Source organism: Neptuniibacter sp., from assembly GCF_024231755.1.
Lineage (GTDB): Bacteria > Pseudomonadota > Gammaproteobacteria > Pseudomonadales > Balneatricaceae > Neptuniibacter.
The window spans coordinates 1-57,671 of the sequence record NZ_JAAEQH010000270.1 but is presented as its reverse complement, the minus strand read 5'-3'; the positions used below and the strand labels follow the sequence as shown (position 1 = coordinate 57,671).

General features: G+C 43.2%; 49 protein-coding genes (1 of these 49 running past the window's edge). 15 read left to right on the top strand and 34 right to left on the bottom strand.

Annotation, left to right across the window (positions count from 1 at the left end; all coding sequences use genetic code 11):
- The 14 genes from GY843_RS15550 to GY843_RS15485 form a co-directional block, all read right to left on the bottom strand.
- Window positions 1-900: the 5' end (the start) of a UvrD-helicase domain-containing protein gene (locus GY843_RS15550; RefSeq protein ID WP_297310920.1), read on the bottom strand. The gene continues 921 nt to the left of window position 1, outside the view; the window shows 900 of its 1,821 coding nt (coding positions 1-900); it begins with the start codon at window positions 898-900; its stop codon lies beyond the left edge, outside the window.
- The gene (locus GY843_RS15545) at window positions 897-2,879 is read right to left on the bottom strand and encodes an AAA family ATPase (protein ID WP_297310919.1); all 1,983 of its coding nucleotides are present in this window, start codon (window positions 2,877-2,879) and stop codon (window positions 897-899) included. Before GY843_RS15545 ends, GY843_RS15550 begins: the two co-directional genes overlap by 4 nt.
- A 73-nt stretch (window positions 2,880-2,952) precedes the next feature.
- On the bottom strand, window positions 2,953-4,137 hold the full coding sequence (locus GY843_RS15540) for a GIY-YIG nuclease family protein (protein WP_297310918.1): 1,185 nt from the start codon (window positions 4,135-4,137) through the stop codon (window positions 2,953-2,955).
- Window positions 4,130-6,181: a DEAD/DEAH box helicase gene (locus tag GY843_RS15535; RefSeq protein WP_297310917.1), complete on the bottom strand. Its 2,052-nt coding sequence runs from the start codon at window positions 6,179-6,181 to the stop codon at window positions 4,130-4,132. Before GY843_RS15535 ends, GY843_RS15540 begins: the two co-directional genes overlap by 8 nt.
- Before the next feature lie 2 nt (window positions 6,182-6,183).
- Window positions 6,184-8,949, bottom strand: coding sequence for a DNA methyltransferase (locus GY843_RS15530; protein WP_297310916.1), 2,766 nt, complete (start codon window positions 8,947-8,949; stop codon window positions 6,184-6,186).
- Window positions 8,946-9,137 carry a helix-turn-helix domain-containing protein gene (locus GY843_RS15525; RefSeq protein ID WP_297310915.1) on the bottom strand — a complete coding sequence of 64 codons (192 nt, stop codon included), beginning with the start codon at window positions 9,135-9,137 and terminating at the stop codon, window positions 8,946-8,948. The genes GY843_RS15530 and GY843_RS15525 overlap by 4 nt, the downstream gene beginning before the upstream one ends.
- Before the next feature lie 126 nt (window positions 9,138-9,263).
- Window positions 9,264-10,883 carry an SEC-C metal-binding domain-containing protein gene (locus tag GY843_RS15520; RefSeq protein WP_297310914.1) on the bottom strand — a complete coding sequence of 540 codons (1,620 nt, stop codon included), beginning with the start codon at window positions 10,881-10,883 and terminating at the stop codon, window positions 9,264-9,266.
- Window positions 10,884-11,248: 365 nt separating this feature from the next.
- Window positions 11,249-13,189, bottom strand: coding sequence for a DNA topoisomerase III (locus tag GY843_RS15515; protein ID WP_297310913.1), 1,941 nt, complete (start codon window positions 13,187-13,189; stop codon window positions 11,249-11,251).
- 80 nt (window positions 13,190-13,269) lie between these two features.
- Window positions 13,270-14,652 (bottom strand): site-specific integrase, encoded by a 1,383-nt coding sequence (locus GY843_RS15510; protein ID WP_297310912.1) that lies wholly within the window; start codon window positions 14,650-14,652, stop codon window positions 13,270-13,272.
- A gap of 2 nt (window positions 14,653-14,654) precedes the next feature.
- Complete coding sequence (locus GY843_RS15505; protein WP_297310911.1) at window positions 14,655-15,188, bottom strand: hypothetical protein; 534 nt, start codon at window positions 15,186-15,188, stop codon at window positions 14,655-14,657.
- Window positions 15,175-17,466 carry a hypothetical protein gene (locus GY843_RS15500; protein ID WP_297310909.1) on the bottom strand — a complete coding sequence of 764 codons (2,292 nt, stop codon included), beginning with the start codon at window positions 17,464-17,466 and terminating at the stop codon, window positions 15,175-15,177. Before GY843_RS15500 ends, GY843_RS15505 begins: the two co-directional genes overlap by 14 nt.
- A complete protein-coding gene (locus tag GY843_RS15495) occupies window positions 17,456-19,783 on the bottom strand; it encodes a hypothetical protein (RefSeq protein WP_297310908.1) in 2,328 nt (775 codons plus the stop codon). The genes GY843_RS15500 and GY843_RS15495 overlap by 11 nt, the downstream gene beginning before the upstream one ends.
- Before the next feature lie 121 nt (window positions 19,784-19,904).
- Entirely contained in the window at window positions 19,905-20,531 is a 627-nt protein-coding gene (locus GY843_RS15490; RefSeq protein ID WP_297310907.1) for a toprim domain-containing protein, read from the bottom strand.
- Window positions 20,532-20,598: 67 nt separating this feature from the next.
- The gene (locus GY843_RS15485; protein WP_297310906.1) at window positions 20,599-21,591 is read right to left on the bottom strand and encodes a serine/threonine protein kinase; all 993 of its coding nucleotides are present in this window, start codon (window positions 21,589-21,591) and stop codon (window positions 20,599-20,601) included.
- A 168-nt stretch (window positions 21,592-21,759) separates the two neighbouring features.
- Between GY843_RS15485 and GY843_RS15480 the strand changes: the two genes are divergently transcribed.
- The 4 genes from GY843_RS15480 to GY843_RS15465 all read left to right on the top strand — a co-directional run bounded on the left by GY843_RS15480 (window position 21,760) and on the right by GY843_RS15465 (window position 26,616).
- Entirely contained in the window at window positions 21,760-22,317 is a 558-nt protein-coding gene (locus GY843_RS15480) for a DUF2058 domain-containing protein (protein ID WP_297310905.1), read from the top strand.
- 34 nt (window positions 22,318-22,351) lie between these two features.
- Window positions 22,352-24,334: a cation:proton antiporter gene (locus GY843_RS15475; RefSeq protein ID WP_297310903.1), complete on the top strand. Its 1,983-nt coding sequence runs from the start codon at window positions 22,352-22,354 to the stop codon at window positions 24,332-24,334.
- Between the two features lie 233 nt (window positions 24,335-24,567).
- Window positions 24,568-25,716 carry a DUF5610 domain-containing protein gene (locus GY843_RS15470; protein ID WP_297310901.1) on the top strand — a complete coding sequence of 383 codons (1,149 nt, stop codon included), beginning with the start codon at window positions 24,568-24,570 and terminating at the stop codon, window positions 25,714-25,716.
- Window positions 25,717-25,857: 141 nt separating this feature from the next.
- Window positions 25,858-26,616 carry a DUF1223 domain-containing protein gene (locus GY843_RS15465; protein ID WP_297310900.1) on the top strand — a complete coding sequence of 253 codons (759 nt, stop codon included), beginning with the start codon at window positions 25,858-25,860 and terminating at the stop codon, window positions 26,614-26,616.
- A 49-nt stretch (window positions 26,617-26,665) separates the two neighbouring features.
- Here the strand turns inward: GY843_RS15465 and GY843_RS15460 are convergent, their stop codons facing one another.
- The 5 genes from GY843_RS15460 to GY843_RS15440 form a co-directional block, all read right to left on the bottom strand.
- Window positions 26,666-26,965, bottom strand: coding sequence for a hypothetical protein (locus GY843_RS15460; protein WP_297310899.1), 300 nt, complete (start codon window positions 26,963-26,965; stop codon window positions 26,666-26,668).
- Window positions 26,966-26,987: 22 nt separating this feature from the next.
- Entirely contained in the window at window positions 26,988-27,482 is a 495-nt protein-coding gene (locus GY843_RS15455) for a hypothetical protein (RefSeq protein ID WP_297310898.1), read from the bottom strand.
- 62 nt (window positions 27,483-27,544) lie between these two features.
- Window positions 27,545-28,051, bottom strand: coding sequence for a hypothetical protein (locus GY843_RS15450; protein ID WP_297310897.1), 507 nt, complete (start codon window positions 28,049-28,051; stop codon window positions 27,545-27,547).
- A gap of 442 nt (window positions 28,052-28,493) precedes the next feature.
- Window positions 28,494-29,360: a DUF5655 domain-containing protein gene (locus tag GY843_RS15445; protein ID WP_297310896.1), complete on the bottom strand. Its 867-nt coding sequence runs from the start codon at window positions 29,358-29,360 to the stop codon at window positions 28,494-28,496.
- A gap of 76 nt (window positions 29,361-29,436) precedes the next feature.
- On the bottom strand, window positions 29,437-29,964 hold the full coding sequence (locus tag GY843_RS15440) for a hypothetical protein (protein WP_297310894.1): 528 nt from the start codon (window positions 29,962-29,964) through the stop codon (window positions 29,437-29,439).
- A gap of 282 nt (window positions 29,965-30,246) precedes the next feature.
- Between GY843_RS15440 and GY843_RS15435 the strand changes: the two genes are divergently transcribed.
- On the top strand, window positions 30,247-32,001 hold the full coding sequence (locus tag GY843_RS15435) for a DEAD/DEAH box helicase (RefSeq protein ID WP_297310892.1): 1,755 nt from the start codon (window positions 30,247-30,249) through the stop codon (window positions 31,999-32,001).
- A gap of 153 nt (window positions 32,002-32,154) precedes the next feature.
- Here GY843_RS15435 and GY843_RS15430 read toward each other — a convergent pair whose 3' ends face one another.
- The 12 genes from GY843_RS15430 to GY843_RS15375 all read right to left on the bottom strand — a co-directional run bounded on the left by GY843_RS15430 (window position 32,155) and on the right by GY843_RS15375 (window position 46,257).
- Window positions 32,155-33,420 (bottom strand): inorganic phosphate transporter, encoded by a 1,266-nt coding sequence (locus GY843_RS15430; RefSeq protein ID WP_297310890.1) that lies wholly within the window; start codon window positions 33,418-33,420, stop codon window positions 32,155-32,157.
- Window positions 33,421-33,443: 23 nt separating this feature from the next.
- Window positions 33,444-34,127 carry a TIGR00153 family protein gene (locus GY843_RS15425; RefSeq protein WP_297310888.1) on the bottom strand — a complete coding sequence of 228 codons (684 nt, stop codon included), beginning with the start codon at window positions 34,125-34,127 and terminating at the stop codon, window positions 33,444-33,446.
- 258 nt (window positions 34,128-34,385) lie between these two features.
- Complete coding sequence (locus GY843_RS15420; protein ID WP_297310886.1) at window positions 34,386-34,949, bottom strand: bifunctional 2-polyprenyl-6-hydroxyphenol methylase/3-demethylubiquinol 3-O-methyltransferase UbiG; 564 nt, start codon at window positions 34,947-34,949, stop codon at window positions 34,386-34,388.
- A 47-nt stretch (window positions 34,950-34,996) separates the two neighbouring features.
- Window positions 34,997-35,518, bottom strand: a complete 522-nt coding sequence (locus GY843_RS15415; protein WP_297310883.1) for a GNAT family N-acetyltransferase — start codon at window positions 35,516-35,518, stop codon at window positions 34,997-34,999.
- 62 nt (window positions 35,519-35,580) lie between these two features.
- A complete protein-coding gene (locus tag GY843_RS15410; protein WP_297310881.1) occupies window positions 35,581-36,459 on the bottom strand; it encodes a M48 family metalloprotease in 879 nt (292 codons plus the stop codon).
- Complete coding sequence (locus tag GY843_RS15405; RefSeq protein WP_297310879.1) at window positions 36,446-36,910, bottom strand: SH3 domain-containing protein; 465 nt, start codon at window positions 36,908-36,910, stop codon at window positions 36,446-36,448. The genes GY843_RS15410 and GY843_RS15405 overlap by 14 nt, the downstream gene beginning before the upstream one ends.
- Entirely contained in the window at window positions 36,900-38,798 is a 1,899-nt protein-coding gene (locus GY843_RS15400; RefSeq protein WP_297310877.1) for a CHASE2 domain-containing protein, read from the bottom strand. Before GY843_RS15400 ends, GY843_RS15405 begins: the two co-directional genes overlap by 11 nt.
- Before the next feature lie 109 nt (window positions 38,799-38,907).
- On the bottom strand, window positions 38,908-39,423 hold the full coding sequence (gene fldB, locus GY843_RS15395; RefSeq protein WP_297310875.1) for a flavodoxin FldB: 516 nt from the start codon (window positions 39,421-39,423) through the stop codon (window positions 38,908-38,910).
- A gap of 131 nt (window positions 39,424-39,554) precedes the next feature.
- Window positions 39,555-41,567, bottom strand: coding sequence for a methyl-accepting chemotaxis protein (locus GY843_RS15390; protein ID WP_297310873.1), 2,013 nt, complete (start codon window positions 41,565-41,567; stop codon window positions 39,555-39,557).
- Window positions 41,568-41,833: 266 nt separating this feature from the next.
- Window positions 41,834-42,190: a ribosome-associated translation inhibitor RaiA gene (gene raiA / locus GY843_RS15385; protein WP_297310871.1), complete on the bottom strand. Its 357-nt coding sequence runs from the start codon at window positions 42,188-42,190 to the stop codon at window positions 41,834-41,836.
- A 220-nt stretch (window positions 42,191-42,410) separates the two neighbouring features.
- Window positions 42,411-43,277: a DMT family transporter gene (locus GY843_RS15380; RefSeq protein WP_297310868.1), complete on the bottom strand. Its 867-nt coding sequence runs from the start codon at window positions 43,275-43,277 to the stop codon at window positions 42,411-42,413.
- A gap of 61 nt (window positions 43,278-43,338) precedes the next feature.
- Complete coding sequence (locus GY843_RS15375; protein WP_297310867.1) at window positions 43,339-46,257, bottom strand: insulinase family protein; 2,919 nt, start codon at window positions 46,255-46,257, stop codon at window positions 43,339-43,341.
- A gap of 392 nt (window positions 46,258-46,649) precedes the next feature.
- Between GY843_RS15375 and GY843_RS15370 the strand changes: the two genes are divergently transcribed.
- Window positions 46,650-47,207, top strand: coding sequence for a phasin family protein (locus GY843_RS15370; protein WP_297310866.1), 558 nt, complete (start codon window positions 46,650-46,652; stop codon window positions 47,205-47,207).
- Between the two features lie 214 nt (window positions 47,208-47,421).
- Here the strand turns inward: GY843_RS15370 and GY843_RS15365 are convergent, their stop codons facing one another.
- Entirely contained in the window at window positions 47,422-48,642 is a 1,221-nt protein-coding gene (locus tag GY843_RS15365) for a UbiH/UbiF/VisC/COQ6 family ubiquinone biosynthesis hydroxylase (protein WP_297310864.1), read from the bottom strand.
- Between the two features lie 195 nt (window positions 48,643-48,837).
- On the opposite strand from GY843_RS15365, the gene dbpA reads away from it, so the two are divergent.
- The gene (dbpA, locus tag GY843_RS15360) at window positions 48,838-50,262 is read left to right on the top strand and encodes an ATP-dependent RNA helicase DbpA (protein ID WP_297310862.1); all 1,425 of its coding nucleotides are present in this window, start codon (window positions 48,838-48,840) and stop codon (window positions 50,260-50,262) included.
- A gap of 144 nt (window positions 50,263-50,406) precedes the next feature.
- Here dbpA and GY843_RS15355 read toward each other — a convergent pair whose 3' ends face one another.
- Window positions 50,407-52,488 carry a TonB-dependent siderophore receptor gene (locus tag GY843_RS15355; RefSeq protein ID WP_297310859.1) on the bottom strand — a complete coding sequence of 694 codons (2,082 nt, stop codon included), beginning with the start codon at window positions 52,486-52,488 and terminating at the stop codon, window positions 50,407-50,409.
- 434 nt (window positions 52,489-52,922) lie between these two features.
- On the opposite strand from GY843_RS15355, the gene GY843_RS15350 reads away from it, so the two are divergent.
- The 6 genes from GY843_RS15350 to GY843_RS15330 all read left to right on the top strand — a co-directional run bounded on the left by GY843_RS15350 (window position 52,923) and on the right by GY843_RS15330 (window position 55,798).
- Window positions 52,923-53,159, top strand: a complete 237-nt coding sequence (locus GY843_RS15350) for a Mor transcription activator family protein (protein ID WP_367183859.1) — start codon at window positions 52,923-52,925, stop codon at window positions 53,157-53,159.
- Window positions 53,108-53,236 (top strand): Mor transcription activator family protein, encoded by a 129-nt coding sequence (locus tag GY843_RS21060; protein ID WP_367183857.1) that lies wholly within the window; start codon window positions 53,108-53,110, stop codon window positions 53,234-53,236. The genes GY843_RS15350 and GY843_RS21060 overlap by 52 nt, the downstream gene beginning before the upstream one ends.
- The gene (locus GY843_RS15345) at window positions 53,184-53,915 is read left to right on the top strand and encodes a hypothetical protein (protein WP_297310857.1); all 732 of its coding nucleotides are present in this window, start codon (window positions 53,184-53,186) and stop codon (window positions 53,913-53,915) included. Before GY843_RS21060 ends, GY843_RS15345 begins: the two co-directional genes overlap by 53 nt.
- Window positions 53,916-54,003: 88 nt before the next feature.
- Window positions 54,004-54,675 carry a hypothetical protein gene (locus GY843_RS15340; protein WP_297310855.1) on the top strand — a complete coding sequence of 224 codons (672 nt, stop codon included), beginning with the start codon at window positions 54,004-54,006 and terminating at the stop codon, window positions 54,673-54,675.
- 366 nt (window positions 54,676-55,041) lie between these two features.
- Window positions 55,042-55,353 (top strand): type II toxin-antitoxin system HigB family toxin, encoded by a 312-nt coding sequence (locus tag GY843_RS15335; protein WP_297310853.1) that lies wholly within the window; start codon window positions 55,042-55,044, stop codon window positions 55,351-55,353.
- A 10-nt stretch (window positions 55,354-55,363) separates the two neighbouring features.
- Complete coding sequence (locus GY843_RS15330) at window positions 55,364-55,798, top strand: transcriptional regulator (protein WP_297310852.1); 435 nt, start codon at window positions 55,364-55,366, stop codon at window positions 55,796-55,798.
- A gap of 112 nt (window positions 55,799-55,910) precedes the next feature.
- Here GY843_RS15330 and GY843_RS15325 read toward each other — a convergent pair whose 3' ends face one another.
- Window positions 55,911-56,171 (bottom strand): hypothetical protein, encoded by a 261-nt coding sequence (locus tag GY843_RS15325; protein WP_297310850.1) that lies wholly within the window; start codon window positions 56,169-56,171, stop codon window positions 55,911-55,913.
- 420 nt (window positions 56,172-56,591) lie between these two features.
- On the opposite strand from GY843_RS15325, the gene GY843_RS15320 reads away from it, so the two are divergent.
- Window positions 56,592-56,957, top strand: coding sequence for a hypothetical protein (locus GY843_RS15320; RefSeq protein ID WP_297310849.1), 366 nt, complete (start codon window positions 56,592-56,594; stop codon window positions 56,955-56,957).
- A gap of 62 nt (window positions 56,958-57,019) precedes the next feature.
- Window positions 57,020-57,523 carry a DNA repair protein RadC gene (radC, locus tag GY843_RS15315; protein ID WP_297310847.1) on the top strand — a complete coding sequence of 168 codons (504 nt, stop codon included), beginning with the start codon at window positions 57,020-57,022 and terminating at the stop codon, window positions 57,521-57,523.
- Window positions 57,524-57,671: the final 148 nt, after the last annotated feature.

Here is a 57,671-nt window from a genome sequence, read left to right as displayed (position 1 = left end):
TTTTACATCTTCCTCAGGTAGGTCGCCCTTCCAATGCCCCCCTGTTCTCCTGTCACCATCCCATTCATTAGAATGAAAAACCTTTATATCTCCGATAGAACCAGGATCAGCTTCCGCCTGTGGCAATTCAGGCCTCATACGATTTAAGCAACCGACGATATTCTTATCAGATCGAAAATTAGCTTTCTTACCTATTTCAATTATTTTATTTTCTTGGCTTGCTATCAGGCCACAAGCAGATGAACCATAGATTTTCTGCCAGTGATCACCAAAGAGTCCGACTACAACACCAGAGTCATTATCAATGAGATTAGAAACGATGCTTTCAGCGAGTTGAACATCCGTATCCTGATATTCGTCGATTAGTATTATTGGAAATTCATTCCTAACGAGCTTCTGGAACTTAGAATTTGTCAGCATACGAGCCATTAGAGCAACCACATCATCATGATGTAGGGTAATCTCATGCTCTGTAATATTAGGAAAACCTAGGTCATATTTGACTGGTTGATCAGTAATACCGCCAAACTCTTCAACCCTTTTTGCCCATTTCTCACTGATTTCAGGTATGTATTCTCTTAGCTTAGTCTGAAATACATGCAAAATACTCCAACAGAAAGCATGAATCGTATCAGCCGCAATTACTGGATGATGATCAGTTCGGTTTTCGATCTCTTCTTTTGCAACATTTGTATATGTTATGCATGCTATGCGTTGCCTATTTCGCAGCAATTCTTCCGCGCTGCTTGATATCAAATACCTTATCGTTTCTATAAGTGAGTATGTTTTTCCCGCCCCTGCACCCGCTTCTAGTCGGAAACAGAGGTTTTCATCTATACATTCTCTTAGCTGTTGAAGTGCTTCTATTGATGCTTGTTCCGCTGGGCTTGGCTGAGTCATTGTTGCACCTCCTCAACCACTGCTTCCGTTGATAACCACTCTAGTCCCTCTACTATGTATTTAGGAACAATCCATTCTGTTTTATCTACGGAATATTCGATTGCGAAGTTTGCCTTACTGCCAGTACCAATACTTTTGGCCTTTTCAAAAACTTCTTTTTCTAAGGCTACGCCGCTTAGATCTCCTATGTCGAAAAGACCGGGATTGGCCATAATAAATGCATCTTCAAAGCTACGGCCACATAAAGAATCATCTCTGTCTGATACTTGAAACGCTATTCTTCGGCATCCATCTATTTTAAAGCCTTCATCTTTGCCAAGAATTTCACCGAGCTCTGCATATCCCTCAATGCCATACCAGCCGGATAGCCCTACATTACTGGTTTTTAAGCCTTCGGAAACTATTGAAGAGGAGTTGTGAGCTCCGTTTACAGAATCCAAGTCTGTTATAAATAGCGTTTTAAGCTCAAGAAAATCAATAAATTTGTAAAAGTGATGAGCATAAGCACCACCAACCTCTACGACAGACATATACTTACTTCTCAAACCACAATTCTTTTCCTGATCGACCTTCCGAATCATCTCTGGCAAGAGAATTCTTTCAGTGGCACCTTCGATAAGTATTGCCCGATCAGCAAAATATAGATCGCACTTTGTAAGAGTAAGATACTTATGTAAAAACTCTTTATCCGCCTTTACCTCTTCTCCCTTGAACTCCTCACCCAAGTCTTTGACTTTGGTCTGTTTATTATCTTTCGATAAAAAATATCTAACTTTACTGAAATCTGCCTCATTAGCGATGTTAGAAGAATGCGTGCTCACAACAAACTGAACTGGCCACGACTTCCCATCATTTAGCTGATTTTGAAATTCACTAACAATTTCCTCAAGTTGCCTAATAAACACTTCTTGCATTTGGGGGTGTAAGTGAGCTTCAGGCTCTTCAATAAATATTAAGTGACCTTTAGGTGGCACTGATTGAGACTGGAATTCTCGAAAAAATTCATAGATTCGAAATAAGATAAATATTAGATTCCTAATTCCTAAACCATTGTAGGTTTCAGGTAGGATGAAATGATCCTCCCCCTGGTAAAAGACCCTTGTATGACTTTCCAAAAGGGATTTAACGTTAAGTTCAGTGGCCGCCGTTAACTCATTGTCACCTAAGCCTGGATAACCAAAAATTGCCAGTTTGGGCAAGAGTTCTTTGACCTTATCCTGAAAATCTGTATCTACCCTATCCTGAAGGGCCTCAACAACTTGATTGACTTCTTCTGATTTAGCCTTAAATGCGTCTGGAGCACCTACACTATTTGAACTATTGAATAGCTTCCCCAATGATTTACCTAGAACATCCCTTTCACTATGCGATTCATCATCTAGGCCTCTTTGCGCATTAATCAGACCAGAAATAACTAGTCTCTTTAGGGCTGAAAGCTCAACTCTTACCTTGTTTTCCAGATTAGTTGGTTCGATCGCATATACAGCCACTTCGAAGTATTTACTAATGTGGTCCCTTAAATCAGAGAAGTACTTCCGACGGTTTCCAGCATCCAGAGAATGGAAAAAATCTTTGACCATTCCATCTCGTAGTTGATAGGAGATTAATACTTTTGTTTCGTATAACTCATCATCTAGATCAACAATAAAATCACTCAACACACCATATTCATCTGCGTTATCTTGATAGTTTAGTAATAACTCTAACTCAATGGTCGGAATCAAGGGGCGAACGGCTACTTCATCGCCCTCTGCCTCAAACGCATTCAACGCATTTTCAAATTCATGAAGACACGCTTGATTAAAGTCCTCATAACGTACCTTTGGAGCATTAGACGATATGAAGCTTCGGAACACTTCAGCAAGTGATGTTTTACCGGTATTGTTTCGTCCAACAATTAGGGTCGTGCGGCTGTCTAGGGTCAGACTGACATCTTTTAGGAGTCTAAAGTTTTTTACTCGAGCATGAACAATTTTCATTAATCATCCTTGTTAATCTAACTTTCCATAAGGGCTGAGATTCAACCCTGTTTGAGTTCAAATTAAATAACCATCAACTTACAGTAACAATCGAAGCGCTTTCTGGATCATACTTAAAATTCGAAATAGATTGATCCGTGATCTTTGCTACAGCTTCATCAATTACAGTAACAGGCACCAAAAACCATTCTTGGGGAGCTACCGGATTACCAAACCGATCTTTGATTTCGATATCCAACTTAGCCTCTTCAAAAAAACGATGGATGAGTTTTTCTAACTTGGTTCTGTTTATATTGAATAGCTGATAAGTTGCCACCACTTCGACATCCGCCATCAGGAAAGTAGGGTCTAACTTGGCGTTAGCTATCCGCTTTTCTACTGTTCCACCAGTGACACCTATCTTGTGGATTACATCTCTATTAGACGCAATCATAGGATGTTCTGACAGGCTTCTAAGCACATAAACAGTGCCACTTTCCAAATCATCATCACTCGCAATATCATCAAATAGAGGGCCTGCTGAAAGCTCAATAATACGTCTACCAGACTCATCTTTATCCAGTACTCGCTGTAAAGAACGAAGCAATAAATCACTTTCAGTACCGTTGTCGTAGATCACTCTCAATCGGTAATCATTTTTATCAAATCCATGTATACGTTGCTCGCTGACTTCAGCGACATAAGCTTTTTGACCATATAAGATGAACCAATCCCCCCGGTTAATCTGAGGATTCTTTATCAGTAATTTGGCTTCTCTTGTCCCTGCTTTCAGTTCGCTTTGAACCTGATCAAATAGAGGCTTAAATTCCTCAAAGTCTTCACATGGATCTCTACTAGCGATCTCTTCTGCAGCCTTTTTCTCAGCACGCGTTTTCACATGCTTAAGGAAAGTAACATCCCCTTCCTTCGGCGCCTCGATACCTAACTCAGCCAATAAAGCCTCATCGCTATCGATATCATCAGCTAACTCAATAGCCCCCATTTCACCGGATAAAAGCCCTTGGTGATCCATTTCAATTACAAGGGAACGGCAGTCTTCTTGGGATTTGATCTGATCTAAACGTGTTGCATAGATACGTTCAAATATATCTCTATCTTCTCCATGCAACGGCGCTCGACCATTTTCATCAACAAACCTCTGAATTTCCTCAAAGCCAGCAATAATTCGTTCTTCTCGTGGAGTTAATTTCGCTTTCTTCTCTTTCTTAACCTCAACACCCAATGCTGCCAGAAGCTCTTGATTCGACTGTTCAGACATTGGCTTCCTCCATCACCTTACGTTGAAGGAAAGCAATACCTTCAGCCATGCGGCGCTCCCAGGGATCAGCGGCTGTCAGTTCTGGTAATCTATTTCGCTCATGCTTGAATTGAATAGCTCGCTTGGCCAATTCGCGGGCATCTTCTTCAGTTAAAGTCGCTTTTTTAGCATTAATTACTGCTGCTACCTGCTTAAGGCTATCTTCCCCCATTGATTTAGCAAGAATCGCATAAGCTTCGCTAAATGGGTTAATCCGATCTATCAGATCTATATCAAGCTCTTGCACATCCATAGCAAACTTCTTCACCCCATCGATAAAAGCAGTATTTGGGGAAGAACTACCTTCATCATCACGATTGGCAAAATCTTTTGCCTGTTGGGTGATATTCATCGCAGCAATTGCATGCTGCCGAATCGCTTCCAGATCCTCTTCATCCAGATCTGGATACTTATCTTTAACAATTTTGCCCATTCTGATTTGTGTGAGCTCTTCTGGAACCATCTCGTCATCAAACAGTCCACGCTCTAAAGAGCTTTTATCCTGAACAAATGCGGTCACGACCTCGTTTAGGTCTTCCTGACAAATCCGTTTAGCCTGATCACTTTGAGGCTCTGTTAAGCCTTTAACTTCTACGTGAAATTCACCTGTTGTCTCATTAACACCAACATTATTTCCATTCGGGTCATAACCACTCTCCCCATAGTCAAAGCCTTCTTGAGGACCACTGGTTGGAGTTTTAGGTGTGAAATTGAATTTTGGAGTTAGAACTTGCTCCATTAACAAGCTGGCAGCTATAGCTTTTAAAGTATCGTTAACTGCATCAGTAACCGCCTCTTCAGAAGCGTCAGGTTCTGCTATCAAGTTAGTAAATCTGGCTCGTGTTTTGCCTTCAGCATCCCTGGTAGCGCGCCCAATAATTTGAATTATTTCAGTTAGACTAGAACGATATCCAACTGTCAAAGCATGCTCACACCAAACCCAATCAAATCCTTCTTTTGCCATACCTAAGGCTATGATGACATCTACATAATCTCGGTTACTTTTTGCCTCCGGACTTTTCAAGGCTGCAGATACTTTGTCTCGTTTAGCATCGTCATCCACCAAATCAGCAACTCTGATTAATGCCCCTTGTGACGTCCGAATTAGTTGAAAACCAGTCGTATCATCTGTGCCTTCCCATTCACCTAGGGCCTGAAAAATGCGCTCTACTTCACTGTATTTATCCTTTTGGCTTTCCCGCGAAGCAGGATGAGGGATATGCACGATTGTTTTCTCAGTGGGATCAAGGACTTCGCAGATCTCATTGGTATAGTCACCGCTTGAATAAAAGTAATAACCTATATCCAACGCTTTAAGATATTCATAGCCGTTCAACTGCTCATAGTACGTATATGTGACAGTTTCGAAGTTTGATTCATCCTCGGGTGACAATACTGCTTCCGCATCCCCCCTGAAATAAGAACCCGTCATAGCGACGATATGAACTTTATCCCTTGCTATAAACTCCCCTAAATGAGCCCCCAGTTTATTATCTGGATTAGCACTTACATGATGGAATTCATCAATAGCTACCAGACAATCATCAAATTCTGAGATACCAAAGCGGTCAACTGCAAAGCGGAATGTAGCATGAGTACAAACCAGTACCTGGTCATCACTATCTAAAAAAGCCTTAACAGAATTAACCTTTCCCCCGTCCTCTCCAGGCGCATTGCAAAGATTCCATTTGGGTACGACTTCCCAATTCCAATGGAATCCAAAATCTTTCAAAGGTTCATCGTTAAAGCTAGAACCTATAGACTTCTCAGGAACCGCTATGATTGCCTTTCGAACATTCTGGTTATGCAGCTTATCCAAGGCAATAAACATCAAAGCTCGGCTCTTACCTGAAGCAGGAGGCGACTTAATTAATAAGTACTGCTCGCCACGTTTCTCATAGGCCCGCTCCTGCATAACACGCATGCCAAGCTCATTAGATTTCTTGGAGCTACCATTGCTTGCATAATTGACCGAAACCGATGGTATTGATTTATGATCCGTCATAGTTAGGCATCCTTTGTCTTGTTATCTGTTTTGGTCATTTTGGTATACAGCTCAAAAAGCTTTTCTAAGCGCTCTGTATCGTTCTTAAAGCGCCGACCGATATATATTCGCTCAAGAACCTCATCATTTCGCTCATGAGCTCTTCGCAAATTTTCCGGCATTTTTTCTGGGTCGTACAAGTCAGCAATTGTTTCTGGGAAATGGACTTCACGAGCAAGAAGTATATCTTGTGCGCACCGCGTGAGATCTTCTTTATTCTTTTCAGTCAGTTTGATGACAGGAAATGTATTCCACCCTAGCGTATTCGAATATCTGTAATCAGTTTTTAACTTCCCACAAACAGTCGCAACCCATATCAGATGAAGTTTTGAAGCAATAAGCGACATACACCATAGTGGTGCATCAAAAATTGCAAATGCGAGATTCGTTACTGCTGACTTTTGATCAATTATTCCTACAGGCAAATACTCTCGATTTTCAGATGACACACCAGGAAGTATGAGTGTATGACTCTGAGCTTCATTCATTTCTCTAAATTGATGAGGCCTTAAGGCCATTTCTCTAGTTCCTGAATCTTTGCTAGCCAACCTCATTGTTTTGACAGCGTCAACACGCTTTCTAATCGTATCAACTTCAAGCGCCTCATCTACTGCATCATCATCAATCCAAATGCAGTATCGAGTCTTACCTCTAATAAATTCTGCCGAGCCATAAATACGACGAATGAAGGATTTTTTTTGTTCTACAGATAAATTCATTTCTTTTAAATCGACATCGCTTAAAAGTAGGTTACCACCATCAACAGGCATGTTGCCGAAAGACATATTCATCAATCCCGATATACTTTTTCGCTGAGCATCAACAATTACATTCGTTCCTGACGTAAGGTATGGAGTAATATTTTTAGCAGATCTAGAGACTGTCTCTCCCTGATCATTCAATTCATACAAGAAACGTTTTTTTTCTTCAGAACGTGTTAGTCCAACAATTGCTACCATTACACCAGCATTGTGGCTTGCCAGATTGGCCCATTTAAAAGAAGTGTGAGCAAAACTAATTGATACCCCAAGCTCAAAGATTTTAGGCCAAAGAAGAGGAACGATACGCCCTTGGCAAACGGAATTTGTACTAACAAATGCAATATCTGCTTTCGATTTTTTTGAGTATTTGGCAGCCTTCATGAACCAACCGCCTACATAATCAATTTGTTTCGATGAAATATTCATTTCATCGAAAACTAATGCAAGATCGCTTTTCTGTTCCTTCGATTGTGTCTGGCTCCCTTTGTAAGGGGGATTTCCACAAATATATGTTTCCCCCCCTTCATTTTCAAAATCAATTTCAGCCTGATCTAAAGGAGTATCAAATAGATCATTTGCATGTAACTTCACTCCGCTCCCTGTCGGCGGACATACACTTTGCCAATCCAAACGTAAGGCATTTCCACAAATGATCCAGTTCATTGCATCAAGCGGTAAGAATTCAGCTAGAGCTTCTTGTTGGCCACGATAGTGCACATCACATTGATACTCAGCAATGATGAGTGCCAAGCGCGCAATTTCAGCGGGGAATTCTCGTAACTCAATTCCTCGGAAGTTTGTAAGAGGTATATCTGTTTTACGATCCTTTTCACCTCGACGCTTGTTAATTTCAGCCTCGATATCGCGCATCTCTTTGTATGCAATAACCAAAAAATTTCCTGATCCACATGCTGGATCAAAAACACGAATCTTCGACATCCTTTTGCGAAGATTCAAAAGCATCCTGGCATTGTTTCCGGCCTCTTCGAGACTGACACGCAGATCATCTAAAAACAAAGGATTCAGTACTTTTAGGATATTCGGTACTGATGTGTAGTGCAGACCTAAAGCGCCTCGTTCCTCTTCGTCGGTAACTGCCTGGATCATTGATCCAAAGATGTCAGGATTTATCTTGGTCCAATCTAAGTTTCCAATGTGGATGAGATATGAACGGGCAATTTTGCTAAAACGAGGAACATCAGTATTTCCAGCAAAAAGGCCACCGTTTACATAAGGGAATAGGTCAGCCCAGCGCGGAAACTTAGAGTTTACGCGATCCGCAATCGAAGTATCCATCGCCTGGAAAACGATACTCATTACTTCGTGGGTATTTGATGAGTCTCGCTCACTCATCTGCTCAATTGTCTTGGTAAATAACCCTGTACCATCAAAGATATCAGTATCTTCTGCAAAGAAACAAAAGATCAGCCTTGCCATGAAATGGTTCATATCATGGCGTCGTTCAGCTGTTCCCCATTCAGGATTATCTTTTAACAGCTCTACATACAATCGATTCAATCGACCCGTGGCTTTGATATCGAAAGAGCTTTCACGAATCTGCTTTACTGTAGTAATTCCAGCTAAGGATAAGAAGTAACCAAAATGGTCTGGGAATTCTTTATAACTACAGATAACAGGAGCTTCGTCCGATGTAAGATCTTCAGCTTCAAATGATTCGCCGTCTGTTGCTACAACAAATTTCACTTTGCCTTTGACTGTCGCAGGGCTGCATTTGAGCTTCTCAAGGGTTTCCGATACTTCTCCGTGTTCACAAACAGCGATATGAACATTGTTTCGCTGTAATACCCCGCGATCAATGTCAGATGAGTTCGTAGATCCACTTTTTAGGCGCTTAATTGTGGTAGCTTTGTTGCCAAACGCTTCTAAAAAAGCATAAGGAAAGTTATCAGCATCAAATGGCTGTTCAGCTAACTGCGAAATCGCCTCTTCAATCTCAACTGCGTTCAAGACTTCTTATCCTTTTCTATCTGCTTCTGATCCTCTATCCATTGCTCAATATCAGTTTGCTTGAAACGCCAACTCCCACCCACCTTAAAGCCAGGTAATTGACCAGCTGCTGCAAGTTTATAGGCTGTTTTTTCAGCTAACTTCAAATAGTCAGCAACCTCTTTCAAGGTAAGAATTTGATCCGTCACACGGCACCCGATCATAGGCATAAAAACAGGAGAATATGGGAAAATCGAGGAATCAACAAGCACTTTAGGTCATCAACCAGATTCAAGTAAGCTTGTTGATTCTAAGTAAATTTCTGAGATGAAAATTTAGCCACAACAGAGCTTATACTTCTTACCAGATCCACAGGTACAAGGCTCATTTCTTCCAGGGCGGGCTTTGGAAACTGCAATATTTTTTGCCTTATTTATTAGGGGGTAGATATCCTTTGGCAACCTGCCCCCCCCTGATAGACCTGCCAGATCATCCATGAGCTCAAAGGTTTCAGTTAACCTTCGCAAGCTGCCATCTTTTTTGAACGAAAACATAAGTGCTAATGTTTGATCCTCATTCACTGGCTGGAACTTACCCCGCAACTTCTTCAATACCGGCTTGCAGATGCCCTCAGCAACCTTATAGTCAGATTTAGAATAATCCCCGCCTCCCATAGTCATAACAACTTTGTAGAGAATATCTTGCAGTTTTAATAGATCATTCCCAGCTAATTTTATCAGGCATTCATAGATCTTAAGTTGAACCAAAATTTTACACTCTGGTTTATCAACATACGGCGCAGTGACATAGATTGCATAAGCGTCTGAAGCTTCTTCGAAATTACCTAATTCGAAAAATAACTCTCCTTTAGCAACTGCAGCTTCAGCAAAACCTTGGTCGATAGCTTTATCAAAATAACTGATAGCTTCGTCATGTTGATGGTTTTCTACCAGTAAAGTAGCTACTTTGTACTGCGCATTTGGAAAGCCCAATGAGACTGCTTTTTCCAGATATGACATAGCCAGGCCAGCGTCTTTTTGAACATGTCTTCCTTCGGAATAAAACTCAGCAAGTGCATAAAGCGCATCCGGGCTTTCATCTTCTGCGGCTTCTACAAGCAACTCAATAGCATCGTGAACAGTATCTTCATCATCATAGCCATGCCTCTTCACATTCATAAGCTCCAAGGCATAAACAGCTTTTGCTTCTGGCAGTGTCAGTGAAGCTTCCCGGAGAAACATGAAGATTCTCCCTGCATCATCAGATGGATCTATTCCTAGCAAATCGACCCCATGCAAAAGAATAAGCCCCATATCTAATTTAGCTTCAGGGCACCCGCCATAAGCCGCTTCCTTCATAAGCCCCAAATAAACATCGCTTTTACTATTACTCAAATATATGACCGAAGAATTAGCCTCCAAGATCTTCTTTGTTTCATGCTCTATGAGCGCTTTGGCAACTCTAAACTTAGCTTGGCAATCATCAGTGAAAAGGGCAGCATAAGTTAATTCTCTTAATTCAGACGCATCATCAATGATGAACTCAAACTCATTTTCTGTGACACCCAACACTGACAACCGTATCAGAGCTATCAATTCACAAAACGAGTTAAGCGCATCTTTCGCCGACTCGACAAAATCATCATGACTCATATGGGTGAAGGTCTCAGGATGTGCGGCCTGATCTCCTCTTTTCTTGATGTCATAAATCATATCGGTGATAGCAGGATTGACTAGACGGCTCTTACGGAGAATAGATATATTTTCCCCCAATTTTTGCGCTAACTCCTCTATACCGATGTGTTCACCGAGTTGTCTGATGAGCAGATGTAGAAGGCCTCTAAGCTCTGTAAGAGAAGCTTTAGGCGCAATCGAATAAACCCCTTTGGCGTATAAGTATTGTTCTTTACCTTCGGGGATATACGCAGCAACCAATTGTGCATCAGTTAGCATCATTAAAAGAATCCTTTCTTCAGCGAATATGTTTTGGATGATTCTGTTTTGTATTCAGATACTTGAAAGAGGTTAGCTTTTTACTCTTAGCAAATTCTCTCGCATCAATCTTTGTGGCGAATCCTTGAATGGAATTTTGGGTTAGCACACCATCGGCTTGGATCGAGCTAGCAATCATAGGCGGTGAAAAGTGAAACTCTTTACCGTTTACTATGCATCTGTCTGTATATTCGAGGCCACAGACTTTTACAAACTCATTCGTGATCCCCTTGTAAAATAGGGGCTCTGAATGCAAAGAAATGATATACCACATAATAACTCCATTTATTTATCCAGCGCATCTATAAAACAAAGCAACGCAGTATAACCTACTGTTTTATTGATGATTTCTTTGTTTTTCTCGTAGATCGCCTTTTTCTCTTAAAGCTTCTAGGCTCAACCGGAGGCAAATGACGTAGCGATTCCGGTATCTCACTTCCTTTTATATGATCGACAATAGCTCTAACCCTGCCCTCTAGCTCTGCCATAAAAGGCTGATAGGCATGAGTCTTTTCAGCCATAGCTTGTAACTGATGTTCCCATTGCGCTGTCATGTCTGGGTATGTTGATTCAGACGGTAACGCTTTAATAAGACCTCTTGCCGCAGGGGTACTAACGATCGATTTCCCTGATCGGGCAAGCAACTTTCTTTTAAATAGGGTTTCAATAATCCCAGCTCTAGTTGCTTCCGTTCCCAGCCCATCAGTATCTTTAAGGATTTTCCTCAGGCTTCCATCTGCCACAAACTTGGAAATTCCGGTCATTGCTTGTAATAGTGTCGCTTCAGTAAAGTGTTTCGGCGGCTCTGTTTTTCTATCTTTAATCTGGCCTTCACGACAAACGAGCTCAGTCCCTTTAGCTACTGCTGGAACATTACTAAGCTCTTTATCCTGACCATCTTTACCTATGACCACTTTCCAGCCAGGCTCAACTAACACACGACCTTTCGCAACAAAGCGCCCACCCGCGATATCAAACTCTAGCTTCGAATCTGCATATATTGCCGCAGAGTAGAATTGCAAAATGTATTGGCGAGCTATTTGTTGGTAGATTTTTAATTCGTTGGACGATAATCCGACTACAGGTTGCTTTTTAGGCGTTGGAATGATCGCATGGTGAGCATCAACCTTTTTATCATTCCATGCTTTTGATTTAAGGCTTCTATCAGCCCCCATAACAACTGAGCTCAAAGTTTGATCATTAGCAGATATTGCACTTAACACAGCTTCTGCCTGGTTAAAATGATCTGCTGGCAAGTAACGACTATCTGAACGAGGATAGGTAATCAGCTTATGCTTTTCATACAGTGACTGGCATGTATCTAAGACCTGTTGAGCGCTCATTCCGAAGCGTTTTGCAGCATCAATCTGTAATGAGGATAACGAATAAGGTAGAGGAGCAGCTTGCTTACTTTGCTTTTGCTCTGACGATATAACTAAAGCTGGTTGACCGGTTATACGAGAAGCGACATTTTCAACAAGCTTTCGACTAAGAACTCTTCCTTCTTCATCCTGCCATGGCTGACAGGCCTCACTAGGTTGCCATCGAGCATGAATATCTACTGGAACACTACATTCATAAGGAATAATTGCATCGAGTGTGAAAAAGTCTTTCGATACAAAATTTTCTATTTCTTCATCACGACGAACAACCAAGCCGACCAGGGGGGATTGAACGCGACCAACCGACAGAACTCCCTTATAACCAGCTTTTTGTCCAAGAAGCGTATAGCCCCTAGACATATTCATTCCATATAACCAGTCAGCTCTGGAACGAGCTAAAGCAGAGACAGACAATGGTATGAATTCTCTATTGCTTCGCATTTTACCTAATGCCGATTTTACTGCTGGCAAGTTCAAATCACTAATAAGGAGTCTCTGTATTTTATCCTTTTTAGTTTTGCTGACTTTACAGTAGTCAATCACTTCATCGACCAACAATTGCCCTTCACGATCGGGATCTCCCGCATGAACAATGCTGTCAAATTCCTTTAATAGCTTTCGTATAACCGTCAGTTGTTTTGATGCAGATTTACGAGGCTTTAGTTTCCACTGTTGGGGAACGATTGGAAGGTCTTCTAAACTCCATCGTTTGTACTTTTCATCATAGGCATCGGGCTCTACCTGCTCTAGCAAATGACCAATGCACCAGGTAACGACATCCCCATTACTACATTTAATAAACCCCTCTCCCTTCTTCTGGGGACTGGGTAATGCTGCTGCAATAGCTCGTGCAAGACTTGGTTTCTCTGCAATAAAAAGACGTGACATTCTAGGAACCTAACCGATAGCTTGATGATTGCTGCATTCATGATCGCCATGCAGACTTGGTAATTTCAGGGTTTAGAACATTAATTCGAGACTAAAACTTTCTCTCGAAATGAAAAAATGATGTCCTGCATTTTATCAATAGCATCCTTAGTCAGAACATCGTGATAGTCAGCTTCATCTGTAACCATCATAAGCTGATCAATCATCATTTCAGTAGATCTCGCGAGCATCACCGCATCTAGGGTTTCTTTGTAGTTTGTGATTTCATGAAAAGCTAAATCGATATAAGTATCCAATGAAGCGGTATTTCGATGACCTGTGTATTGCTGGAGCTCTAGCTTAAGAGACTCAACATTAAGCAATGCCCGCCTAAACTCATCTTTGTTGTTGATGTTATGCCGACTGATCAAATCAACCATTATTCTTGTAATATACCCATGCCTAAAGAGATGGCCGTGACCCAGACTAGAATCAATCTCCATTGACTTGCACAAACGATTCATTTCACCTGTCATGGTCTCTGGTGTTAAAGGTTTTCCTGTTTGGTGATTGATTAATAGGAATCCATGATCGTTTTTCAAACCGATCGTATGCCTTAGAATCCGTTTTCTTGAGAAGTCGATATAGAACAGGCACTCTTGAAGGAAACCACGAGGCACAGGTATCAGCCTAGCGTTCCCTTTTTTTGCCGTAATCATTTCAAGTAACGGTGAACTATCATCAGACTTTAGTGCTTTAACAATATCCGCTACTTTTAAATGGGCTATCTCTACCCGCCTTCCACCCGTGACCTCATACGCATAAACCATAACTTTTCTTCTAAGTCTGATATGCCTATCTTCTGTTTGTAAGGCCGCTTGCTTTAGCTTCTTAACAACATTACGGCTAATAGGGCTTCTTCTTTTAATCGGGCTCGGCTGAGGGAAAGATGTATGGTGCCAATAGCTCTTACTTTGTAGGCCAGACTTTGAACGTATCTTAAACTCCTTTTTGTGCACAATAATTGAGCATTTATCAATACCGATAAAATTCGTTTGTCCATGAAACTCACCAACAAAATTCAGAAAGTCGATACAGCGCCGGCCAATATTGAGAATCGTATTTGTAGTCCTAACAACGCTCCCGGTCCGGTTTTTTACGTTCAATCCGTTAATAAACTGCGTAAACCTGTTATCAGTTAGGCCAATAAAGCCTATCTGATTGTCAAAACAAAACCTTATCAAAGGTGATATGTTTTTTGCATATGCGGCTATCGTGCCCCCTCTTGTCCTGCGGCTGAGGTTTTTCTCCCATAACTTAAGCATATATGCATTGGCTTCGATGCAAGGAACACCATTTGGCCAATACAGAAACGGTAGGTGAGAAGCCTCTCTAAAGACAATTTCACCGCTCCTGCTATCAACATAATGCGGAAGCTGAGTGCTTAAAGGCATTATGGTTAAAAGCTGCTTAGTCCTGCTCATATTTATCCTCTGTCGTTAGAGACATCTATGGGCGAGGATATCGAAAGTAATGTATTGATTCTCTTCATATCCTTGTCACAGATAGCTTTAAGTGTGTCATCACCACTAGATGCATAAAGCTGTGCCAGTCGTTTTAATTCCTGACAGATATAGACCAGATGAATGTTTTGCTGACGCAACAAATCCAATTCAGCTTCCTTCTGCTTTAGCAGGTTTAAAGCCCCCCTTTTAGTGGATTTGTTACTTTGCTTATGGCTTTCAACTGCATTTTCTATAGCTTCAATTGCAGCTATTCGGAGCAGATCGAGCCCTTGATAGCCTTGATCTAAAGCATGATCTGCATGTGCCTTAAGTGTATTCAAAGCACAAGGTTGAATACCCAACTCATCATCACTGTATGCTGCGAGTTTTCTCTGGGATCTCAGAGCGGCTAAATACTCTGTCTTATCAGTAAACGCACCGGGCTCACTAACGCTACTCTTCAAAAGGTTTTCCAAAGACTTTACAGACCTGGTTCGAATATCAATCTGCTTCATCCATATCTTCCTTAATGATCAAAGTTAAATGAACTTTACTAATAACATCACCATCAACATTCTCAATCTTCATAAAATGGGGTTCTAGCACTATCGTTTCTTCTGCTAATAGCTGATAGATATTCGACTCAAGCTGATGTTTCAGCTCATTAATGTGCGGTGCTGTTTCAATGAATCCTTCATTGCAATCATCCTCAAGAAATTCAATGCACTCTTGAATAGATCTTATCTCAACATCCGACACACCAAACCGTTGCATTAAAAGCTTTCGGAGACCTTCAGTGTTTTCAATATCATCATTACTGAGACCATACAAAATACGCTGAGCTTGCACCCCCTTCAAAACCGTGCCTGGAACATTTTCAGTGATGTACCGATATAAGTGTTCCGTATCAGTATGCCCAAGAAAGTACCTTAAAGTTCCAAGCCCTTCATATCCTGAGCCCCAGAAAAAAGCCATCGCAAAGAAGCGACGTAGCTGATGCTGTCTAATGTAATAGCGATATGTCTTACCATCTGGGCCTTGTATCGTTGGTGTTTCGAAGTAGTCACAGAAAGTATTAATGCATGAATTAGACATAGCGAAGTTGAAGTTCTTTTCAGCTATGGTTGATTTTTTTAAAAGAAACCAAAGCCCATGGTTTTCTTCAATTAATGAGTTTTTAATAAGCAACTTTTTGAAGGCTATTAGCTTCCATATCAACCCAGCTACGGATCTAGGTATAGGCCTCGATAGCCTCTCACGTTCAGTATCATCACCAGATTTACGGTTATAAAAGGAGATGTAAAAGTCTGTATTATGATTTTCTGGGAGATATGGATCGATACAAGGAACTAATGAATCAATGTGCAAATCAACTATTTCACCTTGCCTACGGGCAGCTACACTGCCTAGCACAACGAAGACAGCCCCGAGAAGTACTTCATATAGCTCAACTAAGCCCCAATTCGCTCTAATTCTTTGAAATGTCGACAAGTCACCTTTACGATGATTGATAACAGAGTAACTTTTACAACCAGACTCTTTTAAACAGGCTGGAAGCTTCCCACTTAGAAGATGATTCAAATCTTCGTAACATAGGCTGGAAACTGTTTCAGATTTATATTTCTCAAAACACATATAAATAGCTTTGAGAATCGCATCTGCATATTTAAAACTGAACTCAAACCCATTGCGTATAGCCTCAAATACAACAGTGGATGGAATCGTTCTAAAGCGCCCTTCACGCAATGCTCCATTAACACCACACATGATATCGCTACTGGTAAAGTCGAAAGCATTATCATCTAAAAATTGACTGAATCCATCTCCAGAGCACACGGAAAGTTTTTTGAAAACATATACATACTTATCTAAAGAGCTAACTGACAATTTATCATCATTACAATTTGATAAAACGGGAACAGCATCATACTCTGTCAGTTGCCTTTTTAGTGGAGTAATTCTAAGTTCTGGCGGTATTGGTGTGTTAAATGGAGTTAAAATATTATTACTAAAAACCTCATTGTATAAAGCCTTAGTTATCAGATTCCCAGATATGCCACTTGCCTCCGGACTGGTAAAAAAACCATTTTTTAAAAGCCAAACCCTAGCCCTTATTAGTTCTTCGTAATTGAGATTTAAATATTTATCTTCTGAAACCCATCCGATACCTGGGTACTCTTTCATGAACCTATCTAGTTCTGATTTTTCAATAGATCGGGACTTGTGCCTTAAGAAATCTGTTAACCTTTCAAAGACGCGGTACGCACCAACACTCCCTCCCCCGTTATGGATTTCACTCATCATTGAAAGAACTTCATTTCTACCTGTGAAGCTTAATCCATAAGAGCCAAGGCGTAACTCCTTCGAACGAGTCAGAAATGCATCCAAGATGATGAGACCTGTCTTAAATCTTCTGTAGACATTAGACCATTTAGAATATCTTCCACCGTTGTACCTTCGAGAAGTCAAAGCACAAAGAAAGAACTTAAATGTCTGCAATAATTTATAGTTTTTTTTGTCCACTAAAAGTGAACCATCATCGAGCATGACCCGAAAATTTATTATAAATTCTTGTTTCTTTTTAAGGTCACATACCCAAATTTCATCAGAATACTCTGAAAGGTTCCAAAACGGCTTAGTTATATCTTCTCTAAAAATCTCATCCTCTGAGAGCACTTCTAACAGTTCTGACCTTTTTGATATGCTCATTTCAGAAAGACGATTTTTTAAAGACTCAAGCTCAATATCATTTAATAAACTAGCCGGTGTATTATTGATATATTCACCTCTCATACACAGCCCTCCTAAACTTACTTACAAACGGTTCTATATCATCAGAAGCTTGAACAATTTTACTTATTTCAGGATCAAATTTAGCAATTTTGGATTCTTCAAGAGATTTACTGACAAATTTAGCCGTTTTAAACCACTGCAAAGCAGTTTTGGTCAATGCAGGCATACCGTCTTTATGATCATCAACCAATTTAACTATACATTTAAGTGATATTAGCAATGATTCTGATAGCGGTATTATTATTCTTGAATCTTTAGCTTTACTATCTTCTTCAAGGAAAGATAAATCTTCTAATTGGCCATTTACAATATGATTGGGAAGTGGCTCAAGCCTATGATTTTTTAAGAACTCCTCCAAATCATTCTCACTAATATCAATCGAATCAAATAAAAAAACACTATCCTTCATTGCCTCATAAATAATTGCGTTTTGAAAAATTCGTATCCATCTATCCTGAAAATATTTTAATACTGGATCAGGTAGATAACGTTCAAGCAATCTTGGACATGGTTTTTTATGACCTAGAGCTTCAGATATAGCTTCGATACTATTCGTTTTCATGTAAATCTGAATAGCCCGACTAGCTCTAAATTTAGGTAGAGTAAGATTAGAAAGTATTACCTCTGCTCTTGTTATGTCTGCATAGTCTGATGGCTCTAATAAAAACTTATTTAAGCACGAGTTTACAAATACCTTTTGCGATCTTAAGTTTTTAATTTTAGCCGGCCTACCCAGACCAGCCCCGGATATCAGAAGATACCTATAGGCATTATCATTATGGCTCTTCAAATATTCTCGAGCCTGTCCAGTTAATTTAATCAAGCAGTCAAATAGATACTTTGAAGTATCATTAAGAACTATTTTTTGCTCAGAATAAGGCGCAGACCTGCGCGGCTTATAACCGATTGCAAGAGAGCTATTATTACTTTCTATGAATCCAACTTGGTTACCGTGTTTATCATAAATCTGAAAAGTTTCTAACCATGAATTTGTAATAATAGGATGCTCATAAATCAACAAATATAAAAAGGGATAAAACATACCATTTTGAATTATAGAATAAGCATCAACAAACTTATCTGTCTTACCCTTAACTCCAAGAAAAGTACTCACAACGACATCATTTGGTTCCAGGTAATAATTATACTTCTCCCAATTAGCGCACTGATTCCTATCATCATAAACATCAACATAGTTAGCATCTCTATAATGGTTTTTTGTCTCAGGCCTTGCGCTACCTTCAGCTGCATTTTTAAGCCTCATATGATATCCCTGCATGATTTTATCGACTGCCCTTCTGGCAGCATTTACAACATGGGATATGTCATTATCAAGGCTAATCAAGAGGCTGGACATTGCTTTTTTGTCAGTATATGAAAGCGGTATATCTGTTATTAGCTTACTTGAGTATAAATTTCCATCAACAAGCTTTCTATGCGTTTTAAATCCCTTAGACGCAGACTTAAATTCAGGAACAATAAAATCGTATAAAGGCTTATCCCAAATCTCTGAACTTATAAGAATATCGTTTACAAGCTTAACAATAGACGCCCATTCTTTGTAAAAATACCTAAGGTCATTACCTTTCATTTTGGCATCTAACTTTGAAAAAATAAAAATCTGCTCAACAGTTGAGGTAACATTTCTAGCCTCCCCCCCTTTATAGAAATCACCTTCCCCTTTGAAAAGAAGGATTAAAGCATCTAAAAACTTAACAAAAACTTTAGCTTTATATTTAACTGTTGAACCGGGGTATTTACGATAGTAATCCTTCATAGACTGAAATAAAGTCTCTGTTAAAGAATCACCAAAATGAAGATAAAACCTATGCAGGTACAATTTTACTTGTATGTAATCAGAGGACTCTGCATACCATCCCTCATAATACTTTATTTTATCCCCATTCAAACTTTCATGTTGAAAATCAGAAATACATCCTTTCATGCCTGGTGAAATTGAACGAGAGAATGCTGTTTCTAAAAAAGGACGTTTTATTTTATTTTGATCACATACTATAAAGATAGCATCTGACATCTTATAAATAACTGAATATTTTCCACCAAGAGATAAATCAAAATACAAGTTAACAAACGCAAAAAAATCTGAAAACAATTTATTTAGATTCAGATTAAGGTCGACGAAGGATAGCTTTCGGTCATAACAGTCAAGAAATACTTCTAAGTACAACAAAAAAGACATTGCTTTAGATCTATCAATGCTTTTCTTTTTTTGTAACGCTTCAAGTAGAGCATCTCTCAAAGTCGTATCCAATGTCGTCGGCTTTTTATAATCTCTTAAGTCAGAAATTCTGAGCATACCATTCCTCTTTTGCCTTTTAGTAAACCTAAAACTCCAGCTCAACAAGACCTTGACAAGTGTCAATATCAAACCGAGCAAAAGTTTCAAACAAATACTATAATAAACAAGTAGTTATTTATTATTGACACAAAAGATTGAGAAAGGAAAATTGCACCCTTCCAACGGATAGAACACCTCCATATCCAGCACTCTTTCCCTGCAGCGTAAAAGCACGGGTCAGGTTTATACCGTACAACCAATCGGCGCGGCTGCGAGCCAGAGCGGAGGTTGATAAAGCAATAAACTCTCTGTTTTCCCGTAACTGGCTGATCGCCCGTTTAACTGCCGCAGGGTTAAGGTCACTGATCAAACAGCGCTTCATCGCCTTACGTTTGTAATCCGGAACCTTTAGATAAGAGATGACCTCATCCACCAGCAACTGCCCTTCGCGGTCCGGATCACCGGCATGAACAATCTGGTCAGCTTCTTTGGTTAATTTACGTAGTAAGGCAATCTGTTTACGGGTTTTGCTCTTGGGTTTGAGTTGCCACTGTTCAGGAATAATGGGGAGATGTTCAAGCTTCCAGGCTTTATAAAGCGGATCGTACTGATCCGGTTCTGCAAGCTCCAGTAGGTGACCAAAGCACCAACTGACTACATCACCGTTAGCCGCACGAATACAACCGTCCTCTTTTTTGTGAGGTTTAGGCAGGACATCGGCAATAGCACGACCAAGACTTGGTTTTTCAGCGATATAGAGAATCATTGCGATACTGTATATAAAAACAGTATCACTAACAAGAGCCAGCTTAAGCTGGCTTAACAAATCATATCTACATCAATGTAAGCGGTGATTCCTGCAACAGCGCCATCTGCTCACGCAGTTCAAGAATATGCTCACTCCAGTATTTCACGGTATTAAACCAACTGAAGCTATGAGGGAAAGCGGGATCTTCCCAGCGGCGTGCTAACCAGGCACTGTAATGCATAATACGCAGCGTACGTAGCACTTCGATCAGTTGCAGCTCTCGACTTTGGAAATCATGAAATTCATTGTAGCCATCCACAATCTCTGACAACTGAGCGATTTGCTCATGTCGGTCACCTGACAGCAACATCCAGATATCCTGCATCGCCGGGGCCATACGCGCATCGTCGAAATCAACAAAGTGCGGTGCATCATCACGCCATAGCAGATTGCCGGAATGACAATCGCCATGAACCCGTATTTTCTGGACGTTACTACAGTTGGCTGTGATCTCATCAACTGCCTGTAGAATATCTCGGGTCAATGAGTCGTAAGCGGGTTTCAACTCTGCCGGGATAAAGTGCTCACTGATAAAGGCTGCACTCTCATGGCCGAAATTCTGGCTATTGATCTCCGGTCGGTGCTGGAAAGGTTTCACGCTGCCAACTCGGTGCATCCGGCCAAGCAAACGACCGAGGATAAACAGGTTATCCATATTATCCAGTTCCGGCGCATGTCCACCTTTGCGGGGGAACAGTGAGAACATAAAGCCCTGATACTCAAACAGGGTTTCGCCACTTTCATCCTTCAGTGGAGTAACTACGGGCAGTTCCTGTTCTTCCAATTCGAAACAAAACGCCTGCTCCTCAAGGATCTGCTCTCTGCTCCAACGCTCAGGGCGGTAGAACTTAGCAATTACCGGTTCTTTCTCTTCAATCCCAACCTGATACACCCGGTTTTCGTAGCTGTTTAACGGGAAGGTACGACCATCACACCAGAAACCTTTGGTCTCTATGGCATCCATCAAAAAGGAAGGTGTTAAACGCTCAAATGGATGTGGAGATTGAGAATCCGACATGTTGGCACCAAAAAGTTAAGTGGATGGGCAGACTACGCTTATTTAAAAGTAGCTTCAAGCATTAGAAATTTTGTAAAACAAAGCAATATAACGCGTTGAAACCAAAACTTTTTGTTATAGTTTTCCTATTGGAAATTTGAATGGTTAGAGACGGTAGAAGAATTAGTTATGGCGGGTTCACTAAAAGACCAACTGTTAAATATGGGTCTGGTTGATCAGAAGAAAGCTAAACAAGCTGATACTGAGAAACGTAAAAAGAAGAAACAGGCTAACAAAGCACGTAAGTCTGGTCAGACTGTTGTTAACGAGCAAGCATTGAAACAGCAGGAACTAGAGAAGCAGCGCAAAGAGAAACAAGAGCACGATCGCGAGTTGAATAGACAGCGCGATGAAGAGCGTCGTAACCGAGAGATCGAAGCCCAGTGCCGTCAGATGATTACGCAACAAAAGCTGAATATCCCTGAAAATGCCGAAGTCAGCCATAACTTTGCTTACGATAAGAAAGTAAAAACACTTTATGTAACTGAAGAGCTACAGGGCCAGATTATTCGTGGTCAGGTCGCTATCGCTGTTCTGGATGAGAAGTTTTATCTAATCCCAGACAAGTTTGCGGAAAAGATTGAGCAACGCCACCCGGACTTCGTCATCCGCGTTCAGCCTGAAGAGGAGCCTGAAGAGGATGATCCATATGCAGATTACAAGATCCCTGATGATCTGATGTGGTAGCCGCCCTTAATCAGGTAAAAGGATATTTAATACGATGACGCAGGGTTTCTTTGAGCAGTTTCTGGTCATTCTTTGTTGTGCAGTCATTGCCACAACCCTGTTTCGTCGTATCCAACTTCCCCCACTACTCGCCTATCTGAGTGTCGGCGCTCTAGTCGGCCCATACAGTATCGGAATTGTTGAAGATGTTCACAGCATCGAGCTGCTTAGTGAACTGGGGGTGGTTTTCCTGCTCTTTATGCTAGGGCTGGAGTTCTCAGTCTCGCGCATGTTCGCCATGCGCAAAGCGGTATTTGGCTTAGGCAGCCTCCAGGTCATCCTAACCTCAGCGATTCTTATCGGCATCTGCCTACTGCTAAACCAGAACATGACAACCGCGCTGGTTATTGCCGGCGCCTTATCTCTCTCCTCCACCGCCATAGTAAGCCGGGAGCTTATACAGCGTAATGAGCTGGATACAGCCCATGGCCAACTTTCGGTAGGAACCCTGATCTTTCAGGATCTGGCCGCCGTATTCTTCCTGATTCTGATACCTGCCTTGGGTGGGCAGAATAATGATATCGACTCAGCCAGCGTTGCACTTATGCTACTGGAAGGCGCAACCCTGCTGATCATTTTGCTGCTGGTTGGCAGAATCATTATGCCGATGCTTTTCCATGAATCAGCCAACAGCGGATCAAGTGATGTCTTTGTACTAACCACCCTCGCGGCTGCCCTGCTCGCCGCATGGATCACCCATGCTGCAGGTCTATCTATGGCACTGGGTGGTTTCCTGGCAGGAATGATGCTGGGCGAAAGCCACTATCGTTATCAGTTAGAGGCTGATATACGTCCTTTCCGCGATGTACTGCTAGGGTTGTTCTTTGTCTCTGTAGGCATGCAGCTGGATCTGGTTGCTCTGATGGAAAACTGGTACTGGGTAGTATTCTTCACAATCGGTTTGATCGTAGTTAAAACCCTACTGATCACCATCATCGGTAGCCTATTACACAAAGATCCCGCTAACTCCCTTAGGGCCGGATTAAGTTTAAGCCAGGGCGGCGAGTTCGGTTTTGCACTGTTAGCACTGGCGCTGGGTAATAACCTGATCGCCCCTGATGTAAACGCTATCGCCGTTACAACGATTATTATCAGTATGATCATCACTCCGGTGATGATGAACCACACTGACCGGCTCAGCCGCTGGTTGCATCGTAAACACCCTGAAGAGAACCACGATAACCTGCCTGAAGCCCTTGAGGTTGCCAGCCACTCTCTGCAGGATCATGTGATTATATGTGGCTTTGGCCGTGTAGGTCAGGTTATCACCCGTTTTCTGGAACCTATGAACATCCCCTACATCGTGGTGGATAATGACCCTGTACGTGTAATGGAAGCATCCACAGCAGGCGAGAACATCTGTTTTGGCGACGCCAAACGGGAAGATATTATCAGTGCCTTGGGGGCAGACAGAGCACGTATGTTGATTCTGAGTTTCCCAGATGCAGACGAATCTCTGATCGCGCTTAAACATCTGAGAAGCAAATTCTCAAATCTACCTATTCTGGTCCGCACCAAAGATGACTCCTCTCTGGAATCCTTCCAACAGGCAGGTGCCACTGAGGTTATCCCAGAAGCGCTGGAAGGCAGCCTAATGCTGGTCTCTCATGTTTTGTCGCTACTCTCGGTTTCCCATCAGGAGATCGAAAAGCAGATCAATCAGGTTCGTGCTGAACGTTACCATATGCTGCATGGTTACTATCATGGCCAGCATTCCGACAAAGTTGACCAGAGCGGCCGCGTAAAAGAGATCCTGCACCCGGTTCCACTTAACGAAGCCAGCTTCGCCCGAGGGAAAGTGTTACGTGAGCTACCCCTGGCGAAATACCAAATGAATGTCGCCATGATCCGTCGCCATAATCACTCCATCCATGATCCGGATGGAGGCACTCAACTGGAAGATGGCGACATCGTCGTGCTTCAAGGTCCATCAGATAAGATCGATATTGGTGAAGCCATTCTTCTCTCTGGCAAATAGCCCAAACAGGAAGAAAAGCAACACGAAAGTTCTTCAGATTACTTCAGTTAGGATTAATTTTTGTCTGCTAAGCTAAACTCTTGAATGGATAAGTCCTTTAGCGTTTCTGATCAAAAAACAACCTGAAACGATTTCACATTTCAGATCTTTGCTTAAAGAATATCCAATGGCGGACGATAACCTTAAAACCATTAACAACGGATACATATATCCATTTGTCGGAGGAATACACCGTGCAAGTTCTACTTAGCAGCCATACAGCGTATACACAGGTTCGTCAGGAAGCGCTGGTTACTGGTGGTTTTGCTGATGGTAAAGATAGTAGCGGTCGTTCGGCATCTGCGGCAGATCAGTTAGTCGCTAAATTAGCAGAGAACATTCCTGGAATGAGCGTGTCGGAGATGAAAGGTCTCGACGCCAATGATTATTCTCCAGAGAAAGTTGCATCCCGAATTTCCAATTTTGTTGCTCAAGGGCTGGAACAGGCACGTGCACGTGGCGCGTCTGATGCTGACCTTGACAGTATGTATCAGGCAGCCCTTTCCGGTGTACAGAAAGGCTTCGATGAAGCGACCAAGATCCTTGAAGATCTGAACATGCTTACCCCTGATATTCAGACAACCATCGATCAAACCCACGACCTGACGTTCGAAGCGTTGGCTGGCCTTGCGCCTAATCCAAATAGTGAAACAGCGCCGTCCAGACAGGTCTCTATTTCTGCAGCTGAACGTTACTCAAAAGCTGAATCATTCTCGCTAGATGTAATGACCAAAGAAGGCGACAAGGTTTCTATTCGTTTTAACAGCGAAGCAAGCCAAACCAAATCCCTTGGCGCCTACAGTGATGGCGACAGCAGCGCCGTATCTTACGGTATAGAACGTAACGCCAGCAGTAACTATCGCTTTAGTGTGGAAGGTGATCTTAACGAAGATGAACTGGAAGCGCTACAAAGCCTGATTCAGGACATCAACCTGATCGCTGAAGACTTTTACAGCGGTGATGTTCAGGAAGCTTTTGAACAAGCAACTGAATTGGAGATGGACAAATCCCAATTGATGAACTTGAATGTAACTATGACCCAGTCAGCGAGCTACTCAGCCGTAACTGCGTACGAACAAGTTCAGCAGATGGACAACCCATTAGGTGATAATGGCCGCCATCTGGGTCAGCTGATGAACAACATGGATAAATTCATGGATAACCCAGCTCTGGGCTTCCTTGAGAATAGCCGGTTGTTCGGGGCAGACCTGCTGGATCAACTGGTCCATCAGGATATCCGTTACAAGGATGCAGATGAAGAATCCCAGAGCAAACTGGATGGTAACTTCGATCTTCTCAAAGATTTGATGACCCGGTTTGATCAGGACGACGCAGACGATTAACCCCCCTTCTTAATCGCTGCGAAAACTTGAAGCCGGCCCCCTTGGGCCGGTTTTTTTATGTGCGCTATTTGGATTTGAAAGAAGCCAACTAATGAACTTCCCTCTCACGTTGCAGTCTGAAAGCAATCGGAGGGCCACACCATGAAATTCCGCCACTTAACAGCATTACTGCTATCACTCAGCTTTTATCTAACTTCAATGCACACTCATGCAGTTCAGATATTTGAGCAACAAGGCACCCCGCCCTTGCTAATAGAACTCTACACCTCTGAAGGCTGTTCCAGCTGCCCTCCTGCTGACAATCATCTAGCGAAGCTGGTGAACTCCCCTGATCTATGGAAGAAATATGTTCCTATCGCCTTTCACGTAGACTACTGGGATTACATCGGCTGGCCTGACCGTTTTGCCCAACCAGAATTTAAAGCGCGACAATACAACTACCGGCGTTTAGGCAAAAGCCGCAGCGTTTATACCCCAGGGTGGTTTGTAGACGGCAAAGAATGGCGTGGGTTCTTCCAACGTAGAGATTACCCTCAACAGCAGAAAGCAAATGGCGGAAAACTAACGGCTGAGCTGGACAATAATCAGCTTATTGTGACTTATCAGCCCACAAGGGCACATCAAACACTGATTGCACATATAGCTGTATTAGGTTTTGATCTGAGCAGCAAAGTAACCGCAGGTGAAAACCATGGCCGGTTACTTAAACATCAGTTTGTTGTGTTAGATAAACAACAGAAAGCCCAGTTAGATTATCAATGGGAATTTACACTGCCTGAATTTAGATCTCCCAACCGTAAAGCTCTGGTAGTTTGGGTATCACCACGAGATCAAACTCCGCTGCAGGTTACGGGGAATTGGTTAAATAATGAGAAGTATCCGCCAACAGTGGCCAAATGAAACGAGGTCCAGCGACCGCAGGGAGCGATGCTGGCTGGGCTTGTTATGTTTATTTTCGAAGTATATACACTGCTTGGACATCTCTAGAGTTAGGGCCCTTTAAACTTGGTTTAGGTTTTGACGGACTTATGCATCTAGTTCTTCTATGCTTATGAAGGACATCTTCAATCATTTTTTTCTCAGATAACTCAACTTCATTCTCGGCCCAGTTGGTACCCAATTTATTAATAGATTGAGGTGCAGACCGAAAACTTACATTTTTAGAATCTTGATTTTCAACCTTCACTGGGATCGCAAACTCACCGTTATCAAGGAGAAAAACAAACTCTTTAGATTTTTCGTATTCCATATTATTCCTTAAACGTAACACTCTAAATCAGAGACTCGCCAACTCGATCCCTTCTGGATTTATTTGTGAGACATTTCCAGCGATGATTTGCATTCATTATTCTAAAAAGTGTTCTCTTATGTATACCAACGCTGATCATCAAAGCATACAGCGGGACAAGGACAATCCATTTGTAGCTAATTGATGTTCCCGCAATCACTACATTTTCAGAAACGGCAAAGTATATAAAAGCAAGTCCCATGCAAATATAACAAAACAGGAACATGGCCCAATAGCGCCCTATTAGCCAATTTATTCTCATGTCTTTTTGCCTAGTAATCTTGATCCTAATCAGGACTCGCTTTTCGTGCCATCTATGAAATTTTCGGTTTATAGTTGGTATATATACAGATATTTTACTCCAAACAAAGGGGATCCAGTTGAAAACCAGCTTGGTCAAGAAAAGGCCTACTAAAACAAAAAAGATCCCTGTAAACCACCAAGAAGGGTCTTCAAGGTTTTGCCAAATTTTCTCCATACAACACCCTTACGTATAAAGTTCAAAGCAGCCGCCCATTATGCATTGGATGACTTTACTTATTATACGTTTCCTTTATGATCGTTGATTTCTTTCAACGCCATTTGAATTATTTCCTGTTCAGTCGCATAACCAGACCTAGTTACTAATTTCATTATGATATCAGCAGATTGGTCATGAATTTCTTTTGCCATTCTGTTGAAGCTCACAACTTTAATTGCAAAATCATTTCTTCCTTGTTCCGTATATAAGTCATTACCATTTTCACGCAGTGAGTTATGGATAAGCCATTTTCTTTCATTATTGAATTTTCTTAGTTTTATCATAAAACTATTTGGAACATTTCCCACGCTATCGAGTAACCCAATTAATTGACCTAATGTTTTTTTGTTTATTTGGGACAACTTATACTCAGCATTTTCCCTTGTAACACCATTAGTATTAAACCTAATACAGAAGATGATATAGAACTTGCAAAGAGCCTCTTCGACATATTGAAGTTGCCAAACAGCCTCTCCAGTTTGTAAGTAATAAAACTCAAGTTCTTGTTGGTTTATTTGTCGACGCATAAATACCCTATCTGAAACATATAAGCCCTTGCTAAGCAAGCTGGCAGCATAGCCTGCCCCACTGAATTTACGAACGACTTTAGCAATTTATTAGGCTGCTAGGTGAACTCCCAAATAAGTGAAAAAATAAGAGTGAATAGACTGAGGGCTGTGAAAAATTTAGATTTGGCATACCCGTTAACGGCAGTTGGCCTCCAGGGTTTTTCAATATGGGGTTTGTCCTCGGCATATTTACACTTTTCTTCATACTCACGAATAGAGAGTTTATGTTCCAGATAGCGAGGAACAAAAAAATATAAACAAATAACGAAGATAGCTATAGCGAATAGTAAAAAGATGGTTGAGTTAGACATGATGATTTCCTTGCAGCCTAACGCCGCGCTCTTGGGCAAACCAAAGCGCAGTGTAAGTTTAGTTTGTCCCTAGCAGCGCCTTGTTAGCACTAAACACGGAGTTCATAAGCCTGCTTTAGCAATGACGTTAAAACTTCTGATTTACTCTCTACTTCTCTATCCGTAAGTTTTAACCTGTATGACCCCCACCGTTTATCGTAATCCAAAATATCAATGTCGGAGTCGGATATTTTTTGATCTATTTCTTCGGTTTGAGGCAATTTTATTTCTAAACGCATTCCGTTTTTTTGTGGCTTACAAACAGCAAAGTTAAGTGATCGGCCTTCAACAGTGAAACCTATATAGTGCTTGTTGTAATTCAATTCCACCGATGGCGAAAAGGAACGCGACATATCAAGTATCTTATCTGACAATGAGACGGTTTTCTTTGTGCCGCGCTTTGTTTCCCAGTAACTTCGATCTGTTGGTTCCGCTGTTTCTTCATCTTCATCCAGATAACCTAGCCTTACAGTATCTAGGACTTTGGTAAATTGGAGACCAATACCATCCGAGGTTTCTATGGCTGTAACTTGTATAGCCATAATAGGAATAAATCCATTGAACAGGCTCACTACATTTAAAAATCGACTGGTGATATCTTCGGCTATTATTACTGCAGTGTGATCGTACTGTGGATATTTTCGTTTTTCTATATCCCAATACTCTATGGTTCTAATAATATGAGATTCATCTGTGGCTCCTAGCTGGATCTCAACTTCATACCGCCCATGGCCATCTGAATCTTGTAGCAATAAATCTAGCCTCCCTGCACCAGCATGAATTCGCTCTTTATCCTTAAGAACAACATCACCTATGCCCAAAACACTTGGATCTTCAGCAATAACATCTTGCAACCACTTCTCATTAAGTTGAGCATGGCTTTTTAGATTAATTGTTTTTAACTTTACGTGCTTCATAGGTTCCTTTGATTGCTAACGCTGAGCATAGTGGAGAGGAGCGTAACGACAATCCGCTACAACTACTTGTAGGCCATTAGGTAGCACGGCATAACCTGAAACCAGCTCTATTGTGCCCATGACCCCCTCCGTCATGGTGATGTGAAGACTCATGAGCAGTACCTGAAACCTTTAAAGTAGTATCAGCCCTTGGAGCTTGCCTAGGCCTATCAGCAGGGCCAACTTTAGAACCTGCACCTAATTCATTGGTAGAGCCACTTATCTCATGTCCATGCTTACCACCATTATGCTCATGTGCCCCTGATTCTTTATAGGTTTTTGCCCCGTCAGTGACTGAAATATCGGCAAATAAATAATGTTCTTTTAGATTTTCTGTAATATCAATAAACCCCTTTTCGGGGCATTCCGTAGCAAAAAGTAATACTGATCCTTGAGGCGCATCAATATGACTAGCTGGCCCAAACCCAAAGCTGAAGAGTTCACGCCTCTCTTTTGTTATAAAGCTGGCATCTATAATTACCACCGTACAAACTATTACAAAAAGTGTAATTGCCCACTTTGGAATAATCTCAAGTAGCTCCTCAAGTATTTTTCTATCTGACATGTCTCTTCCTTTTTCATCACTAACAGCTAAATATATGACAGATTGACGCAATTACTTACGACAATTTGACATATATCTATGGAGTCTAGAATGAAGAAAGGCTTGTAGGTATCTGACTATCATAAACTTTCCTTGTCTGAGGATTTCCCGGTCCCGGAGAAATGCGTCAATTGACGCTAAATCCATACACTATCAAACACTTTACGTTACATCCAGATGCTTTAAAATTTTACTTCCCCCAAATTTTGTAGCCTTTAATAGCCCCGTTGGAACTTAACCTTAATGCCCTCTCCTTTCACTCTCCGTCCCTACCAGCAGGAAGCCGTTGATGCTACGCTAAGGCACTTCCGCAAGTCCGACGAAGCTGCAGTTATTGTTTTGCCTACAGGCGCGGGGAAAAGTCTGGTTATAGCAGAGCTGGCAAGTCTGGCACGCAGGAAGATTCTGGTGCTGGCGCATGTAAAAGAGCTGGTTGAACAGAACCATGTTAAATATCAGAGTTATGGTTTAACCGGGGGTATCTTTTCTGCGGGCCTTAAGAGAAAAGAGAACCAACACCAGGTGACCTTTGCCAGTGTTCAGTCGGTAGCTGCTAACTTAGAACAGTTTAAAGATGAATATTCGCTATTGATCGTAGATGAATGCCATCGGGTGAGTGATAACGAAGATGGGCAGTATCAGAAGATTATTCAGCTATTACGCGAACAGAATCCAAACCTGAAAGTGCTGGGGCTGACAGCTACGCCCTACCGTTTAGGTATGGGTTGGATCTATCGCTATCATTACAGAGGTTTTGCTCGTAGTGAGCAGGAGAAGCCGTTTCAGCACTGTATCTATGAACTGCCTTTGAGTTACATGATCAATCGGGGCTACCTCACCAAACCTGAGTTGGTTGATGCTGCGATTGATCAATATGATTTCTCAGCACTGAAGCAGAACTCTTTTGGAGAATATGCGGAAAAGGATGTAAACCAGCTCTTAAGCAAATATAGCCGTGTAACTAAGGCTATTATTGAGCAGATAGAACAACTGGCGGAAACTCGCAAAGCCGTTATGATCTTTGCAGCTACGGTTAAACACGCTAAAGAGATACACAGCTACCTTCCGCAATCAGAAACCGCTCTTATAACGGGTGATACCGACCAATCAGAACGTGATCAGCTGATTACTCGCTTTAAAGACCAAGAGATTAAATATCTGGTCAATGTATCGGTGCTGACCACTGGTTTTGATGCACCACATGTAGATTTTATAGCCATCCTCCGCCCTACTCAGTCCGTTAGTTTGTACCAACAAATCGTTGGGAGAGGATTGCGATTATCTGAAGGGAAAGAGAACTGTCTGGTAGTCGATTACGCGGGTAATAGCTTCAACCTTCACCACCCAGAAGTGGGAGAAAAGAAACCCAATCCAGATTCAGAACCGGTACAAGTGTTCTGCCCGACCTGTGGTTTTGCCAATATTTTCTGGGGTAAAACCGATGATGAAGGCAATGTTGTTGAGCACTATGGCAGACGCTGCCAGGGGCTACTTGAAACTGATGAAGAAGATACTCAACCAGAACAATGCGATTACCGGTTCCGCTTTAAAGAATGCCCTCACTGTAACGCTGAAAACGATATTGCTGCCCGAAATTGTCATAAGTGCCACAAAGCGATCATCGACCCAGATGACCAGTTAAGAAACGCTCTGAAACTGAAAGATGCCATGGTGATCCGCTGTGCGGGGGTTACTTTCGGCGCAAGTAACGGAAAGCTTCAGATCTGCTATCACGGTGAAGAAGGCGAAGAACTAAAAGAATCCTTTAACTTCGATAACCACGCCCAGCGGAAGCTATTTAACCAATTATTTGGCCGCAGAATGGCTGCAGGACAAGCGCCAACAACTTTTAATACTGCGGATGAGGTGATTAATCAACAAGCTAACCTCACCCACCCTGACTTTGTGGTAGCCAGAAAACAGAAACATTACTGGCAGGTACAGGAACGCATCTTTGATTATCAGGGTAGTTACCGTAAGGCTAATGAGCTGAGGTAAAGAGTTCGCTCTTTATCAGGGAACCCCAAAAGCTGTCGGGTACTATCGCGGTGAGGACACCGCTCCAACATTAGATAGAAATTGACTTATAGATAACCACAAAAAAGCCCCTGAAGATTTCTCTTCAAGGGCTTTTTCAATTCTTCGAAAAGCTTAAGAGAACATACCCTTAAACATAAAGAAGAAGATAATCGCCAGACCCGCACCTGCAGGCAGTGTTACTACCCAGGATACGAAGATAGTACCGACCATACGCATATTCAGGGCAGCCATACCTCGGGCAATACCTACACCCAGTACAGCACCTACCAGCGTGTGCGTAGTAGAGATTGGCAGACCAGTACCAGAAGCCACTACAACCGTTGTCGCTGCAGCCAGAGTTGCTGCGAAGCCACGGCTTGGAGTCAGCTCGGTGATATTAGTACCTACCGTTGCAATAACCTTGTGACCGTACATAACCAGACCAGCAACGATACCACCGCCACCCAGTAGCAGGATCCAGGCAGGCATCGCAGATTTCTGAGCAACCTCACCACCCGCGCTTACAACACCTACAACAGCAGCCAGAGGGCCTACAGCGTTTGCAACGTCGTTAGAACCGTGGGCAAATGCCATCGCACAAGCTGTAAACATCATCAGGATGCCGAACAGTTTCTCTACACTGGTGAAGTGGTGTTCACGATCAGCATCTGGATCAGGCTGGATTTTCTTCTGCATCTGCATACCAATCAGCATCACAACAATACCGATACCCACAGAAGCAATCGCACTCTGACCCCAAGTCATATCCAGACCAACGTGCTTCAGACCTTTAGTGAATGTCACCATTGCAATGATGAAACCCACCATGAAGATGTAACCTGGAATGTACTTTTTAGCATTCTCGAATGGATTTTCTGTATCCAATATGAGCTTCTGTACACTCCTGAAGAGGAAGAAGGCTATCAAGCCGGCGGTGACTGGCGAAACTACCCAGCTTGCAACGATCTTAGATACTTTACCCCAGTTAACCGCATCCATAGAGATGCCCACTGCAGCAAAACCTACAATCGCACCAACGATAGAGTGTGTAGTAGATACAGGCCAACCAAAGTGAGTCGCGATCAGCAGCCAGATACCTGCAGCTAATAGCGCAGACATCATACCAAACACTAGCAGTTCAGGTGTTCCACTCAGCAGGCCCGGATCGATAATACCTTTACGGATGGTCGACGTTACTGCGCCACCTGCCAGGTAAGCACCTAAGAATTCAAAAATGATGGCGATCATAATCGCCTGTTTCAGGGTCAGTGCCTTAGAACCAACCGAGGTACCCATTGCGTTAGCTACGTCGTTCGCGCCAACACCCCAGGCCATAAAGAAACCAAATACGCATGCGAGGATGACAATGATGTCACCGTATTGAGCAATAATTTCCATGAGTTAATAATTCCGAAGAGTTGTTATCGAGCGACAAGCAGCTGTAAACGACTGCCAACCTGCTGAGCACAATTTGCCAGATCACCAATAAGCATGATTACCTGATACAGGAACATCACATCCACAGGCGGCATATCTTTCTCAATAGCAAACAATTGCAGGCGAAGTTCACGTTCGTGTTCGTCTGCTACGTGCTCAAGCTTGTCCAGCTCTGTCAGCATTGTCTCGATGACATCCATCTCACGACCACCAAAGCCACTATTTACCAGCTCATCCAGTTCGTTTAATGCCGTCAGCGCCTGCTCAGAGGTTTTCAGTGCAGAACGAAGTAGCTCTGTCATCTGAGGCTGCATCACTTCAGGCACCTGCATCTGACGACCCAGCATCAGACCCGCAATATCCTTAGCGCGGTTTGCGATCTTGTCCTGCATACGGACAACTTCCAGCAGATCGGTACGAGGTACCGGCAGAAAAACACTTTTAGGGAGGTTCTGACGAATTTCCTTCTTCATCACATCCGCTTCACCTTCCAGCAAAGCGATACGATTTTGAACTTTGGTTGCTTCATCCCAATCATCAGCAATAACAGCGTCAAAAAATGGGATAAGTTCGACAGCACACTCCTGTGCTTTGGCGATATGCTCCTGCATTGGTTTGAACGGAGAACGTGCAAACATCTGCAAGAATGGGTTACCGGTGGAAACCATACAACGCACCTTTGAAAGTTTAAAAAACTGGTCGAGCATCAGTGTACTCAGATGCGCGAATTATGACGGAATTATTACGGGGAGTAATTACAGAATTGTTACAATTTAGTCATTTTTCGGTAAAAAAACTGAAATATTTGATTGAGCCGCATTTTCTAATATACAGAGAATATCTCTTGTAAATCAGTTGCATAACTTTGTATATACATAATAAATATTAAGAGGGGACAGATTTAAATCTGCCCCCTCATCTGAAACTCAGATCTTCTTCCTGAACAGATATCCATCCATACCTTGTTCTGCAAAATCGTGCTCATAAACAACCAGATCCAGCTCTGGAAAAATCTCTGAATACTCTTCAATTTGTAAACAAAAACGTTCAGAAAAACCTGTACGTTTATGGTGCTCTAGATTGAAGGTTGTTATCAGAAGAGTGCCTCCGCTGTTTAGCAAATTGCTTAGCTTAGGCCAGAGAAAACTGGCAGGTTTATAGCGGGCAATAACAATGGAATCAAACTGGCCCAATACTGTTAGGTCTGTCTCTTCCTGTTCCAGATCCACAACATGCGTTTCGACAGAGCAATCAGCTTGCGAGAAGTGTTCTTTTAGACACTCCAGGCCAACAGGCGATATATCTGTAGCAGAAACCTGAAAACCTTTCTGAGCAAGGAATAAACCGGCTGCACCATCACCTGATGCCAGATCCACTACCCTGCCCGGGCTCAAGCTTTGCCAATGACGTTTCAGAAAATCGGGTGCTTTGGGAACCACACCAGACTTATTTTGATAACGGCTGTCCCATTTCTGCTGGATTTTACTCATGGTGACTCTTCGGCAAGATATATATGGAGGGGTTGTAAATTTGGGCTTTATAAAGGTAATGCGGCTATCACTTCGTAATTTCTAAAACCCTGTTTTTTCCAGAAATGATCGGCAGCCTGATTATCCGGATGCCATCCTACCTGCACAGAAGTGGCCTCTTTATTCGCTAACCAACGCTTAGCTTGCTCTACAAGTTGAGATGCGATACCCAAGCGGCGGTAATCCGGCTCAATCCAAAGATTAAAAATCACACCGCTAATTGGATTTTCAAATCCGGCTTGCTGATTTAAAACGGCTGAGATGGTTCCTATACAGGCACTCTCTTTAATTTCAGGTTGAAGCATTTCCGCTTGGAGAACTTCCACCTGAAATACCACAGCGCTCTCAGACTTAACCGTGTTATTGAGCATTTCACTCAACAATGGTTTTCGCTGATCGATGATCGCCTTACCGAATGGCTGAAAATGATGTGAAGGCAGATCCAGAGTCAGCGATTCCCACATACAAAGAATCCGTTCACATCCCTCAGCTTTTACTTCGCTGATTAAAATGTCGGGGCTCGAACTCACAGGTAACCTCCTTCAAAGCAAGATCCCCAATAGTAACGCTAACAGCTGCTGCGAAATAGCACCTACTTCAGTTCTTGCGAAAAACGGTACTCTAGAGTTTTCCCATCAATTTTGGATAAATCCTCTGCCGTTTTTTCTATAGCAGTCAGACGATCTTTCGCACTTGGGTGGCGCTTACTGAATGTTTTCCAGAAGGGATGATCCGCTTGCTGCGCATCTATTTTTTGCAGCACCTTAACATAAGCTTGTGGATCGTAACCCGCTCTGGCAGCAATCACCATGCCCATGCTATCTGCTTCTAACTCATCCTCTCTAGCCAATCCGTTGCTATAGATGTCTTGGATCCCATTGAGTAATTTACTCTCTGCAGATACGTCAGCAAATACAGGTGAACTGGATACCGAAGAATCATTGTCACGGCTACTGTCATGAGCAAACTTCAATAGATCAACCGCTACGCCAACCTGGGCTTCTTTTTGAATAGCTGCCAGATGATGCTTCTTCACTACATGGGCTATCTCATGGGCCAATATGCCCGCAAGTTCAGCTTCATTATCCAACTGAGACAATGTGCCTGTGGTGATGTAGATAAAACCACCCGGGGTTGCAAACGCATTGAAGCTATCATCACGTAGTACAGCAAACTGCCACGGAACCTCTGGTCTCTCAGTATGTTGAGCTAACCAGTGACCTATTGAGCTGACATACTGTTGAACATCTTTGACGTTGTAAAACGCACTGTTTTTCAACAATACACCACTTACTTCCTGACCAAGCTCCACCTCTTCTTCCAATGTTTTTTCAAACATATCTGAAGATTTCGAGGAAGCATCCATTAAGGGTTTCAAATTTATGTTATTGACCTGACAAGCACTCAGCAGACCTAGCGAAAGAAACAACAGGAAGGCCTTAACTGACATTCCAATTTTAGTGATCCACATAACTGACCTCTCTGGAACTCAGTCCTGCTTGTTTAGCGAAACTTACCGCTGCAGCACGCTCAACCTGAACCGATTGCACCCGTTTCAGATCGACACCCCTGCCCCTGCCGGATACGTCATTTTCCGACAAACCCCGGACACCGGTAGTGAGTGTTGTTTCTGCCCGGTACTGTGCTGTGCCAGCCAGCATTTTATCTGTGCTGTGTGGGACATACCGCACAGCAATCATTTTTAACCAGCCTTCGTTAGATAAAGCCTCAACCTGATACCAAGCCCCTTTACGCTGTAGAATTCTCAACGGGGTATTTTGAGGAAGTTGTTGCAACTTGATACTTTGAATACCAGGGGCATTATGTAAAGCAACTGTACGCACAGTGTAGGCATCTTGCGCAACACAGTTGCCAGAGACAATAAGGAAGGAAAGCGAGGCTATTACTTGCTTAAGATTCATCACACAACCTCCTTGGTTGGTAAATCGTAACTAGCTCTTCTCGCCCTTTAACCTTATAGTCACCAATGAGTACGAAGTCAAAAGCGTCACCACACGCCTGTCGGGTTTGCTCAGAAACCAAAAGCCGGTAACCGGTTTCTTTAGTCAGGCCTTCAATTCGGCTCGCCAGATTTACAGCATCGCCTATAGCCGTGTAGTCATAGCGGCTAGGGGTACCAATTGCACCAACCACAACCTCCCCGGTATGGATGCCAATTCCAATATCAAAATCAAATAATCCAAACTCTCGACGAAATTTTTTCATCTGCTCAATCATCTCCAAGGCGGCATTGATCGCAGACACTTCCTGATTGGGGTCTTCTACTGGCTCGCCCCAGAACGCCATAATTGCATCACCAATAAATTTATCCAGGGTCCCCTGATGCTGGAAAATCACCCCCACCTGGCGAGAAAAATACTGATTCAGAAGATCGACAATCTCCGTCGCAGAACGATATTCGGATAGATGGGTAAACTCACGGATATCGGTAAAGAGAATGGTTACACGGGTGCTTTTTCCCAATAAAGCCTGATCCGCTGTACCTTGCTCCAGCAGAATTTTCACAACCTTGGGGTCAAGAAAGCGGCTAAACACTTCAACGGTTTTCTGAGCTTGTTTCTGCTGCTGCAGGTGGCGATGGCTAAAGAACAGAATCGCCCCGAACAGATAAAGCACACTCCACCCCACAACCGGTAGTTGGTAGGCATACTCAACCAGTGACCAGTAACTCAAAATGAAAAGCGCACTGATAAAAGCAATTAAAGCGCCTAAGGCTGCGAGTACATTCTCAAGCATGAAGAGGAACAGCATAAGAATGAAATACAGCAGAGCAAACAACATAAGTTGTTGCGCGAATGTTAGCTCACTAAGAAAACGTTGGCTGAGAAATCCATCAATGGCAGTCGCCAGAATGAACACACCCGGATAGGTACCACTGATAGGAGTTGCTTGAATATCATGCAAACCCGCCGCGGTTGACCCAATAACAATTATTTTATCTTTAAAGGAGCCTGGGTATGCATTCGGTTCAGTTGTGGTTAGTTGGCTGTACACCTGATGATAAGGCAATCGCTTATAGGGTTCCTCATCACCATACCAATCTAGGAACACTTCATTTTGTTCAGTTCTGAACCCTGTCAGATCGTAGGCGACTTTGGCGGGTAATGATTCCAATCCCCAACCATCAATACGTATAACAGGAGAGTAACGCCGTCCAATTCCATCTGGATCAATTTGAAAGTTGATAGTGCCTAAGCGCCAGGCTTTCGGGTCTACCGCTTTGGGTAGCACTAAACTTGCGTGCGGCGGCATGGGTTTTGAAATATCAGAGGATGTTGCAGGACCAGAGACTTGTTTTACCTCTGATGGAGGAAACACTTCTAATGTTTCCGGGTACTGATCAAGCCTGGGGAACATAGCATCTGCATCTGTTTTTAGATGCAGTATCGGCAGATATACATTGTTAGTCTGCCTAAGCACTTCACTAAAATACTGGTCACTGTCTGGGTTATAGATATCCGGGTCAGCAAACAGAATATCAAACACAATGGCTGCCGGTTTCTGCTGCTGTAATAGCTCAACCATCTCAGCATGGATAGCACGTGGCCATGGCCAACCTCCGGCAAGAGGAGCCATGTTATTTAAACTCGCATCATCAATATCAATTACAACAATACGATCATCGGGGGGATTAAGCTCTGCCCGCTGGCGAATGGCAAAATCGAGCCATAAATTATCCAAAGAAGAAACGGCAGAAACTTTGGGGAACAGAAAGAAACAGGTAAATAGCAGACAACTAATTAGAAAGAGCGTTTTATGATCAGAATTGCGCTGCAGAGTTTGCACCATCCTATCCTTTCTATAATTCTGAGACAGTTTTATCTTTCAGTAGCATAGGCCAGGAAACAGAAGATACAAAAAAGCCCTGCTAAACAGGGCTTACTAAAACTAAACGTTATCAGAAGATTCCTAACTCCAACTTGACCTGATCACACCAGTTATTCACGCGCTCATCCGTCTGCTCACGCTGCCAATCTTCATCCAGGGCCAAGCCTACAAAATGTTTCTTATCAGCTGTCAGGGCTTTGGATTCTTCAAACTCATAACCTTCCACTGGCCAGTGCCCTACTATCTCAGCTCCCTGTTTAGCCACTTTGTCATGTAACATGCCCATCGCGTCTACAAACCATTCTGGATAACCAAACTGATCGCCCAAGCCAATCAAAGCGACACTCTTGCCGCTGAGGTCGATCTCATCAACGCTATCCCAGATATCGAGCCAATCCTCCTGCACCTCACCATAATCCCAAGTGGGAATAGCAAAGATAAGCAATTCATAATCTGTTACACGATTGAGGGAGGTATCAGCCACATCAAACAGGTCAATCTCTCCTGCATCCCAATGACTGTTAACTTTATCCGCAATATCGCCAGTATTTCCGGTAGTGGTTCCGTAGAACAGTGCTGTTTTCACGATATTTCCTTAAACTAAATACCAAGATGCAAATAATAACAATTATCACTAGCATCTCAAGTATTAGACAAGAAAAAAGGGAGCATTGCTCCCTTATTTTGATAATAATTCTCTAAACCATTACAGACTAGTTACCTGGCAACATCTAACTGACGTAAGCGCTCTATTGCCTCTACTTCGCGATCGATATTATCCATCTCGGATTCAACATCAGAGATATAGTGGATGCTCTCTTGCACCTGTTGATCAGCCACAGAGGACGATTCAACAAGACTCTGCATCTCGGAACTCAAAGATTGTGAGCTATCCGCAATCTTCTCCATAAACTGCTCAGTATTGGAGATCGTATCGCGAATCGAACTGATTGATGTGGTCACAGCGTGTACTGTATCGCCCGTCTGATCCAGACTCTGCTGGGTATTGTGTGATAGCTGTCGCACCTCATCGGCTACAACGGCAAACCCACGCCCTGCTTCACCGGCACGAGCAGCCTCAATCGCCGCATTCAATGCCAGAAGGTTAGTCTGATCTGCGATACCCGAAATAACATTCAGAATGGAAAGCACCTCTTCCGAATTGTGCTTTAGATCCTCAACCTTAGTGTGCAGCTCTTGTCGCTCACCACTCTGGTTCTCTATATCCTGAGAGAAGCCCATAAAGCGTTCCTGAATATCATTCACAACACTTCCGGTGCTCTGGGCATAGTTCGCAACCTGCCCAAAACTATCAACCATCTTACGCAGCAGAGGGCGATATTCCCCCATACACTCGACCAGGTGACCTTGAAGCTGGTTAATCTGCTCCAGGCTGTTAATTCGAGAATTGAGGAAGTATTGACGGAAATTACTGTAGTGGAATGGGAATTGATCCGCATACTCATCAGTAAATCGCTCCCCATCTTTGACTTTAAAGAAGAACAGAGCCGTGAGGGTCTGGTTCATATGTACACCGAGCAGTTCACCAAAGGTTGAAAAACCTGCTACAGCCATATCATCAAAATCACGAACTTGGGAGAGACTCGCTGCATTGTTCAGTCGACGAAGGACACAGTCATTAGCCAACATAGCAACAGGCTGTCCTGGTTTCCCATGCATAAACTGACGGAACTCCTGAGACGTACTTTGCGCGAAATCTTTTGCCTTAACCAGGTAGAGGCGATCACCAAACTCAAGGTCACAGAAGAAAGCGATACTGCCATCTCCCTCATTGATTGCCGCAATAGAACGGACAAATAGCTCTCCACCAATCTCTACAGCAAAAGAGTAACCCACCAGCGCATCACCAAGGCTTGATGGCGAGCAGTGGAAATGATCACAGAGGAGATCTACCAGAGTCGTCAACTCATGGCTTCCATCCCTTATAACTGATTTAACAACACGGGTGTGAACATCAGACTCAGCGACCACAAAAGAAGTACTGGTCTTCTCAAAGTTATGTGCTTTGAAAACACCATATCGGGTATTTTTGGCTAACTTAACAAAGATCACGACCGCCTGATTATGCGCAACTCGATCGCCGTCAAAAACTAGCGCCTGTTGGAAATCCAACTTACCGCCTGCAGAACCACCGACAAAATAGCAAGGGAATCGACCACTGTCGTATAAGCCCTGCATAAAGAAGTTCTCACTGGCAGACAGACCGTCAAAGAAGGTTAATGCCAAGGTATCCTGATAGTTGATATCGAATGGAGGGTTTACCCGACTAAATTCAGAAGCCAGCTTAGCAACACGCTCTTTTCGAGTCATGGAAACATTGCCAGCGCGAATATCTTCACAGTGCAGTGGAATTGAACTGACAAATACATCAGCAAAAACTTCACTGCTATAACTTTGAACTACAACATTATCCCAGTGGCTGTCAGCCTGATGATATAGCCCTCCCTGACATGAACTCAGCTCCCCTGCCGTCATGACACCAATCACTTTGGATACATTTGGAAGAGCCGCTTTAATTTGTCTAACGGTGCTTTCAAATTCCAGATGGGGCGAGATAAATGCGATAACCAACGCTGTTGATGAGCGCTTAAATTCCAGTGACGCTAGAGATTCCTGGTTAATCTCCCGACTACTCAGGGATTTAACTTTAATGACCTGCTCTTCAACGGAGGTGCTTTTGGCGGGTTTACTACGACTAAACCAAGACATACTTCAGTACCTTTTATTATAAAGCCCCTGCTCTGTGGCGGAGTCCTTCTAATCTCTGACTAATAGTTTTTATACTTTATCCGCAACTTTACTAATTAAAGACAGGGATGTCAGATTTGAACAGCTAATTCCGTAAATTTTAAAACTGAATAACTAAGAGAATAGCACCAAAGAAGCAAGGGAAATCCTGTATTGAATAACGTCTTGTTTAGAAACAAAAATGCCCGGCATAAAACCGGGCATTCATTAGTGATGGGCTTATTAAATCAAGCTGGGCTTAACTCACCTTCATCAACCTCACTTTCTTCAATCTCAGCTGCAGGTCGTTGAGCACCTTTTTTATTCACGTGTTTCTGGTGAATTTTATCAAGCTGACGATCAATTTTATCTGACAATGCATCCAAAGCTGCGTACATATTATCGGCAGAAGCTTTAGCAAAAATATCTTTACCTGCTATATGGATAGTTGCCTCAGCCATATCTTCACGATCATTTTTCTCAAGGATAACGTGCGCACTAGTAATAACTTCATAACGCTCCTGACTGCAGCTCAACCAATCATCTACTTTCTCTTTGATTGCATCAGAAACCTTCGCATTGCGGTGAGTAATTTTAATGTTCATGGTAAATCCTTAATGCATAACGCATGTTGTTACCGGAGAGCCGTTGTTAGGTTTTATATGCCCTCCTTGCACTTACAGTAGTACCACTCCCACAACGTAATTCAAGCTCTTTTTAACACTCAGAGAAATAAAAATGACTTATCTTAAAAACAGGCTGTAAATTGGTTTCATTGTAAAAAAAAGGTGTTATAGTCGAATGGATTTGTCGCTGAAGTTAAGCCTATTTCGTACTTTCCTTGGCCTTCTTTGATGATAGCGATAGCAAACCCGCACCAAAGATAAGACCCACCCCAAGCCAGCTGTTCAGTCCTAATACCTCATCCCAAAGCCACCAGCCAAACAGTGCTGCAAACGCGACAGAAGCATAGGTATACGGCCCTAACTGGCCCGCAGGAGCCAAACCATAGCCTTTACTTAAAAGTAGCTGCGCCACTGTGGACGTGATCGCCATCAATAGTAACCAGAGCATCTGTTCTAATGTCGGCATCACCCATACCAGTAATGCCGGAACTAAAGATAAACACGAACTTATCAGCGCAAAATAGAAGACAACCCGTTGTGGCGATTCTGTGCTGCTCATCCGCCTGATAATCACTTTTGCCAATGCACCAAGCATGGCGCCGAATAAGGCGATCAGAACTGCAGTTTTCAGCGTTCCTGAGCCGGGATTAAGGACCAGCACAACCCCCGAAAATCCGACAAGAATCGCAAGCTTTACAGACAAACTAACCCTTTCTCCTAACCAGAGGAAAGCAAAAATAGGGATAAAGAAAGGGGCTGTTTGTTTAATCAATGCTGCTTCAGCTAAGGGCAAATGTCCCCAAGAATAGTAGAGGCACATCATCGCCGTAACCCCTACTGTTGCTCGCATCACATGGAAGCGTAGATGATCTGTTTTGATTGCTTCAAAGCCGTTACGTAAAAGCCAGGGCAGAAGCAGGAATAAGCCAAACAGGTTACGAGCAAAAACAATAATTTCAGTGGGCAACTCACCTGTCACCTGCTTCACAACCATTCCTGAAACAACCAGAAACAGTTCTGATAAGACGATCAACAGTGCACCTTGATAGATAGGATTTGCCGGCATAATAAACACAAAAGAGCCCCCAAAAGGGGGCTACAGTTTCAAACTAGAAATGTGAGAGGGTTTAAACCTCAATCACCTCAAACTCGCTACCCAAAGACTCAGCCTGAGCAAGGTTGGTTACCACAGCAACACTAGCATCAGCGTTTCTCAGGTACGTCGCTGCCACATGTTTGAGGTCATCAATAGTTACTTTAAGAACTCGGGAGCGGAATGCTTTACGCTGTTCAGGAGTACGACCAAACAAGGTGGAGTGGAAAGCCTGTTTAGCTTCACCTGCTGGAGAGCCCGGTTTATCAATTGAGCTGACTACTCCAAGGATCGCCTCTTCCAGTTTCTGATACTCATGATCATTATTCAGTAACCACTCAACTGCCGCATCAAAGTCATCCAGCGTTTCAGATAAACGAGGGTCACGGTAGGAGAAGAAACGAAAAGCCGCATCACCAGAATCCTGCCCTGCTCCTGAACCATATGCCCCACCCTTTTCACGGATTGCACGGTGCAGATAACCGTTACGCAGGAATTCACCCAGAATCGTTAATGCAGCTGAATCCGGATGCTCTACTGGCACTGTCGGATAGGATTTAGCGCAGAAACTTACCTGAGTACTGGTAGTCCAGGCCTGCTTAACTGTATCTCGCAGTTCTGGCAGCGTGAACTTGTCAGCAGTTATATCAGTATGGCTCCAATTGTTTTCCAGCTCCGACTGTAACAACGCTTGTTGCTCTTCTTCGGCCACAATCAGGAACTGTCTTGGAGCCTGTTGGATTTTGTTATGCATATGAGATAACTGATCTGCTAGTTTTTGCAGCTCAGTTTCATCGGCTAACAGATCATCCAAACCTTTAAAGAACTTAATCGATTCCAGACCTTTAGTCGCCTGAGCCAGCGCAGCAGCTGGACTCATTTTAGAAGTGGCAGCCATCATCGCTAATGCATGGCCATGGCCGGTGATGCTCTGTTCCTTACGAGTACGAGTCTGAGAAACCACTTCACGAATACGTGGCAATTCATCGAAACGCGCACTACCAAGCGTTTCTTTTAGCAGAGCAGTTAGCTCTTTCTGTTTGCTTACCAACGCTTTACCCGACAGGGTGAAGTGTCCGGAGATATCCTGTTCATTTTCCGGTGCACCACGGACAGATACAAAAGCATGCACTCCACCCGTAACTTCTGTCTGGTACTGCTGGTTTTCCTGATAAGTTCGATCACCACAGCCCAGCTCAGTCAGCAGATGGCTATATAGTGGAACCAAGTGCAGTTCGTTTTCCGTCAGCTGCGGCAGTTGAACAATGATCTGCTGGTAGACCAGCCCATTGGTACCACGGTCATAACGGGTCAGAGGCAATTGAGAGTCCACTGCCGTCGCTTCTGGCACAGACATCTCTTCAGGTACATCATTCAATGTCACCTTAGGTAGGATAGATTCATCATCTTCCTGATTTTGTCGTGCCTCCAACGCAGCAGCTCGATCAATAATCTGCTGAGTCTCTTCTTCAGTAAGCCCCGCTTTGATCTTGGCAAGCTTCGCTTTTTCTGCTGCATCACGGTGCTCAGCCAGCTTATTGTCTGGACGTAACGTCAGGCGAACTCGGTGCGGATTATCCAACAGTTCCTGAACCATATTCTGTACGAAGTCAGGCTGTTTGATCTCTTCACGCAGCTTTTCCAGCACCGGATCCAGATTCAGCAATGCAATTGGATCGCCATCATTAACCGCTGCACCCAATGAAGACATTATCAGGCTCATTCCGTAAGGGTAGCCATCACCATTAATCTCACGTTGCTGTAACTCCAACTGGTGCAACTGGGCGTCAAGCATCGCCTGTGGAACACCTTCCTCGGCAACCTTAGTCAGTACATCCAGAACCAGTTTTTCAAAAGCATCTGCAGACTCAGGCTCACTACCTTCCAGGCCACACATAAAGCTCATCTCGCGATTGGAATCTTCCAAACCACAAAGCGGCGAAGGAGCACTGCCCAGATCAGTCGATTCCAATGCGTAGCGAAGTGGAGACGCACTGTTATCCAGCAGTACACGAGACATGAGGTGAGCTTTTAGCTGCCCTTCCAGATCGCTTGAGTTACCCATCAACCATGCCAAAACATGGTGGGTTTTAGCAGAAGTATCTTCCTGATCCAGATCGTACCCTTCCTCTACACGTAGTGGTGAGTGGTAGCGTTTTTCATCATGAATCTCAATGCTGCTATCCAATTTTTCAAAACGGGATAACGCTTTCTCTTCAATAAAACTCTGAAGTTCTGCAGCAGGAATATCACCAAAGGTCATGATCACCGCGTTAGTCGGGTGATAGTGTGTTCTGTAGAACTCTATCAGTTCGTCATAACTCAGATCAGGAATGCTCTCAGGCTCACCACCGCTGTTATGATGATATGTCGTCGTTGGGAAAAGGTATTTGGTTACTGATTGCCATAAACGGGATACTGGTGAGCTCATCGCCCCCTTCATCTCGTTGTAAACCACACCTTTATATTCCAGATCAGACTCAGCATTATCCGGCTCAACAAACTCAATACGGTGCCCTTCCTGCTCAAAATCCAGTTGATCAAGACGGCTGAAGAAAACCGCATCCAGATAAACATCCAGCAGGTTAAAGAAATCCTTACGGTTCTGACTAGCAAATGGATAGGAGGTCCAATCACTACTAGTCATCGCATTCATAAACGTGTTCAGGGAACGGCGCGTCATCATGAAGAAGGGATCACGCACTGGGAAACGTTCACTACCACACAACGCTGTATGCTCAAGGATATGTGCCACACCTTTGGAATCTTCTGGAACGGTCCTTAAACCAACCAGAAACACATTTTCACTATGATCAGCAGCGATATGAAAATGAGATAACCCGGTTTTAGTGTGCTTGTATTCAGTCACATCAATACCCAGAGACTCAATCTTCTCTGTGCGGACAAAAGCAAATGCAGAATGACATTCAGCGGTGTTCAGCGAATTGGTCATGTATAAAAAAATTCCTGTAGCAATCTTGCGTTATAACCCTAAGCATAGACTGTGGGTTTCTGTTGATCCGATTGTAATGGCTATTATCTGCAATGAACATCCATCTCTGACGCCTAAACCTGCAAAATCAGCTTTCATCGGCAAGATAACAGGATTTCGCAGGCCAATATCAGGCATAGACAACTACAACTCTGCTTTTAAAACTTAAATAGCAATGCTCTACAGACCTTGATAACCCCATGATTATAAAAGCGAAAAATTACTATCCAATTTAATTATAGATTTTTTGTGCAACGCACAAAAAAAGATTTGACAGGTCATTTATTAACCACTATATTGAACCCAAATGCTGCAATGCACAAAACAAATTTTGATTCTCAGAGGGATTGAAAATGTACGAAGATCTGATGAAAGACGTTCAGGAAAAAATGCAACCAGCTATCGATGTTGCTGAAGTAAACAAAAAAGCACTGGAAACTCTGTTTTCTCTGCAGTCTGAATATGTAACAGATTTCGTTGACTCTAGCGTAGCTCAGCTGAAAGCTCTGTCCGAAGTTAAAGAAGCTAAAGAAGCTGTAGAGCTTCAGGTTAAATTCTTCAAGGAACTGGAAGGCAAAATGACTTCCGTTGCTGAAAAAGAGATGGCTGCACTGACTGAAGCTAAAGAAGAGATCTCTGGTATCGTTGAGAAAAGCCTTTCTGAAATCAGCGAAATGCCATACATGTCTGATTTCAACAAGTTCCTGACGGAAGCAGCTGAAGCAGCTACTGCAACTGCTACTGCAGCAGTAACTCCAGCGGCTGAAGTTAAAGCAGCACCTACTAAAGCAGAACCTACGCCAGGCGTTAAAGTTGAGACTGCACCTGCTCCTGCTAAGAGAGCACCAGCTAAGAAAGCACCGGCTAAACGCAAGCCAGCTGCTAAAAAAGCTGCTCCTGCTGCTGAGTAATAGTTTGTTCGTCTGGGGTCACGTTACGATCCCACTTCTCTACTCTGGCTGGTTTTATCACCAAGCCTTATCCTTTGCCGGTCTCCCAGACCGGCCTTTTTATGGATATAAAAAAGGGGACAGTTTTAAGACTGTCCCCTTTTTCGTTTCCGCAAAACGGCTCAATGGATCGCTACGTTCTTGAAAGACTTGGCCAACTTGTATCCAGCTAATATCAGATCGCTTCTAACTTCGCTAAAGCTGGCAATGGCCCTTCTAGTCCCATTGCAAACTGCATCACTTTATTTTTAGCTGGCGTAATGCGCTCTGCCAGACCAAAACCAATGTTTCTCAACACTTTAAGAGGCTTATTCTGGTTGCTGAACACGCGATAGAAAGCATCCATGGTCTGCATCATCACTAGGTTATGCTGACGTCTCTGCTTTTCATAATCCTGTAAAACGGAAAGAGAAGTATAGTCCTCACCTACACGCTGAGCTCGAAGAATTGTTTCAGCAAGTGCTGCAGCATCAAGCAGACCAATATTCACACCCTGCCCTGCCAATGGGTGAATCATATGTGCGGAATCGCCGGCCAGAGCTACGCCTTCTGCAACATACTGCTGAGCATGCTGTCGACGCAGCGGGAAGAAACCTCGTTCCAGCAGTTGATCAATTTCACCTAGGCATTCAGGGAACGTAGCAACCAGTTCAGCCATAAACTGCTGGTCATCCAGCTCCATCAGACGCTTCACGTTATTCGGCGTGTTATACCAAACCAAGGATGCATTGTTGCCAGACAGAGGCAGAAACGCCAAAGGACCGGTTGGTGTAAACTGCTGCCAGGTAATATCCTGCTGCGGATAAGCAGTAGTTACTGAAGCCACCAGAGCAAATTGCTCGTAATCCCACTTATGTACACCGATTCCTGCAGCCTGACGAACCCGGGATTCGCCTCCATCAGCAGCGATCAGTAACTTAGCAACGATTTCTCGATCGTCTTTTAAACGAACAATACTGCTACCCGGAGAGTAATCAATCTCCTCGACACCTGCTGGACAGATAAGATCGATATTATCGAAGGCCTGTAAGCGCTCCAGCAGTGATAGTTGTATCACCCTGTTTTCTACAATATGACCCAGATACTCATGCCCGATATGATCTGAGATAAACTCTGTTGCAGCTTTCTCTTCATTGGATTCCCAAACTTTCATACGACGATAAGGGCAGGTACGACGGCTCAATACACCATCCCAGGCCCCAACCATCTGCAGAATATTCTGAGAAGCAATACTAATAGCAGAAACACGAAGATCATTGGGTTGTGCAGCTTCAAACTCAGGCGGATAGAAGTTTTCCAGCACTGCAACAGAGAGATCACTATCTCCCAACGCACAGGCGATGGTCGCACCAACCATACCCCCACCAACAATCACAACATCGTAACGTGTATTCATTAAGCTCAACCGGATCGAATCGTTATAATTGCCCGACAGTATACCCAAAGCGCCTCATGAGTTCTTGAGAAAGATCAAAGCTGATAGCTGTCTATTGATTCAGATGCTCAGACCAATCTTTTCACTTTGTCGCTCTCATTTACTCTATAATGCACGCCATCTACTTTACTGCCTTCAACATTCGAGCTGCCGCTAGTGTCTGATAAAAAATCGAAAACAAAGTCTGAAACTAAATCTGCAAATACCGCTGATAATAATTTCTCTCTGCTTGATCTGCCTCCACGCATGATCGAAAACCTGAACCGCTTGGGTTATAAGCAGATGACAGAGATTCAGGCGCAAGCGATTCCTCAGGTTCTAGAAGGTAAAGATCTAATTGCCAAAGCTAAAACAGGTAGCGGGAAAACCGCTGCTTTTGGTATCGGTTTGCTACTCAAACTAAGACCAAAGCTGTTTTCGGCACAGGCTCTGATTCTCTGTCCTACACGTGAACTGGCAACACAGGTAGCTAATGAGCTGCGTAAACTGGCGCAATATACTGAAAACCTGAAAATACTTACGCTGTGTGGTGGTCAGTCTATAGGGCCTCAAATTGGCTCATTACAGCACGGCGCTCACGTTATTGTGGGCACACCAGGCAGGATCAAAGATCATCTGCGCAAACAAACGCTAAAACTTGATCGCGTTAACACACTGGTTCTGGATGAAGCTGACAGAATGCTGGATATGGGTTTTGCCGATGATATACGCGATATCATCAAGCACACACCTGAAAAAAGGCAGAGCCTTCTGTTCTCAGCTACTTACCCGAAAACGATCAACCAACTCTGTTCCGATATTCTGCGTAACCCGGTTAAAGTTGAAGTTGAAGCCACGCACAGTAAGAGCCAGATTGAACAGTATTTCTTTGAAATCGATAAAGCTGACAAGCTGAATCAGTTCTCAGCGATTCTGAGTCATTACCAGCCGGAATTTGCAGTTATCTTCTGTAACACCAAACAGAGCTGCAAAGATGTGCAGCAAAAACTCTGGCAGTTGGGTTACAAAGCGAAAGCGATCCATGGTGACCTGGAGCAGAAAGAGAGGGATCAGATTCTCACTCAATTCAGCAACCGTAGTATACCCTTCCTGATCGCTACTGATGTTGCTGCCCGCGGTCTGGACATTGATGATCTGCCTTGTGTTATCAGTTATGAATTAACCCGCGACGCAGAAATACACACCCACCGAATTGGACGTACGGGTCGTGCTGGAAAAACCGGTATTGCGCTTAACCTCTACCAACCTTCTGAAGCCTACAAAGTTAATTCCATAGAGGATTACCTGGGTGCAGAGTTTGAAGCAACGCCGATCCCTGAAGCAACAGAACAAGCTGCGGCAATCCAACCACCCATGGTCACGCTCTCCATCGCTGGCGGTAAAAAGAACAAGGTTCGTCCTGGAGATATTCTTGGGGCACTGACAGGTGATGCAGGAATCCCTGGAGCACAGGTAGGAAAAATCAATATATTCGATTTTGTTGCTTACGTGGCAGTGGAGAAGTCTGTTGCGCGCAAAGCTTTAGATCGCTTGGATAAAGGTAAGATCAAAGGGCGCAGATTCAAAGTGCGCAGGATTTAAATAGCTAAAATTGAACCTTAGGCGACTCATGGGGTGGCTGCCCACCCCACTTCTGACCAACTACTAGGCAAATTTCTTGCACCCATCTGAGTTAGTTTTCACAGGTTACTTAAGTTAGTACTTAAGACCCTAGCCGCCTATGGCTTAGAAGGTTAATCCCATTTGCAGGTATACCCTGCGCTCAAACAGATTATTCGCGTAGAACTCGCCATATTCTTTATCAAACAGGTTCTGGATGATCAACGATAGTTCAAATTCAGACTCTGCATTCAAAGTAAATGTATTCGATAGCTTCAGATCTGTTCGTGTGTAGTTCGTACGCCCAGAAACTTTATCGCTAAAACCCTCAAGCCACTCTACATGATCCATATAATAATGAGACAACCCGATCAAACTGCTTGGTGTAGGTTTAGTAGATAATAATATGGATGCTGTATGCACCGGAACCACGCTATCCAGAGGAACGATTCTGTCTGTTTCCGGCGGATAATAGCCGCGGTTCCAACTACCTTCTGAATCGACGTAACTATAATTGAATACTATGCTGCTCTGATGCGAGGCCACAGACTCCCACTTAAATTGCGCCTCAATCCCCTGATTAATCCAATCAGCGTTATTAGTGCTTATATCAAGGTCCCCATCGGCATCCATAGCTGGGAGCTTCTTACCACGCACGATCGCATCCGTTACATCCTCATAAAACGCTCTGATCTCAACCTGGCTTGAGGATTCAGGCCATATATATAAATACCCTACTTCGAACGAATTTATCTCCTCTGGCTCCATATCCCGGTAAGGTACCGAATAAATATCGACAGGGCCTAACAAATTAACCGAATAGGCACTGTTTGCTTCTAACAAAGAGGGCATTCTGTGAGCATGGGAATAAGCTGCTCTGATAGTGGAAGAATTGCTTAAGGCGTAGTTAACGGCAGTTCGGAATGAAGTTGTACCGCCAACAATACTACTTTCTTCAAACATCGCACCCGCATTCAGAGTGATTTTATCTGTTGCGCGGTACTCAACATTGCCATACAACTTCCAACTGGTCTCATCGACCCAGCTGTTATTTTCGTTCTGCAGTAAGACATCACTTTTAGCGCGCTCATACCTAAAACTACTACCCGTCACCATCTTTATATTGGTCGTAGCACTCGCCTTGTATTGAACACCAATGTCATGCGTCTCTACTTCACCGCGCTCGCCATCCTTAGGCGCAATTCCATTGTTCGCATTGATTAATGAATCTGCAATCCAGAGTGGCAGGTTCTCATGAACTGCTAGCCCTGCAGCATCAAAGTTATCTGTTTCAAGATCAAGGTAACTACGTGTATAACGTAGCTGGAACTCAGCCTGATTATCTAAAATTCGGTTCCAACGAATATCCTGATAATTAGAGTGATGCTCTCGAGGGGAAAAGTTTGCTTGTATCAGATCTGACTTATTTCCATCTCCACGGTAGGCATAACCACTTGTCACCCCAACGTCAAAATATACTGTATCAATCAGATTGGGGGTCATTGATCCGCTTAACGATACAAACTTAGAGTGCCCAGCATCATCATAAAAATCGATACCATCGTTTTTCAGACTGCCTGCAGAAAGGGTATATTGCAGCTCTTCAGTACTATTTGAATGCCGCACCGTAACATTCTCAGTACCCAAAGCCCCGGCAGTTGCCTTAACACTAGTCCCTGAACGTGATACAGGAGATTTAGTAATGATGTTTATCGCGCCAAGGAAAGCGTTAGAACCATGAGTTGGAACGTTGGAACCTCTAACCACCTCAATGTGATCAACATCATCCACCGAGATACCCAACGCTTCCCAAACAACCGTTGACAGTAGAGGGATGTAAATAGACCTGCCATTGATCATCACCTCCATACGGGAAGGAAAATCATCGGTCATGCCATGATAAGTCACTCCCATTTTATTACTGTTAACGTGAAAGACCTGCATACCTGGAACAAGGCGAAAAAGGTCAGGTATGTTCAATGCACCTGAGGCTTCAATCATATTTTGAGTAATGATGGTGATTGCTGCAGGTGTTTCCGTTAGCTTCTGAGGGAAATGAGTGGCTGAAGTGACTAACGGTATATCAATGAAAACATCTTCTTCCGTAAAACCAGATAGTTCATCAGCAAGTACAAAATGCGGTGAAAGAATAAATGGACTGCTTACAGCTATGCTAATAAGCGTTTTTTGGAAAGTTTTACGGAACATTAATGACTACACCCTAAAACAAAAACAAACCCCAACGTTAGAGCATTGTACAGTTTCTGAATATCTAGATATAGCGAGTAGCGTGTTGAGCTTTTACAAGAATCCTTGAATCAACCTAATAAGGGAGAGAGCTATTTTCATGGAAAATGATCAAACACAAAAAAGCCTCGCTGCTTAGCGAGGCTTTAATGTTTAAATTTGATGGCGGTCAGGGAGGGATTATTTCACCCCTTCGGGGCCGTGGTCGTAAGCTCCCACGTTGTCTAGCTACGCTCGGCTCTGTGATCTTGTGATGTTAGTGACACTTATAAGCGGGATATACGGATATAAAACGGGATCCCCATTATTCGTGGGGTAGAAAGAAATACATCAATGATCTTGCAGACCTCCTGGGCGAGATCCCAGAAGAGGTTAAAAAGAAATGACCAAAGGACCTGATTGCACTGATTGATATCTTTGCTGCAGCGCTAGAACGTATGGGGTACAAGGGCGACGAAGCCCAGAAAATCAGTCTTACCCTGCTGTATGAACAGTCTATGTACTGCGGCGGTCGTTACTTTTACCTACCCAAAAAAGACGGCCTTCAAAAGGCAATTAGAGATATCAACTTGTTTGATGATTGGTCAAAAAAACCATTCAGCCTGCAGATCTGTCAACGCGTTACAACTTGAGCGTAAAGCAGGTTTATAAGATCATTGAAGAACAACGCGGTTACCATATTAGGCGCATACAACCAGGGCTTTTTTGAACAATGGAGGTTATCAGTGACAGTAGAGTGTGTGATCCAAGCGAGTAATGTAGAAACCTGTGTGATGGCCGTAGAGGCAACAATGCAAGGGGTGGGACCGTTTTCAATAGTCTGGCTTTGGCTTGGCGATAATATGGCCTCAATCATTGCAGTTTGTGCAATGGGCATTACTTTTTGGCAAGGATGGCTGTCAAAAAAGCATAACAAGCTGTCTGTAAAACCGCATTTGACTATAAACTCTTATTACAATGATAGAGCCGAATTTCAGATAGTTATTAATTTGGATAGCAATGGAATTGGCCCCGCAGAAATTGAGTCACACGAAATCTTGCTTGATAACAAGAAACTAGATATTTCGGATGTACATTCAACAATTAAGCAGCTTGAAGGGGTATTTCTACCCACGTTTAGATTCTTTAACAAAGAAGGAAAAGAAGTCTTTATTAAAGACCGCCCTCAAAACGACTACTTGTTAAGTCATTCATTTCATGCCTTAGAACCTAAAGAAGTAATTGGTGTAGATAAAAGCATTCCAATGATTAGGCTAGGCTTTCATGATGAGAAATTGTCCAAAGTAGATTTGGACACAATCGAAGCGGCTAAAATTGCAAAGTCTAGACTCAAAATCAAAATCAGGTACAAATCATCTTATGGCGATAGTTACACTGCTAACATCTAACCAAGGTTAAACCGCCCTTCCCAGAATCCCCGATAAGTTGGAGTCCTAACGAAATTTAAGGATTCCAACCTTACCGGGGATTTTTGTCATGTCTGAAAACCCAACCGCTCCAGCCTTTGTGCTGGGGCGACGTTCCAAGCAACGCTTGGCAGATTGCCATCGTGATATGTCTGCTGTTGTAGAGCGTGCTATCCGGATTACCTGTGTTGATTTCGCCGTACTGGAAACCCTTCGTACAGAGAAGAAGCAGCGCCGAATGCTACGTGAAGGCAAATCAAAAACACAGAACTCCCGCCATCTAGGCAAGGTGCCAAAAAATACGCCAGAACTGGGAGAGATCGCCCACGCCGTGGACTTGGTTGCCTGGGTAGACGGCAAACCAAACTGGGAGTGGGAACACTATTTCATTATCGCTAATGCCATGAAACAAGCCGCTGAAGAGCTGGGGATTGGCATTAAATGGAGTGGCTGCTGGGATTACCTGATTGTGTACGGCAGTGCTGAACAGGCCAATGACGCGTATATATCCCGCGAAAAAGCTGAAGGTGAAAAACCTAAAGATAACGGCCTTCATTTCAGGACGAAGGAGCCAAATTTGACCGGTTGGGCTATTACAATAAAACTGAAAATCGATACCCAAAACTTCACCCTTCGGGGCCGTGGTCGCAAGCTTCCACGTTGTCTCGCTACGCTCGGCTCAAACCCTCTTCCCGGGTTCTCATCCCTTTTATATCGAGCACAAAAAAGCCCCGCTGCTTAGCGAGGCTTTAATGCATAAATATGATGGCGGTCAGGGAGGGATTCTTACCCAAGCCACAAGCTATTGTTTATAAAAATAAACTTAACAAACGAATAATGTAGGATGTTACATATAGTGTTACTTTAAATCCCCGTCACGGATAACCGTCGAACCCTCGATTCGGTCACCTTAAAAACGTATTAAATAAATTTTTTCTCTCACCTTCATAAGGTCAAAAAATCAGTTTAAGTAACAATTTCCCTACCCTACCACAGGATTACCAGCTTGCCCCCTACCTTAAGACATCCATACCAAAGGAGACAAGCCGAGTTGACATTAAGTCAACTCCAATACTATAGTTGACTTACAGTCAACAAGGAACAAGTAATGAATGTAATTTCTAAAAAGCCTTTCAACGATGCGGCAAAGAAATATCCAAACGATCGCGACGCATTGTTAGATATGTTCAGGGTACTACAGAAAACGGATTTTCACAGTCCAGAAGAGCTGAAGGCTGTTTTCCCATCATTAGATAACTTTAAATATAAAGATAAGTGGTGGGTCTTAGATGTAGGGGGAAATAATCTCCGTGTGATTGCATTCATCCAGTTTGTAAATAAGCGCATGTACGTCAAACACATCGTGAATCATGCGGATTATGACAAGCTGACCAAAAAATATATGAAAGAGAAAGATTAGAGGTGATGTTATGACACAGCTAGCAATCGTTGACGCATATCAGGCCTTCATGGTTACGGCCCAGCCTTTCATTAATATTAACTCGGACGAGCAGTATGACGCTGCACTTGAAACGTTAGAACAGGTAATGGAGACAACTACAGATACTCCTGACGATCCAATGAATCCTCTGATTGATATGCTCATTCACGCTATTGAACGCTACGAATCCCAAGATGATGAGCTGAGTACTTTTATCGAAGAAGCTGAAGCTATGCCTGTAGATATTTCTCTGCTTCGTACGTTAATGAGACAACACCACCTAACAGGAAGCGACCTTCCAGAAATTGGTGATAAAACAATGGTTTCGAAAGTCCTAAATGGGAAACGAGTTCTCAGCCGTCAAGCAATTGAAAAGTTGTCTGAACGATTTGGACTTCGTCCTGCAATGTTCTTTGGCGATTAACAAAGAGCTACAACTAAGCAGTAAAGATGCGGTGCCTGCCTGTGAGTAGCCAAAGTTTCCAAAAAGTGAAAAATTAAGTGAAGCACAAAGCAGACACAGCATCTACTCTCTGTTACAAAGCGCTTTCAAATGCTAGAACTTCAGCAGAATACCAAGTTAACACCGCATTTCTTGATTGACCCTGTAATTTCCTCACCTGCGCCAATGCAAACTGAAGCTTTGAACGAGAATGCAGCCCACGCGGGAATGGAGTAGTCAGGTTTAAGAATCCAATCTCAAACACCGCATACTTTCCCTCTGGTTGAGCTTTAGAACGAGTTGAGAGAACTTGAGGAGTTGGATGACCATATTGGTCACAGATATAAAATGGCATTTAGCCTCCTTCCGTCATCACGACGTACTGGTAAACGAATATTATGATTAGCGATCAATTACACTAACAGTAACACCCTAAATCAATAACCAGTCTTTCACAACCTTATTCAACGAGTCCCTATCCCAAGCCCTCCAAGGAAACATCCTTGCTTCATATTTTCCCCTCACATTGTTATAGCAAAACTGCAGCAGTGAATTATGAGTGGCGAATAAGCTAACTGCACCCTCTACACGTTCTTGAACATCCAACCCCCTCCTCATTCCACTAGAAAAAATCACTCTAGTGAAATCACACAATTCATCCGCAAACATCTAAGGAAAACTGGATAACACCCGAGCATCTTCGTTTTCATCAAAAATTGAGACATATATCACCTAGCTGACCTATCCATTATCTAGTTCAGTAAAGGAGATTCTTATGATTCTCATATGCCCCTCATGCTATTCGCACCACATTCGTATCAATAACTATGGGAGAAAGGCTGGTGGAACTATCGGAACAGTTGCTGGAACAGCGGGAGGGATCGTCGCGGCAAGCAGAGGTGCTCAAGTGGGTGCTACTGTCGGGCTTACATTAGGCCCCGCTGGGGCAACGCTAGGCGGAATTGCAGGCGCAATCATTGGAGGCCTGATTGGCGGGAGTGCTGGCTGTAGCGCAGGCATGAAACTAGGTGAAGTCATTGATGAAAACCTCCTGGATAATTACACCTGCCTATCCTGTGACCACTCCTTCAGCATCAATAAATCACAATCCCAACCACCGCTCCCTCAACTACCAAACTGATTCATATCTTCCTACTGCCCTTCTTAGGCAGTAGGAAGATAATTATCGCAAGGAAATTAACCATGAGCGTTTCTGAAACGGATTATTACTCTAAGCCCCATATTCAAAGCAAGCCGACCGACATCTCCGATGATCAAGTTCTCTATTGGGCTGAATCAATCATCGAAAAACGCTTTATGCGTAGTAACTATCTTAGTTCCCCTAACCAAACCCGGGAATATCTCAAGTTAGCGCTATCACAATATGAACGTGAAGTGTTCGGCATCATCCTGTTGGATAACCGCCATGCCGTATTAGACTTCCAACTGCTCTTTCAAGGAACGATTGATGGCGCAGCGGTCTACCCAAGGGAAGTTGTCAAAGCAGCTCTGAAGCTAAATTCTGCAGCCGTCATTCTGACACACAACCATCCAAGTGGCGTGGCTGAACCTAGTGAGGCTGACAAGCTCATTACCCGCCGTTTAATCACCGCACTCGATACCGTCGATATACGCGTATTAGATCACCTTATTGTAGGCGGTAATCAAATTACGAGTTTTGCTGAACGTGGCCTCCTTACCTGCTAGTCCACCAGCCTCACCTTTTACTGTGTTTAATGTGCATTAACCCCAAGTAATTCCTGATCACAACGCCCCTTTTTAACCTAATAACGTAATCTTATTCGGAGGTTTTATGACGTCCTCAGCGATAGCTCATACTTTGCCAATCAACGGT

Bases quoted from the DNA above. Each gene is read 5' to 3' on its own strand.
- GY843_RS15425 (WP_297310888.1), bottom strand. From the start codon at position 34,127: ATGGTTTCCACCGGTAACCCATTCTTGCAGATGTTTGCACGTTCTCCG.
- GY843_RS15505 (WP_297310911.1), bottom strand. From the start codon at position 15,188: ATGAAGCAGATTGATATTCGAACCAGGTCTGTAAAGTCTTTGGAAAAC.
- GY843_RS15410 (WP_297310881.1), bottom strand. From the start codon at position 36,459: ATGTGGATCACTAAAATTGGAATGTCAGTTAAGGCCTTCCTGTTGTTT.
- GY843_RS15400 (WP_297310877.1), bottom strand. From the start codon at position 38,798: ATGGTGCAAACTCTGCAGCGCAATTCTGATCATAAAACGCTCTTTCTA.
- GY843_RS15430 (WP_297310890.1), bottom strand. From the start codon at position 33,420: ATGGAAATTATTGCTCAATACGGTGACATCATTGTCATCCTCGCATGC.
- GY843_RS15450 (WP_297310897.1), bottom strand. From the start codon at position 28,051: ATGCGTCGACAAATAAACCAACAAGAACTTGAGTTTTATTACTTACAA.
- GY843_RS15405 (WP_297310879.1), bottom strand. From the start codon at position 36,910: ATGAATCTTAAGCAAGTAATAGCCTCGCTTTCCTTCCTTATTGTCTCT.
- GY843_RS15445 (WP_297310896.1), bottom strand. From the start codon at position 29,360: ATGAAGCACGTAAAGTTAAAAACAATTAATCTAAAAAGCCATGCTCAA.
- GY843_RS15490 (WP_297310907.1), bottom strand. From the start codon at position 20,531: ATGATTCTCTATATCGCTGAAAAACCAAGTCTTGGTCGTGCTATTGCC.
- GY843_RS15355 (WP_297310859.1), bottom strand. From the start codon at position 52,488: ATGTTCCGTAAAACTTTCCAAAAAACGCTTATTAGCATAGCTGTAAGC.
- GY843_RS15375 (WP_297310867.1), bottom strand. From the start codon at position 46,257: ATGACCAATTCGCTGAACACCGCTGAATGTCATTCTGCATTTGCTTTT.
- GY843_RS15380 (WP_297310868.1), bottom strand. From the start codon at position 43,277: ATGCCGGCAAATCCTATCTATCAAGGTGCACTGTTGATCGTCTTATCA.
- GY843_RS15515 (WP_297310913.1), bottom strand. From the start codon at position 13,189: ATGTCACGTCTTTTTATTGCAGAGAAACCAAGTCTTGCACGAGCTATT.
- GY843_RS15480 (WP_297310905.1), top strand. From the start codon at position 21,760: ATGGCGGGTTCACTAAAAGACCAACTGTTAAATATGGGTCTGGTTGAT.
- GY843_RS15420 (WP_297310886.1), bottom strand. From the start codon at position 34,949: ATGAGTAAAATCCAGCAGAAATGGGACAGCCGTTATCAAAATAAGTCT.
- GY843_RS15330 (WP_297310852.1), top strand. From the start codon at position 55,364: ATGACACAGCTAGCAATCGTTGACGCATATCAGGCCTTCATGGTTACG.
- GY843_RS15540 (WP_297310918.1), bottom strand. From the start codon at position 4,137: ATGTCTGAACAGTCGAATCAAGAGCTTCTGGCAGCATTGGGTGTTGAG.
- GY843_RS15535 (WP_297310917.1), bottom strand. From the start codon at position 6,181: ATGACGGATCATAAATCAATACCATCGGTTTCGGTCAATTATGCAAGC.
- GY843_RS15335 (WP_297310853.1), top strand. From the start codon at position 55,042: ATGAATGTAATTTCTAAAAAGCCTTTCAACGATGCGGCAAAGAAATAT.
- GY843_RS15500 (WP_297310909.1), bottom strand. From the start codon at position 17,466: ATGAGAGGTGAATATATCAATAATACACCGGCTAGTTTATTAAATGAT.
- GY843_RS15455 (WP_297310898.1), bottom strand. From the start codon at position 27,482: ATGGAGAAAATTTGGCAAAACCTTGAAGACCCTTCTTGGTGGTTTACA.
- GY843_RS15510 (WP_297310912.1), bottom strand. From the start codon at position 14,652: ATGAGCAGGACTAAGCAGCTTTTAACCATAATGCCTTTAAGCACTCAG.
- GY843_RS15325 (WP_297310850.1), bottom strand. From the start codon at position 56,171: ATGCCATTTTATATCTGTGACCAATATGGTCATCCAACTCCTCAAGTT.
- GY843_RS15485 (WP_297310906.1), bottom strand. From the start codon at position 21,591: ATGTCGGATTCTCAATCTCCACATCCATTTGAGCGTTTAACACCTTCC.
- GY843_RS15390 (WP_297310873.1), bottom strand. From the start codon at position 41,567: ATGTCTTGGTTTAGTCGTAGTAAACCCGCCAAAAGCACCTCCGTTGAA.
- GY843_RS15465 (WP_297310900.1), top strand. From the start codon at position 25,858: ATGAAATTCCGCCACTTAACAGCATTACTGCTATCACTCAGCTTTTAT.
- GY843_RS15435 (WP_297310892.1), top strand. From the start codon at position 30,247: ATGCCCTCTCCTTTCACTCTCCGTCCCTACCAGCAGGAAGCCGTTGAT.
- GY843_RS15340 (WP_297310855.1), top strand. From the start codon at position 54,004: ATGTCTGAAAACCCAACCGCTCCAGCCTTTGTGCTGGGGCGACGTTCC.
- GY843_RS15370 (WP_297310866.1), top strand. From the start codon at position 46,650: ATGTACGAAGATCTGATGAAAGACGTTCAGGAAAAAATGCAACCAGCT.
- GY843_RS15320 (WP_297310849.1), top strand. From the start codon at position 56,592: ATGATTCTCATATGCCCCTCATGCTATTCGCACCACATTCGTATCAAT.
- GY843_RS15460 (WP_297310899.1), bottom strand. From the start codon at position 26,965: ATGGAATACGAAAAATCTAAAGAGTTTGTTTTTCTCCTTGATAACGGT.
- GY843_RS15365 (WP_297310864.1), bottom strand. From the start codon at position 48,642: ATGAATACACGTTACGATGTTGTGATTGTTGGTGGGGGTATGGTTGGT.
- GY843_RS15475 (WP_297310903.1), top strand. From the start codon at position 22,352: ATGACGCAGGGTTTCTTTGAGCAGTTTCTGGTCATTCTTTGTTGTGCA.
- GY843_RS15520 (WP_297310914.1), bottom strand. From the start codon at position 10,883: ATGATGCTAACTGATGCACAATTGGTTGCTGCGTATATCCCCGAAGGT.
- raiA (WP_297310871.1), bottom strand. From the start codon at position 42,190: ATGAACATTAAAATTACTCACCGCAATGCGAAGGTTTCTGATGCAATC.
- GY843_RS15495 (WP_297310908.1), bottom strand. From the start codon at position 19,783: ATGCTCAGAATTTCTGACTTAAGAGATTATAAAAAGCCGACGACATTG.
- GY843_RS15440 (WP_297310894.1), bottom strand. From the start codon at position 29,964: ATGTCAGATAGAAAAATACTTGAGGAGCTACTTGAGATTATTCCAAAG.
- radC (WP_297310847.1), top strand. From the start codon at position 57,020: ATGAGCGTTTCTGAAACGGATTATTACTCTAAGCCCCATATTCAAAGC.
- GY843_RS15545 (WP_297310919.1), bottom strand. From the start codon at position 2,879: ATGAAAATTGTTCATGCTCGAGTAAAAAACTTTAGACTCCTAAAAGAT.